Source organism: Microbacterium sp. ZW T2_14 (assembly GCF_044987405.1).
Taxonomy (GTDB): Bacteria; Actinomycetota; Actinomycetes; order Actinomycetales; family Microbacteriaceae; genus Microbacterium.
On sequence record NZ_JBJDRK010000008.1, the window covers coordinates 57,371 to 99,182 of the forward strand.

Annotated in this window: 41 protein-coding genes and 1 pseudogene (1 of these 42 only partly in view); 25 read left to right on the top strand and 17 right to left on the bottom strand. The window is 70.3% G+C overall.

What is annotated here, in order from left to right; all coding sequences use genetic code 11:
- Nucleotides 1-1,076, bottom strand: the 5' portion of a protein-coding gene (locus ACI3KY_RS04570) for a uracil-xanthine permease family protein (RefSeq protein WP_404929021.1). The gene continues 256 nt to the left of window position 1, outside the view; the window shows 1,076 of its 1,332 coding nt (coding positions 1-1,076); its start codon is at nucleotides 1,074-1,076; the stop codon falls past the left edge of the window.
- A gap of 160 nt (nucleotides 1,077-1,236) precedes the next feature.
- Between ACI3KY_RS04570 and ACI3KY_RS04575 the strand changes: the two genes are divergently transcribed.
- Together ACI3KY_RS04575 and ACI3KY_RS04580 are read left to right on the top strand one after the other, a co-directional pair.
- On the top strand, nucleotides 1,237-2,109 hold the full coding sequence (locus ACI3KY_RS04575; protein WP_404929022.1) for an ABC transporter ATP-binding protein: 873 nt from the start codon (nucleotides 1,237-1,239) through the stop codon (nucleotides 2,107-2,109).
- Nucleotides 2,091-3,668 (top strand): hypothetical protein, encoded by a 1,578-nt coding sequence (locus ACI3KY_RS04580; RefSeq protein ID WP_404929023.1) that lies wholly within the window; start codon nucleotides 2,091-2,093, stop codon nucleotides 3,666-3,668. The genes ACI3KY_RS04575 and ACI3KY_RS04580 overlap by 19 nt, the downstream gene beginning before the upstream one ends.
- A gap of 87 nt (nucleotides 3,669-3,755) precedes the next feature.
- Here ACI3KY_RS04580 and ACI3KY_RS04585 read toward each other — a convergent pair whose 3' ends face one another.
- Complete coding sequence (locus tag ACI3KY_RS04585) at nucleotides 3,756-4,736, bottom strand: phosphoribosylaminoimidazolesuccinocarboxamide synthase (RefSeq protein WP_404929024.1); 981 nt, start codon at nucleotides 4,734-4,736, stop codon at nucleotides 3,756-3,758.
- A gap of 131 nt (nucleotides 4,737-4,867) precedes the next feature.
- Nucleotides 4,868-5,737 carry a hypothetical protein gene (locus tag ACI3KY_RS04590; protein WP_404929025.1) on the bottom strand — a complete coding sequence of 290 codons (870 nt, stop codon included), beginning with the start codon at nucleotides 5,735-5,737 and terminating at the stop codon, nucleotides 4,868-4,870.
- Nucleotides 5,738-5,962: 225 nt separating this feature from the next.
- Between ACI3KY_RS04590 and ACI3KY_RS04595 the strand changes: the two genes are divergently transcribed.
- Nucleotides 5,963-7,207: a sensor histidine kinase gene (locus tag ACI3KY_RS04595; protein ID WP_404929026.1), complete on the top strand. Its 1,245-nt coding sequence runs from the start codon at nucleotides 5,963-5,965 to the stop codon at nucleotides 7,205-7,207.
- 58 nt (nucleotides 7,208-7,265) lie between these two features.
- The gene (locus ACI3KY_RS04600; protein ID WP_404929027.1) at nucleotides 7,266-7,946 is read left to right on the top strand and encodes a response regulator; all 681 of its coding nucleotides are present in this window, start codon (nucleotides 7,266-7,268) and stop codon (nucleotides 7,944-7,946) included.
- 8 nt (nucleotides 7,947-7,954) lie between these two features.
- Here ACI3KY_RS04600 and ACI3KY_RS04605 read toward each other — a convergent pair whose 3' ends face one another.
- Entirely contained in the window at nucleotides 7,955-8,308 is a 354-nt protein-coding gene (locus tag ACI3KY_RS04605) for a hypothetical protein (protein WP_404929028.1), read from the bottom strand.
- Nucleotides 8,309-8,409: 101 nt separating this feature from the next.
- Between ACI3KY_RS04605 and ACI3KY_RS04610 the strand changes: the two genes are divergently transcribed.
- Both ACI3KY_RS04610 and ACI3KY_RS04615 read left to right on the top strand, forming a co-directional pair.
- Nucleotides 8,410-9,027, top strand: coding sequence for a PadR family transcriptional regulator (locus tag ACI3KY_RS04610; protein WP_404929029.1), 618 nt, complete (start codon nucleotides 8,410-8,412; stop codon nucleotides 9,025-9,027).
- Between the two features lie 149 nt (nucleotides 9,028-9,176).
- Entirely contained in the window at nucleotides 9,177-10,619 is a 1,443-nt protein-coding gene (locus ACI3KY_RS04615; RefSeq protein WP_404929060.1) for a DHA2 family efflux MFS transporter permease subunit, read from the top strand.
- 65 nt (nucleotides 10,620-10,684) lie between these two features.
- Here the strand turns inward: ACI3KY_RS04615 and ACI3KY_RS04620 are convergent, their stop codons facing one another.
- Nucleotides 10,685-11,587 carry a siderophore-interacting protein gene (locus ACI3KY_RS04620; protein ID WP_404929030.1) on the bottom strand — a complete coding sequence of 301 codons (903 nt, stop codon included), beginning with the start codon at nucleotides 11,585-11,587 and terminating at the stop codon, nucleotides 10,685-10,687.
- Nucleotides 11,588-11,742: 155 nt separating this feature from the next.
- Between ACI3KY_RS04620 and ACI3KY_RS04625 the strand changes: the two genes are divergently transcribed.
- Nucleotides 11,743-11,901, top strand: a complete 159-nt coding sequence (locus tag ACI3KY_RS04625; protein WP_169583593.1) for a hypothetical protein — start codon at nucleotides 11,743-11,745, stop codon at nucleotides 11,899-11,901.
- Between the two features lie 131 nt (nucleotides 11,902-12,032).
- Nucleotides 12,033-13,130 carry a fatty acid desaturase family protein gene (locus ACI3KY_RS04630; protein WP_404929031.1) on the top strand — a complete coding sequence of 366 codons (1,098 nt, stop codon included), beginning with the start codon at nucleotides 12,033-12,035 and terminating at the stop codon, nucleotides 13,128-13,130.
- Between the two features lie 310 nt (nucleotides 13,131-13,440).
- Here the strand turns inward: ACI3KY_RS04630 and ACI3KY_RS04635 are convergent, their stop codons facing one another.
- The 3 genes from ACI3KY_RS04635 to ACI3KY_RS04645 are packed head-to-tail and all read right to left on the bottom strand — an operon-like array spanning nucleotide 13,441 to nucleotide 15,954.
- On the bottom strand, nucleotides 13,441-14,094 hold the full coding sequence (locus tag ACI3KY_RS04635) for a response regulator (RefSeq protein ID WP_404929061.1): 654 nt from the start codon (nucleotides 14,092-14,094) through the stop codon (nucleotides 13,441-13,443).
- Nucleotides 14,091-15,221 carry a sensor histidine kinase gene (locus ACI3KY_RS04640; RefSeq protein ID WP_404929032.1) on the bottom strand — a complete coding sequence of 377 codons (1,131 nt, stop codon included), beginning with the start codon at nucleotides 15,219-15,221 and terminating at the stop codon, nucleotides 14,091-14,093. Before ACI3KY_RS04640 ends, ACI3KY_RS04635 begins: the two co-directional genes overlap by 4 nt.
- 4 nt (nucleotides 15,222-15,225) lie before the next feature.
- Complete coding sequence (locus tag ACI3KY_RS04645; protein ID WP_404929033.1) at nucleotides 15,226-15,954, bottom strand: DUF2306 domain-containing protein; 729 nt, start codon at nucleotides 15,952-15,954, stop codon at nucleotides 15,226-15,228.
- A 163-nt stretch (nucleotides 15,955-16,117) separates the two neighbouring features.
- Between ACI3KY_RS04645 and ACI3KY_RS04650 the strand changes: the two genes are divergently transcribed.
- Nucleotides 16,118-16,975: a CPBP family intramembrane glutamic endopeptidase gene (locus tag ACI3KY_RS04650; protein WP_404929034.1), complete on the top strand. Its 858-nt coding sequence runs from the start codon at nucleotides 16,118-16,120 to the stop codon at nucleotides 16,973-16,975.
- 63 nt (nucleotides 16,976-17,038) lie between these two features.
- On the opposite strand, the gene purD is transcribed toward ACI3KY_RS04650, so the two are convergent.
- Nucleotides 17,039-18,313 (bottom strand): phosphoribosylamine--glycine ligase, encoded by a 1,275-nt coding sequence (gene purD, locus ACI3KY_RS04655; RefSeq protein ID WP_404929035.1) that lies wholly within the window; start codon nucleotides 18,311-18,313, stop codon nucleotides 17,039-17,041.
- Between the two features lie 60 nt (nucleotides 18,314-18,373).
- Between purD and ACI3KY_RS04660 the strand changes: the two genes are divergently transcribed.
- Together ACI3KY_RS04660 and ACI3KY_RS04665 are read left to right on the top strand one after the other, a co-directional pair.
- Nucleotides 18,374-18,742, top strand: coding sequence for a sterol carrier family protein (locus ACI3KY_RS04660; protein ID WP_404929036.1), 369 nt, complete (start codon nucleotides 18,374-18,376; stop codon nucleotides 18,740-18,742).
- 273 nt (nucleotides 18,743-19,015) lie between these two features.
- Nucleotides 19,016-19,369 carry a potassium transporter Trk gene (locus ACI3KY_RS04665; RefSeq protein WP_404929037.1) on the top strand — a complete coding sequence of 118 codons (354 nt, stop codon included), beginning with the start codon at nucleotides 19,016-19,018 and terminating at the stop codon, nucleotides 19,367-19,369.
- A gap of 9 nt (nucleotides 19,370-19,378) precedes the next feature.
- Here ACI3KY_RS04665 and ACI3KY_RS04670 read toward each other — a convergent pair whose 3' ends face one another.
- Nucleotides 19,379-19,990: a zinc-binding alcohol dehydrogenase gene (locus tag ACI3KY_RS04670; RefSeq protein WP_404929038.1), complete on the bottom strand. Its 612-nt coding sequence runs from the start codon at nucleotides 19,988-19,990 to the stop codon at nucleotides 19,379-19,381.
- 1,495 nt (nucleotides 19,991-21,485) lie between these two features.
- Here ACI3KY_RS04670 and ACI3KY_RS04675 point away from each other — a divergent pair.
- The 3 genes from ACI3KY_RS04675 (at nucleotide 21,486) to purF (ending at nucleotide 25,306) form a co-directional block, all read left to right on the top strand.
- On the top strand, nucleotides 21,486-22,349 hold the full coding sequence (locus tag ACI3KY_RS04675; RefSeq protein ID WP_404929039.1) for an endonuclease domain-containing protein: 864 nt from the start codon (nucleotides 21,486-21,488) through the stop codon (nucleotides 22,347-22,349).
- A gap of 260 nt (nucleotides 22,350-22,609) precedes the next feature.
- Complete coding sequence (gene purM, locus ACI3KY_RS04680) at nucleotides 22,610-23,776, top strand: phosphoribosylformylglycinamidine cyclo-ligase (RefSeq protein ID WP_404929040.1); 1,167 nt, start codon at nucleotides 22,610-22,612, stop codon at nucleotides 23,774-23,776.
- Nucleotides 23,777-23,845: 69 nt separating this feature from the next.
- A complete protein-coding gene (gene purF / locus ACI3KY_RS04685) occupies nucleotides 23,846-25,306 on the top strand; it encodes an amidophosphoribosyltransferase (RefSeq protein ID WP_404929041.1) in 1,461 nt (486 codons plus the stop codon).
- 233 nt (nucleotides 25,307-25,539) lie between these two features.
- On the opposite strand, the gene ACI3KY_RS04690 is transcribed toward purF, so the two are convergent.
- Nucleotides 25,540-26,142, bottom strand: a complete 603-nt coding sequence (locus ACI3KY_RS04690) for a TetR/AcrR family transcriptional regulator (RefSeq protein ID WP_404929042.1) — start codon at nucleotides 26,140-26,142, stop codon at nucleotides 25,540-25,542.
- Nucleotides 26,143-26,291: 149 nt separating this feature from the next.
- Here ACI3KY_RS04690 and ACI3KY_RS04695 point away from each other — a divergent pair, with 149 nt between their 5' ends.
- A complete protein-coding gene (locus tag ACI3KY_RS04695) occupies nucleotides 26,292-27,014 on the top strand; it encodes an SDR family oxidoreductase (protein WP_404929043.1) in 723 nt (240 codons plus the stop codon).
- A 144-nt stretch (nucleotides 27,015-27,158) separates the two neighbouring features.
- Here the strand turns inward: ACI3KY_RS04695 and ACI3KY_RS04700 are convergent, their stop codons facing one another.
- Nucleotides 27,159-27,953 carry a strictosidine synthase gene (locus tag ACI3KY_RS04700; RefSeq protein ID WP_404929044.1) on the bottom strand — a complete coding sequence of 265 codons (795 nt, stop codon included), beginning with the start codon at nucleotides 27,951-27,953 and terminating at the stop codon, nucleotides 27,159-27,161.
- A 33-nt stretch (nucleotides 27,954-27,986) separates the two neighbouring features.
- Complete coding sequence (locus ACI3KY_RS04705) at nucleotides 27,987-28,847, bottom strand: alpha/beta fold hydrolase (RefSeq protein WP_404929045.1); 861 nt, start codon at nucleotides 28,845-28,847, stop codon at nucleotides 27,987-27,989.
- A gap of 170 nt (nucleotides 28,848-29,017) precedes the next feature.
- Here ACI3KY_RS04705 and ACI3KY_RS04710 point away from each other — a divergent pair, with 170 nt between their 5' ends.
- A complete protein-coding gene (locus ACI3KY_RS04710; protein WP_404929046.1) occupies nucleotides 29,018-30,274 on the top strand; it encodes a CynX/NimT family MFS transporter in 1,257 nt (418 codons plus the stop codon).
- A gap of 52 nt (nucleotides 30,275-30,326) precedes the next feature.
- Complete coding sequence (locus tag ACI3KY_RS04715) at nucleotides 30,327-30,713, top strand: TIGR02611 family protein (RefSeq protein WP_404929047.1); 387 nt, start codon at nucleotides 30,327-30,329, stop codon at nucleotides 30,711-30,713.
- A gap of 102 nt (nucleotides 30,714-30,815) precedes the next feature.
- Here ACI3KY_RS04715 and ACI3KY_RS04720 read toward each other — a convergent pair whose 3' ends face one another.
- Complete coding sequence (locus ACI3KY_RS04720; protein WP_194412044.1) at nucleotides 30,816-31,013, bottom strand: DUF3073 domain-containing protein; 198 nt, start codon at nucleotides 31,011-31,013, stop codon at nucleotides 30,816-30,818.
- Between the two features lie 168 nt (nucleotides 31,014-31,181).
- On the opposite strand from ACI3KY_RS04720, the gene ACI3KY_RS04725 reads away from it, so the two are divergent.
- Nucleotides 31,182-31,721: a universal stress protein gene (locus ACI3KY_RS04725; protein ID WP_404929048.1), complete on the top strand. Its 540-nt coding sequence runs from the start codon at nucleotides 31,182-31,184 to the stop codon at nucleotides 31,719-31,721.
- A gap of 90 nt (nucleotides 31,722-31,811) precedes the next feature.
- On the opposite strand, the gene ACI3KY_RS04730 is transcribed toward ACI3KY_RS04725, so the two are convergent.
- Together ACI3KY_RS04730 and ACI3KY_RS04735 are read right to left on the bottom strand one after the other, a co-directional pair.
- A complete protein-coding gene (locus ACI3KY_RS04730) occupies nucleotides 31,812-32,420 on the bottom strand; it encodes a PadR family transcriptional regulator (RefSeq protein WP_404929049.1) in 609 nt (202 codons plus the stop codon).
- Nucleotides 32,420-33,379, bottom strand: a complete 960-nt coding sequence (locus ACI3KY_RS04735; RefSeq protein ID WP_404929050.1) for a DUF4097 family beta strand repeat-containing protein — start codon at nucleotides 33,377-33,379, stop codon at nucleotides 32,420-32,422. The genes ACI3KY_RS04730 and ACI3KY_RS04735 overlap by 1 nt, the downstream gene beginning before the upstream one ends.
- 272 nt (nucleotides 33,380-33,651) lie before the next feature.
- Here ACI3KY_RS04735 and ACI3KY_RS04740 point away from each other — a divergent pair, with 272 nt between their 5' ends.
- Entirely contained in the window at nucleotides 33,652-34,431 is a 780-nt protein-coding gene (locus ACI3KY_RS04740; RefSeq protein ID WP_404929051.1) for a MerR family transcriptional regulator, read from the top strand.
- 85 nt (nucleotides 34,432-34,516) lie between these two features.
- On the opposite strand, the gene ACI3KY_RS04745 is transcribed toward ACI3KY_RS04740, so the two are convergent.
- On the bottom strand, nucleotides 34,517-34,681 hold the full coding sequence (locus ACI3KY_RS04745) for a hypothetical protein (protein WP_194412039.1): 165 nt from the start codon (nucleotides 34,679-34,681) through the stop codon (nucleotides 34,517-34,519).
- A 210-nt stretch (nucleotides 34,682-34,891) separates the two neighbouring features.
- Here ACI3KY_RS04745 and ACI3KY_RS04750 point away from each other — a divergent pair, with 210 nt between their 5' ends.
- From ACI3KY_RS04750 to ACI3KY_RS04775, 6 genes and pseudogenes are all read left to right on the top strand, one after another.
- The gene (locus tag ACI3KY_RS04750) at nucleotides 34,892-35,773 is read left to right on the top strand and encodes an SDR family oxidoreductase (protein WP_404929052.1); all 882 of its coding nucleotides are present in this window, start codon (nucleotides 34,892-34,894) and stop codon (nucleotides 35,771-35,773) included.
- A 36-nt stretch (nucleotides 35,774-35,809) separates the two neighbouring features.
- Entirely contained in the window at nucleotides 35,810-36,076 is a 267-nt protein-coding gene (locus ACI3KY_RS04755) for a Rho termination factor N-terminal domain-containing protein (protein ID WP_404929053.1), read from the top strand.
- 90 nt (nucleotides 36,077-36,166) lie between these two features.
- Nucleotides 36,167-37,138, top strand: a complete 972-nt coding sequence (locus ACI3KY_RS04760; RefSeq protein WP_404929054.1) for a DNA topoisomerase IB — start codon at nucleotides 36,167-36,169, stop codon at nucleotides 37,136-37,138.
- A gap of 67 nt (nucleotides 37,139-37,205) precedes the next feature.
- The gene (locus tag ACI3KY_RS04765; RefSeq protein ID WP_404929055.1) at nucleotides 37,206-37,619 is read left to right on the top strand and encodes a fluoride efflux transporter FluC; all 414 of its coding nucleotides are present in this window, start codon (nucleotides 37,206-37,208) and stop codon (nucleotides 37,617-37,619) included.
- On the top strand, nucleotides 37,616-37,993 hold the full coding sequence (crcB, locus tag ACI3KY_RS04770; protein ID WP_404929056.1) for a fluoride efflux transporter CrcB: 378 nt from the start codon (nucleotides 37,616-37,618) through the stop codon (nucleotides 37,991-37,993). Before ACI3KY_RS04765 ends, crcB begins: the two co-directional genes overlap by 4 nt.
- A gap of 119 nt (nucleotides 37,994-38,112) precedes the next feature.
- Nucleotides 38,113-41,268, top strand: a pseudogene (locus tag ACI3KY_RS04775) (efflux RND transporter permease subunit); the annotation flags it as partial.
- Nucleotides 41,269-41,812 lie beyond the last annotated feature (544 nt).

Below are 41,812 nucleotides of genomic sequence, written 5' to 3' on the forward strand. Positions count from 1 at the left end.
ATGCCGATGATGCCGATGAGACCGTACAGCGCGGTCGTCACTCCGCCCAGCACACCGGCGGGGATCGAGTTGAAGACCTCGCCCACGACCGGCGACAGCGACAGCAGGATGGCGAACAGGCCCGCGACCCAGTACGCGGCGGTCGAGTACACGCGGGTCGCCGCCATGACGCCGATGTTCTCGCCGTAGGTCGTCGTGCCCGAGCCGCCGAAGGTGCCCGCGAGCACCGTGGCCGCGCCGTCGGCGATGAGTGCGCGGCCGGTGTACTGGTTGACCGACGACTCCGTCATCGTTGCGACGCCGCGCACGTGACCGACGTTCTCGGCGATGAGCACGAGCACGACGGGGAGGAACATCGCGATGACGCTCCAGGTGCCCGGGTCGCCGAACGTCGGGAACGCGAAGGTCGGGAGGCCCACCCACTGCCCGCTCGCGACGAGCTTGTCGACGGCGCTGAAGTCGACCTCGCCGCGTAGCAGTGCCACCACGTAGCCGACGATCACGCCGAGGAAGATCGAGATGCGCCCCAGGAAGCCGCGGAACAGCACGCTGAACAGGATGACCGCGACGAGCGTGATGGTCGCCGTGATCGGCGCCTGCTGGAAGTTCGTCCACGCGACCGGTGCGAGGTTGAAGCCGATGAGCGCCACGATGGCGCCGGCGACGACCGGCGGCATGAGCTTCTCGATCCAGCCGAGGCCGGCGAACTGGACGATGAAGCCGACCGCGGCGAGCAGCACGCCGACAGCGACGATGCCCGCGAGTGCGGAGCCCATGCCCTGCGAGGCGGTGGCGGCGGTCACCGGCGCGATGAACGCGAACGACGAGCCGAGGTAGCTGGGAAGCCGGTTCTTCGTGATGAGCAGGAACAGCAGTGTTCCGATACCCGAGAACAGCAGCGTCGTGGAGACGGGGAAGCCGGTGATCGCCGGCACGAGGAACGTGGCGCCGAACATCGCGATGACGTGCTGCGCGCCGATCGCGACGGTGGCGGGCCAGTTCAGACGCTCGTCGGGCTTCACGACCTTGCCGGGTTCGACGGTCCGGCCGTTGCCGTGAATGGTCCACGTTGGCATGTGCGCTCCTTGCGCTCGGGGGATGGTGCGAGCATCACCCTAGCGAGCGCCGGCGGGTCGCGAGTTGCCCCGGCGGCGCGGCATCCGAGAGGCTGGTGCCACGCCCCCGGCGCCGACGTGTGCGAAACCGATGTGACGGAGAGATGTGACCGATCCAGCGATGCCCCCGACCTCCCCGCCTGCGGCCGCGCCGGGCCCGGCGCCCGCTCCTGCACCCGCTCCCGCTGCCGCTGCTGCGCCGGTCGCCGCGAGCGCCGGCGTCTCCGCCGCGGATGGAGCGCCGGCGGCCCTGGAGCTCCGCGGCCTGCACAAGCGGTTCGGCCAGAAGGTGGCTGTCGAGGATCTGAGCCTGCGGGTGCCTGCCGGGTCGTTCTACGGGCTCGTCGGGCCCAACGGCGCCGGGAAGACCACGACGCTGTCGATGGCGACGGGTCTCCTCGCCCCCGACGCGGGCCAGGCGCTGGTGCACGGGGTCGACGTCTGGCGTGATCCCGTCACCGCCAAGGCGATGCTCGGCAACCTCGCTGACGGCGTCAAGCTGTTCGACCGCCTCACCGGCGAGCAGCTCGTCACCTACAACGGCCTGCTGTTCGGCATCCCGCACGATGAGATCGCGCGCCGTACGGCGGACCTGCTGGCACTCATGGATATGACGGATGCCGCGGGCACGATGGTCGTCGACTACTCGGCCGGCATGACCAAGAAGATCGCGCTCGCCTGCGCCCTGGTGCACGCGCCACGGCTGCTCGTGCTCGACGAGCCGTTCGAGTCGGTCGACCCGGTGTCGGCCGCGAACATCCAGGACATCCTTACGAGCTACGTCGCCGGCGGTGGCACCGTGATCGTCTCGAGCCACTCGATGGACCTCGTGCAGCGCATGTGCGACCACGTCGCGGTCGTCGCAGCGGGACGCCTGCTCGTCGCCGGGACCGTCGACGACGTGCGGGCCGGACAATCGCTGCAGGACCGCTTCGTCGAGCTCGTCGGGGGCCGCCGCCACACGGAAGGGCCGGAATGGTTGCGACGCTCCTGAGGCTGCGCTTCCGGGTGCTCGGCAATCAGCTCGCGCGCAGCCCGTGGCAGCTCGTCGGCTTCATCTTCGGCGCCCTGTACGGGCTCGGCCTGCTGGCGGGCATCGCCGTGGGGCTGGTGCTGCTCGGCTTCAGCACGCTGCCGCTCGCGAGCAGCGTGATCGTCGGCGTCGGTTCGGTCGTGACGCTGGGATGGGCCCTCGTGCCGCTGATCGCTTTCGGCGTCGACACCACGCTGGATCCCACCCGGCTCGTGGTGTTCCCGATGTCGCTGTCGCGCATGATGGTCGCGCTCACGCTCGCGGGGGTCTGCGGCATCCCCGGCATCATCACCTCCGCCGCGGCGATCGCGACGATCGCCACCTGGGTGCACTGGCCGGCGGCGATCGTCGGCTGGCTCGTGAGCACGCCGCTGGCCGTGGTGACCGCCGTCGTGGCGTCACGCACCGTGGCATCGCTCGCCTCCGGGCTCGGCGGAGGCCGGCGCTTCCGCGAGGCCGCGGGCATCGTCGTCTTCATCCCGCTCATCCTGGCCGGGCCGATCATCGCCGGGGTGGCGACCGGCTTCGCGGTGAACGTCGACACGCTGGCGTCGACGATCCCGGTGCTGGGCTGGACGCCGCTCGGTGCCGCGTGGGCGATCCCGGCAGCTGCCGCCGCAGGTGATCTGGCGGGCGCGGCCGTCAAGCTCCTGATCGCCCTCGTGACGCTCGCGGTGCTCTGGCTGGTGTGGAAGGCGTCGCTCGGGCGGTCGCTGGTACACCCGCACCAGACGTCGGCCGCGCCGGTGCGCGCCGGCTCCATCGGCTGGTTCGGCCGGGTGCCGACCGGTGCGGCGGGCGCCATTTTCGCCCGCGCGGTCACCTACTGGACGCGCGACCCGCGCTACCTGCGCCAGCTCATCGGCGCGCCGCTGGTGCCCGTGCTGCTCTGGTTCTACGCCCGCGACGGCGATCCCCTGGTCGCGCTGACGTTCTCCGGTCCGATCATCGCGATGGTGATCGGCATCGTCGTGTACGCCGACATCTCGTACGACGGCACGGCGTTCGGCACCGAGCTCATCACCGGCGCCTCGGGGCGCGCCGACCGGATCGGCCGCAGCCTCGCCGCCGCCGCGGTGGCACTGCCCCTCGTGCTGGTCGCCGTGATCGTGCCGATCGCCCTGTCCGGCGAGTGGGCGCAGTTCCCCGGCATCCTCGGCATGTCGGTCGGCATCCTGCTCACCTGTTACGGCGTGTGCGCGGTCACCTCCGCGCAGCTGGTGGTGCCCGTGGCCGCCTCCGGCGACAACCCGTTCAAGCGCGTGCCCGGCACGACGTTCCTGCAGGGCATGGCGTTCTTCGGCATCTGGCTGGTCGCGCTGGTGCTGTCGGCACCCGTCGTGATCGTCGGCCTGATCGGCTACTTCACGCAGAACGCGACGCTCAGCTGGATCGCGTGCGCGGTCGGGATCGTCGTCGGCACCGCCGTGCTCGTCGGCGGCATCCTGATCGGCGGCCGCGCACTGGACACCACGGCGCCGGTGCTGCTCTCACGGCTCAAGGCGATGAAGAACGCCTGACGCGTTTCGTCTCGCTCGTTCCTCGCTCGCTCAACGACCGGGATTCGAAACGGAACGCCCCTCGCCCAGCGTTGCCGCGGCCGGAATTCAGGCGCCGGTGAGGCGCTCGAGCAGCTCGCGGTAGCGCGCGGTCGTGCGAGCCACGATGTCGGCCGGAAGCGCCGGGGGCTCGCCCTCGCGCGGTGCCGGCCAGTTCGCCGCGAGCCAGTTGCGGACGATCTGCTTGTCGAAGCTCGCCATGCGCTCGTCGGGGGTGGTGCCCGACGCCCAGGCCGCGGCATCCCAGTACCGTGACGAGTCGCTGGTGAGCACCTCGTCGGCGAGCGTCATCACGCCGCTCTCGTCGAGCCCGAATTCGAACTTGGTGTCTGCCAGGATCACGCCGTGCGCCTCGGCGGTCGCCGCGGCGCGGGCGTAGATCTCGAGCGACAGGTCGCGCAGCTCGGCCGCACGCTCGGCGCCGACGAGCTCGACGGTGCGCTCGTACGAGATGTTCTCGTCGTGCTCGCCCATCGGCGCCTTGAAGGCGGGCGTGTAGATCGGCTCAGGCAGCCGGTCGCCGTTCGACAGCCCGTCGGGCAGCGAGATGCCGCACACCGTGCCGCTCTCGCGATACTCCGCCCAGCCCGAGCCGGTGAGGTACCCGCGGACGACGCACTCGATCGGCTGCATGTCGAGACTCTTCACGACCATCGCACGCCCGATGACGGCATCCGGAATCAGGCTCTTGAGGTCGTCGGCAGTGTTCGCCTCGCCGTCGGCGCCCAGGGTGAGGGTGTGCGAGGCAGCGAGATGATTCGGGATGCCGCGTCCGCCGTCGGCGCCCGCGAGCTGGTCGAACCACCAGAGGCTGAGGGTGGTGAGCAGCTCCCCCTTGCCCGGAATGCCCGGCGAGAGCACGTGGTCGAACGCGCTGACGCGGTCGCTGGCCACGACCAGCAGCCGCGCGGGATCGCCGCCCTCGGGCGTCTCGGCCGGGACGTAGAGGTCGCGCACCTTGCCGGAGTACGCGTGGCGCCAGCCGGGAAGCTCGGTCGTGGGGGTGGGGGTAGCCGTCACCCGCCCCATTATCCCGGCTGGCGGCCGCGCATGACGGGCTGCTGCGTGAACGCCCGGATCCGGCCGGCGTGAAAGCGCCACGGCCAAACCGGAACGGGCAGGGGTGCTGTGCGAGCACGCGCGGCACCCCTGCCCGACGATCACTTGACGGCGACGAACACGTCGTCGGCGAGAATACCCGGAGTCACGACGAGCACCCCGGCGTCGGCGGTCGCCGACGGTACGGCGAGCGCGAGGTTACCGGTGGCCGAGGCGCCGGTGTACAGCTCGCTCGTCGTGTCGAGAGCATCGGGGGCGACCGCGAAGGTGTCCAGCCCGTCGATCGTGACCCCTTCGGGTGTGACGTAGTTGATGGTGGTCAACGCGGGCATCGATTTATCAGCACCGGTGTAGGTCGCGGTCACATTGACCAGGATGTACTCGTATCCATCTTCCGGGCTCTGGTTGATCGGGTTGGCAGCCAGTACCTGATCCGTTGCGCCGAGCGCAACGCTGTTGATCGTGATGTCCCATTCGTCTCCGCTGATCACAGATCCCAGCGGTGCCGGGTTCTCGCGCGACGATCCCGCTTCTGCGACCGGCTCGTCATCGGCGTCCTCCGTGTCCGAGCTGTCCTCGGTCGGTGCCGTGACCGAAGTGCCCGTCGATTCGTCGATGGCGTCGCTGACCGCCGCAGCAGCGAGCGAGAAGAAGACGACGAAACCGATGATCGTGCCGACGATGCTCAGGATCAGCGCCACGATGCCAGGCCACTTCTTACCCTTCAGCACGAGAGCGATGATCGCCAGGACGAATGCGGCCGGCAGCAGAATCCAGCCGACGATCAGCGCGCCGGGGATGCAGGCGAAGATGAAGCCGAGGACGGCGGCTCCGAGCGCCGCCCAGCCGACCGGGTGAATCCGCGACGAGGCCGCCGCCGGTGCCTGCCCCGTCGGGGCGGCGGGCCCGCCGACGGACGGCGTGGAAGCCGGCGCCGGAGGGGGCGGCGGCTGCGTGTTGTCGAACGACATGTGATTTCCTCCCGGAACGTCAAAGGATGAGAACTTTCTCATCCAGGTCGGAGTCTATTGGTTGCTGGCGATGGCACATGCGGTGCCTGTGCCGGCCTCATCAGCCTCACAACTCGGCCCCCGTCGCGCCTCCTCCCATCGACAGGAACGGCCTGGTCGATCGTCTGAACATCCATGGGCGATGGGGGGAGGCCGTCGTCTGCGGACCTCTCTAGGCTCGGTGTCATGACCGCCCTCGCGCGCACTGCGCCCCGTCGCTTTTCGCGACTGCGCAGTGGGGGACGGTCGACGTTGATCTTCGTGCTGGGCGCGCTGCTCGACACTTACTGCGTCATCAATGTGCCCGGCGCCGCGACGCTCACCGGCGGAGATGAGCCCGCGGCCGCGATCACGACGTTCGGCGTTGTGCTCGTGCTGGCATCTATCGTCTGCTGGACGACGGTGTTCGTGCGAGCCCGCGCGCCACTCGTCGTCATCGCCGCAGGCGGGGTGCTGATGCTCGTGGGTGTCTCGTACGTGCTGGCCCTCGTCGGGGTGTACCACGCGCTGATACGGTGGCCGCGCAAGACCGTGCTCATCGGGACGCTCGCGAGCGGTGGCGTCGTGCTGTTCGTGCTTCGCGAGGCGTTGACGCCCTGGGGAGGCGCGCTCGCGTGGACGCTCGAGAGCGCAACGTACGACGAGGGCCAGTCCAGCGGGAACATCGGCGCCGCGGTGATCGCGGTGCTCTCGCTCGCACTCGTCGCGGGTCTCGTCGCCTACCGGCGGGCACGCGTCGAGGCGTCGGTCAGTCACCTTCGGGCGGAGCGTGCGTCCGAGCGGGCCGAAGAGCTCGACGCGCAGCTGGCGCGACAAGCCGAGCGAGAACGCATCGCCCGTGATCTTCACGATGGGCTGGGCCACCGGCTGTCATCGATGGCACTCGCCGCGGGCGCGTTCGAGTCGCAAGCTGCGGCGGCGCCCGTGGATCCCCAGCTCGCAGAGTGGGCGCGCGTGGTGCGCCGGCAGGCACACGCCGCTCTCGAAGACGTTCGGGATGTCGTCGGCGGACTGCGGTCCGACACCGACGAGGACACAGGTGCGACGCACGCCTCGCTGCGAATGGTCGGTCAGCTTCTTGCCGACCTTCGCGCGGCTGGCCACCCAATCGACGCGTATGTCGTCATCGAAGGGCTGGAGACTGCGAGCCCCGCCAGAGACGCCGCGGCGTTCCGCGTCTTGCAGGAGAGCCTGACCAACGCCTTGAAGCACGCGCCCGGCGCACCTGTCTCCGTCGTCCTGGACGCGGCCGCGGACCGCGGCATCCGAATTCGCGTCGTGAACGCATTGATGCCATCCGCGGGCGGAATCCCCGGGGGAGGGCGGGGGATCGAGGGCGTCCGAGAACGAGCTCGAGCGGCCGGCGGAACGGCGTGGATCGGTCCCCACCAAGGGCAGTTCATCCTGGACGTGCACCTGCCGTGGAGCTGACCAGACCTCTGCGAAGCGGCGAGGCTGACCAGCACTCCAGCACCGATATCGTTGCGGAGTGCCCTCCGTCGATGTCGATCGCCCCGTGCGAGTGCTCATCATCGACGATGATTTCCTCGTGCGCGCCGCGGTAGAGGGAATCCTCGGCCCGCGAGCAGATATCGAGGTGGTGGGCAGTGCGGGCAGCGGTGCCGAGGGAATCGAGGTGGCGCGCGTCAGGCGGCCGGATGTCGTACTCATGGACATCCAGATGCCGGGAATGGACGGAATAGAGGCGACCAGGGCGCTGCTCGGGCAGGTCGACACCGACGTTGTGGCCATGACGAGCATCGCGACCCCTGAGGCGGTTCAGAGGATGCTGGCGGCCGGCGCCTACGGCTACGTCCTCAAAGACACCGCACCGGAAGCGCTCGCCGAAGCCGTTCTCACCGTCGCCCGCGGCGATGCCTTTCTCTCACCGCGGCACACACGTGCGCTCGTCGAACGCATTGCTTCCGATTCGGGGCTTGAAGCCCGCCGCGCAGCGGCTCAGCTCTTGGCGAGCCTGACCGAACGAGAACGCGACGCCGCCCGACTGGTGGCCGCGGGCGCGACCGACAGTGAGATCGCCCGGTCGATGCACGTCGCCCTGTCCACAGTGAAGACCTACATCCAGCAGGCCCGTCTCAAGCTCGGCGTGCGCAACAGGACGCAGATCGGCGTGATCGTCGAACGCGCAGGCGAGACGCCCGACCAGTGATGCCCCCATCAGGGGGTGATCGCGTCGACGTGCGCGAAGGCTTCGGCGACGAGCGGCGCCCAGCGGTCCGCGGCATCCGTCCCCACCGTGGCCCACTCGCGCATCGGCCTGCCGCGCATGACCGCAGGCTGCGCCTCGTTCGCCTCTGCCAGCTCGCCGACGCGGCTCTCCGGCAGCTTCACCATCAGCTCGCCGGCGAAGGTCACGAAGGCGAAGACCTTGCCACGGACGTTCAACCCTTCCGAGCCGAACATCGCCCCGAGGGCGACGTCGGGCCGCGCGGTCCACTCCGCCACGATCGGGTCGAAGATCGCGTAGGACTCCGGGAACTTCTGGCGGCGCGCGACGGCCTTGTCTGGCATGGCCTCACGGTACGACGCCCCTGCGACATACACGAGGGGTGACGGCATCCGATCGGAGGGGTATAGTCCATCTGGACTAATCGACATGGAGGATCACCGTGATGGACGCTGTCGCACGCCTGACCCCGCTCGGGGTGGCCGTGCTCGCACTCCTCAGCGAGGGCGACATGCACCCGTACGAGATGATCCGGCTGATGCATCTGCGCCGCGACGACCGCCTCGTCACCATCACGAACGGCACGGTCTATCACACGGTCGCCCGCCTCGAGCGGGCGGGACTCATCGCCGAGGTGGGAGTGGACCGCGACGGCAATCGCCCCGAGCGCACCACTTACACGCAGACGGATGCCGGAGCCGCGGCGGTGCTGGAATGGGTGCGCCGCGAGCTGCCGCGTGTCGATCGCCCCGCCGAGTTCCGCGTCGCACTCGCAGAGGCGCACGGCCTCGATCGTGCGGAGGCGGTCGCTCTCCTCGACGCGCGCCGTGGAGCGCTCGCCGACGCGCTCGACGCCCTGGCCACCGGCCGGCGGCACGCCGTCGGCAAGGGCGTGCCGGAGCAGTACCTGCTCGAGATCAGCCGCGAAGAGGCGCTGCTCCAGGCCGAGCTGGCCTGGATGGACGCGACGCTTCCGCGTATCGCCGCTCCTGATTTCCCCTGGGGTCCTGACGAGACCCCCTCGGAACGCTATTTCGCCCAGAGAAAGGCAGCACGCCAGTGACCAGCCCCCACACCCCGGACGCCACCCGCACGGCGGGCGCGGCATCCGCAACCGCCGCGGCGGCACACCCGCCCACCGGTGCCTACGCCGCGGGACACAAGCCCCGCAGCCCGTGGCCGGCCCTCTGGGCCCTCGTCATCGGGTTCTTCATGATCCTCGTCGACACGACGATCGTCTCCGTCGCCAACCCCGCGATCAAGGCCGCCCTCGACCCCGACACCAACAACCTCGACAACGTCGTGTGGGTCACCTCCGCCTACCTGCTCGCCTACGCGGTGCCCCTGCTCATCACCGGGCGGCTCGGTGACCGGTTCGGCCCGAAGTACATGTACCTCGGCGGCCTCGCCGTCTTCACCCTCGCCTCGCTCGCGTGCGGCCTGTCGCCGACGCTCGGCGCGCTCATCGCGTTCCGCGCCGTGCAGGGCCTGGGCGCGGCCCTCATGACGCCGCAGACGATGGCGATCATCACGCGCACGTTCCCGCCGAACCAGCGCGGTGCCGCGATGGGACTCTGGGGCGCCACCTCGGGCGTCGCGATGCTCGTCGGGCCGCTCGCCGGCGGCCTGCTCGTCGACGGCTTGGGCTGGGAGTGGATCTTCTTCATCAACCTGCCGGTGGGCGTCGTGGGCTTCGTGCTGGCGTGGATCCTCGTCCCCAAGCTCGAGACGCACCCGCACAAGTTCGACCTCGTCGGCGTCTTCCTCAGCGCCATCGGCCTCTTCCTCATCGTCTTCGGCCTGCAGGAGGGCGAGACCTACGACTGGGGCGTCATCTGGGGTCCGATCACGGTGTGGGGGCTCATCATCGCCGGAGTGCTCGTCATGGGGCTGTTCATCTGGCAGCAGGCGAAGACCAAGAGCGAGGCGCTGGTGCCGCTGGAGCTGTTCCGCGACCGCAACTTCTCGGTCGCCAACATCGGAATCTCCACGGTCGGCTTCACCGTCACCAGCATGTCGCTGCCGCTGATGTTCTTCCTGCAGCTGGCGCGCGGACTGACGCCGACCGAGTCGGCGCTGCTGCTCATCCCGATGGCCGTCGCAGCCGGCGTGCTCTCGCCGCTCGCGGGCCGCTGGCTCGACCACACCGACCCGCGGGTGCTGCTCGTTCCCGGTCTGCTGCTGGTGGCGGGCGCACTCGTCCTCTACTCGGTGCTGATGAACCTCGACACGCCGATCTGGATGTTCCTCATCCCGTCGCTGATCATGGGCATCGGCAACGCCGGCATGTGGGGGCCGCTCGCGACCACCGCCACCCGCAACCTCGCGCCGCGGCAGGCGGGCGCCGGCGCCGGCATCTACAACACCACCCGCACCATCGGCTCGGTGCTGGGCTCGGCCGCCATCGCGGTGTTCATGCAGAGCCGCATCGAGGCGAACATTCCCGGTTCCGCCGACGCGGCGGGTGGCAGCTTCAGCTCGGGCGCGCTGCCCGAGGTCGTCGCCGCGCCGTTCGCGACGGCGATGGCGCAGTCCGTGCTGCTGTCGGCGGCCGTGATGCTGATCGGCGTCGTCGCGGTGCTGTTCCTTCGCCGGCCGAAGGCGACGTCGACCGAGGACTGGCAGGCCGCGAACGCGGCGGTCGCCGCCGACTGAGTCCGACCGCGGATCCACCCGCTCGCCGCCGGGCGAGCGGGTGGATCGCGACCTCGGGGGCTGACTCAGTCCGGGTCGGAAGGGTCGATCGGCGCGTGGTGATCGAAGCCGGCGGCGCCGCGCTTCCAGTACCCGCTCAGCGCGACCTGCTCGGCCGGCAGCGCGAGCGTGCGGCGCAGGTGACGGCGGACGGGGATGAGAGCGGATGCCTCGCCCGCCGCGAAGACGAAGGTCGAGGCGTCCACCCCTACGGTGTCGAGAGCGGTGACGAGCGCGTCCGGGTCGCCGGCGTCGGGCCGATGCACCCTCACGTCGGTGCGGCCGGACGTCTCGCCGATGTATGCGTCGACCCACGCTCCGTCGTCGGCGGTGGTCGCGATGACGTCGACCGTCGTGGTGGCAGGCACTTCGGCCGCCCACCTGGTCGCCGACGGCAGGGCGGTCTCATCGACGACGAGCACCAGCCGGGCCGCGCCCTGGGGCGCTGCCCGCGAGCCGCGCGGACCCACGAACACCAGCTCGTCGCCGACGCCCGCATCGCTCGCCCAGCGTGAGGCGGGACCGGGTGACGGGTGCAGGTAGAAGTCCAGCTCGACAGCGACCTCCCCGCCCGCCGCGGTCACCCGCAGCGGGGTGAAATCGCGGGCGTGCATGGGTGCATCCGGCCGCACGATGCCGTCCTCGCCGGGACCCGCCGCGGTCGGTGCGACGAGCTCACCGGTCTCCGGATCCGGGAAGAACACGCGCACATGGTCGGCGGGGCCGCCGCTCTGGAAGTCGCCGAACTCAGGACCGGTGACGCGCACGCGCAGCAGCGCCGGAGCGACCTGCTCGACCGAGACGACGTGTGCCCGGCGGGCCGTGAAGCGGTGGCGTCCCCCGGCCCCGACCCCGCGTCGCCGTTCTTCCGTGCCGGGGCGGGCAGCGCGGGGGCTCAGCGCAGAGGCCGCGGTCGGGGCATCCGTCATGGTCTTCTCCTCACCTCGGGCGGCAGGAGCCGCCCGTTCCAGCAAACCACGCGACGCTATGGACCGACCGCTCGCGGCTGAGAGGGGCCTAATCCCGTAGAGGCGCGGTTGTCAAGCGGTTGGCCCGAGCGCCGGCATCCGTCCACGATGGTTCCATGACCGGACTCGCAGTGATCCTGCTCATCGTCGGAATCGTCCTGCTTCTGCTGGGCGTGTTCATCGAAGCGGCGAAGTTCCTGCTGTGGATCGGCCTCGTCATCATCGTCATCGCGGTGATCGCCTGGCTGATGCGCTTCATCCGCCGCCAGACCTGACCGGCCACGCGATCGCGCCTGGGCACTGCCGCAGCGCGTGACATCGGCGTAGCCTGACCCAATAGGGACGTCCCGGACCCCGACATCCACGGACCGCACGCGCGTGCGGCCGGAGGATCGGGGACGAGCATATGACCGACCAGCTCACCGGCGGCGTCCGCGCCACGGTGGCCCGAACGCCCCGAGCGGGCAACGACTTCACCGACCTCGCCAAGATCATCGGCACCAGCGGTCTGATGCGCCGCCGCTACGGGTACTACTGGACCAAGCTCATCGGCGCCGTGGTGGTGCTCGGCGCAGCACTGGTCGCCTTCTTCCTGATCGGCGACACCTGGTGGCAGCTCTTCACGGCCGCAGGATTCGCGATCCTGTTCACGCAGATCGCGATGCTCGGCCACGATGCGGCGCATCGGCAGATCTTCGTCTCCGGTCGGTGGAACGACTGGACGTCGATGGTGCTGGGCAACCTGCTGGTCGGGATGAGTTACGGCTGGTGGCAGCACAAGCACACCCGCCACCATGCGAATCCGAACAAGATCGGCTCCGATCCGGACATCGAGCTGCCGGTCGTGTCGTTCACCCCCGACCAGGTGGAGCAGCGCGCCAACCGCTACGGACCCGCGCTGGCCTGGGTCATGGCCCACCAGGGGATGTTCTTCTTCCCGATCCTGCTGCTCGAGGGCCTGTCGCTGCATGCATCCAGCGTGCGCCGCGTCGTCGCGCGTGAGCCGCTGCGTCGCCGCAGTGCCGAGATCGTCTTCCTCGTGCTGCGGATCGGCGGCTATCTCGCCCTCGTGTTCCTGGTGCTGTCGCCTGGCATCGCCGCGGTCTTCCTGGCGGTGCAGCTGGGCCTGTTCGGCGTCTACATGGGAATGGCCTTCGCCCCCAATCACAAGGGGATGCCGCTGGTGCCGGCCGAGGTGAAGGTCGACTTCCTGCGCCGGCAGGTGCTGATGAGCCGCAACATCCGGGGCAGCAGGCTGCTCGACGTGGCGATGGGCGGGCTGAACTACCAGATCGAGCACCACCTGTTCCCGTCGATGCCGCGTCCTCATCTGAGGAAGGCCTCCGGAGCGATCAGGGACTACTGCGCGGCTCACGACGTGCGGTACACCGAGACGGGACTGTGGGAGTCCTACCGGATCGTCACGCGCTACATCAACCGGGTCGGGCTCGGCGAGCGCGACCCCTTCGAATGCCCCCTGCTGCAGCAACGGCAGGCGGTCTGACCGGCCTGGGGCCGGGTGCGTGAGCTCGGGTGTCGTCCGCGACCTGCTGTGGGGTCGAGTCGCAGACGATGGGTCGATCTCCCGCCCGGAGCGCCGGCTCAGGCGTCGTCCGCGACCCGCTCTGGGGGGCGGGTCGCGGACGACGTAAACGTCGTAGCGCGGCCGGCGCGGCTGGACCCGGCCGGCGGCTGGACCCGGCCGGTGGGTGGACCCGGCCGGCGGCTGGACCCGGCAGATGGGTGGACCCGGCTGGCGGCCGGACGCGGCCGGCCGACCGCACGGCGGAGGGAGGGGTCGGTGGGGGCCGGGCTCAGCGCCGCCGTCGGCCGCGCTCGTGCGCCCAGATCGCGAGTTCGACGCGATTGCGGGCGCCCAGCTTCCCTGTGATGCTTCCGAGGTGCGTCTTCACGGTGCTGAGCGAGATGTGCAGTTCATCGCCGATCTCGCTGTTGCCGAGGCCGCGGGCGACGCCGGCGAGCACGGCCTCCTCGCGCTCGGTGAGCGGGCTCGACGGGGGGCGAGGCGCTTCGGGTGCGTCACCCGCGAACGCCTCGATCAGCCGTACCGTCACGTTGGGATCGATGAGCGCATCGCCGCGGGCCGCCGCGCGCACGGCCTCGCCGAGCAGCACCGGGCCGGCGTCCTTGAGCAGGAAGCCGCGCGCACCGGCCCGCAGGGCGGCGTAGACGTACTCGTCGAGGTCGAACGTCGTGATCACCACGACGGGGATCGGATCGGCGATGGCCGGCCCCGCGATGGCGCGGGTCGCTTCGAGGCCGTCCATCATCGGCATCCGGATGTCGAACAGGCACACGTCGGGACGGAGACTGCGTGCCAGCGCGACCGCCTGCGCGCCGTCCGCGGCCTCGCCGACGACCTCGATGTCGGGCTGGGAGTCCAGGATCATGCGGAGCCCCGTGCGGACGAGGTCCTGGTCATCGGCGATGAGTACGCGCACCGTCACGTGGTCCACCCCTTCCTCGGCAGGGACGCGGTGACGGTCCATCCGCCGCCCGGGGCCGGGCCCGCCTCGACCGTGCCTCCCAGGAGCGCCGCGCGTTCCCGCATCCCTGCGATGCCGAATCCCGGTGTGACATCCGTCGCCGGCGCGCCGTCGTCGTGGGCCGCGAGGAGCACGCCGGCGTCGTCCACACGCACATCCACGTCGACGCGGGTGGCGTTGCGCGCATGGCGGCGCGCGTTCGTCACCGCTTCCTGCGCCAGCCGGAAGACCACCGCGGCGATCGGCGCCGGCACCGCATCGACATCACCCTCCAGCCGCACGGCGACCTCGGGGCCGGTGCCCGCCGGCTGCGCGAGCCGGCGCACGTCGCCGAGCCCCGGTGTCGGCGCGAGCTCCGCCTCGCCGGCGCGTCGCAGGACGCCCACCATGGCGCGCATCTCCTGCAGCGTGCGGGTCGCCTCGCCTTCGATGGCCCGCAGCGCCGCGGCCGCGGCATCCGGATCCGTCGCGGCGACCGCCGTGCCCGCCTGCGCCTGGATGGCGATCGCCGAGACATGGTGGGCGACGGTGTCGTGCAGGTCGCGGGCGAGCTGCTCGCGCTCGCGCAGGCGGACGTGGTCGAGTTCGCGGGCCCGCGCACCGGAGCGCCACCGGAACGCCAGGCCGAGCACGCTCGTCGTGAGGGCGACCGCGATGCCGCCGATGAGATCGCCGGGCGTCGGTGTGCCGGTCACGAACGACAGTGCGAGTCCGGCGGCCACGAGCACGCCGCCGAGTACCATCGCCCGGCCGGAGCCCCAGCGGAACACGGCGTAGAGGAGCAGGAGGAAGTACGCCGTCGTGTACAGCTCCGACTCGGCGCCGGTCGCGAGCCCCACCACGGTGCCCGTGACGAACGCGATCGCCAGCATGGTCAGCGGCCGCGTGCGTCGCCAGAGCAGCGTCGGCACCAATGCCACGAGCACGACGGCCCAGAGCCAGCGCCACGGGACGTCGGGACGAACGGATGCCTCGACCACCGCCAGCGGAGCCAGCACGCCGACGAGCGCCCAGTCCCGCCAGACGCGCCGCGGCGGTGCCGGCGAGGCCGGCGGCGCGTCCCAGAGCGCGCGGACCGGGCTCGTCATGCCCTCATGATAGGTGGGCAGCGGGCACCGCCGATCGGACGGCGGGGCGCCCGCCACCGGCCCCTCGCCGCGCGCGACGCCGGATGACCACCTCGGCGACGGCGAGGTTGATCGCCCATGCCGCGCCCATGAGCACCGAGTGCATCGTCTGGCTCGGTGTTCCGAGAGCGAGAGTCCAGGGCAGGAGCGTGAGCACCTGCGTGCCCGCGCCGAGACCGATCGCGTAGGCCCGGGTCATCCATGCACTGTGTCTGGGTACGTCACCGCGCCGGATCGCGAGGAACGCGACGACGATCGCGGCGGCCATCCCCGTACCGAGGACGACGCGCATGACGATGAGGGCCGGTCCGTTCATCTCGGTGGGAATCGCGTAGAAGACCGCCATCCACACTCCGGACAGCGCCGCTGTCAGGCCCGCCGGCACGAGGATGCGCCCCGCGATCCGATGCCAGCGGCGCCTGCGCAGGGAGGGCGCGAACTGCAGGGCTCCGAGCACGAGGTAGACGCTCGCGCCGACCGCGTGGAGGATCACCGGGATCGGCGACGCGAAGAACCGCGCGTTCTCCGGCGTCACCTCGACGCCGATCGTCAGCGCCGTCACGCGGAACGCTCCGGCGACGACCGGCACCAGGCTGAGAGCGATGAGCCCGGCCGGCACCAGCCATTCCGGAGGCCGTCGGCGGGGGCTCGGGTGCGTGCGGGGCTGTGGCGGGCGAGAGGAGGCGATCGACATACGGCAACCATCGCTCTGCGGGGCTGTGCGGCACATCGGCCGTGCAGCCCTTCTCTCCTCGTCCGATCGGCCGAGGCGGGCGGCACGCCGAGCCGGGTCGCGCGGTCTGCGAGGCCTAGGCTCGAAGCGGACCGCCCCGGAATGCGGCCCGAAGGAGACATCCGTGAGTGAGACCGATCAGCACGTCAGCTCCGAGGCCAGCGCCTGGAAGCGCTTCTGGGAGCGCGGCGGGTGGTGGCGAGCCCTGATCCTGGTCGTCGGGTACTTCGTGCTCTACCAGGGGGCATCGTTGCTGCTGGCGCCGATCGCGCCGTCGATCGAGGACACCGAGAGCGCCGGCTACGTGCTGTTCTTCTACGCGCTCCCCATCCTCATCGGCGGTGTCATCCTCGTGGCCTTCGGCCTGTCGGTGGGCTGGCTGCGGGAGCTGTTCGCCCGGCAGCCGATCCGTGGACGGGGCTGGATGTGGATCGCGGTCGCCGTCGTGCTGCTCTTCAACGTCCTGCGCTTCGCCACCATCGACTACGCCGAGGTCGACTTCGGCTACGTGGCGTCCTGGCTCTTGGCGGGACTGTTCATCGGTTTCGCGGAGGAGGTCCTCACCCGGGGCTACGTCGTGAACCTCATGCGCAAGGCCGGCCACCGCGAGATCGCGGTCGCCCTCGTGTCGGCCGCCCTCTTCGCAGTCCTGCACGCCGGGAACCTGCTCTCGGGTCAGTCCCTGTTCACCACGGTCATCCAGTTGCTCTACACCTTCGCGTTCGGCATCTGCATGTACCTCACGCTCCGCGTGACGGGCAACCTGATCTGGCCGATCCTGCTCCATGCGAGCACCGATCCCAGCATCTTCCTGCAGTCCGTGCATCCGGCCGACGGCCCGCTCGCGACGATCGCGGGGTTCGGCAACATCCCCGTGATCATCGTGGGCCTGCTCGCGATCGCGTTCATCCGCGGGCGCGTGACGACCGACACGGATGCCGCGACCGTCGTCGGCGGTCCCACGCCGGCCTACGACCGCTGACGTGAACGACGGGCGCCACTGATCCAGGGGCGCCCGTCGCTTCGGGCGCGTGCGGACGCGGGGTCAGAGTCCCTCGGCGACCCGCGCGGCGATGTCGGTGCGGTGCTGGCCCCCATCGAGCCGGATCTCGCCCAGCGCGCGATAGACGCGCTCGCGGGCTTGCGCGAACGTCGTGGCGACGGCGACGACGTTGAGGACGCGGCCGCCGGTGGCGACCAGACCGCCGTCGCTCTCGGCGGTCGCGGCGTGCGCGACATGCACGCCGTCCGCTGAGGCCGCTTCGTGAAGACCGGTGATCGTGCGCCCGGTGATCGGCGCCGCGGGGTAGCCCTCGCTGGCGAGCACCACGGTCACCGCGACATCGTCGGCGAACGCCGGACGGGGGAGATCCTCCAGATGACCGGATGCCGCGGCCAGCAGCAACTCCGACAGCGGGTCGACGAGCCGGGGGAGCACGACCTGGGTCTCGGGATCGCCGAAGCGCGCGTTGAACTCGATCACCTTGACGCCCGTGTCAGTGAGGATGAGCCCGGCGTAGAGCAGTCCGATGAACGGCGTGCCCTCGGCATCCATCTGCCGGATGACCGGCTCGGCCACCTCGCGTGTGACCAGGTCGACGAACTCGCGCTCGCTGCCGAACTTCCCATCCAGCCACGGCAGGGGTGAGTACGCGCCCATGCCACCGGTGTTGGGGCCCTCGTCGCCGTCGAGCAGGCGCTTGTAGTCCTGCGCGGGGCTGAGCGGCAGCACGTGGTCGCCGTCGCTGAGGAAGAAGAGCGACACCTCGGGGCCGGCGAGGAACTCCTCGACCAGCACGGGGCCCGACGGCAGGTACTCGTCGGCGTGGGCGAGGGCCGCGGCGCGGTCGGACGTCACGATGACGCCCTTCCCGGCGGCGAGACCGTCGGCCTTCACGACGTGCGGGGCGCCGAGCGCGTCGAACGCGGCCTCGACCTCGGCATGGCTGGCCGCGCGCACCGCCCGTCCCGTCGGTACGCCCGCGGCGTCCATGATGCGCTTGGCGAATGCCTTCGACCCCTCGAGCTGCGCCGCGGCCTTGCCGGGCCCGAACACCGGGATGCCGCGCTCGCGCACCGCGTCGGCGACGCCTGCGACCAGCGGTGCCTCGGGGCCGATCACGACGAGGTCGATGTTGTTCTCGTTCGCGAAGATCGTGACGGCGCCGGGATCGTTCACATCGAGGGCGACGAGCTGCGCGTCCTGTCCGATGCCGGCGTTGCCGGGAGCAGCGAAGACCTCGTGCTCGGTCGCCTCCGACCGCAGCGCCAGGATGATGGCGTGCTCCCGCGCGCCCGAGCCGAGAACCAGGATCTTCACGCGCTCCAGCCTACCGACGCGCCTCGCGGGGTTTCGGGCGCCCGGCGTACGGTGGAAGGCGTGGCACGCAAGATCTCGACCGACGACGGCCGCGCCGCGCTGAGCGCGGTCGGGGCGGCGGCTGCGGCATCCGTCCCTCCCGCCCGCACCGACAACGCGACAGCTGTGCGCTATCTCCTGCAGCTGCTCGCCGAGAAGGCGCCGGGCAACTCGGTCGAGGTGCGGGTGCCGCCGTTCGGCGCGGTGCAGATCATCGAAGGGCCGCGGCATACCCGCGGCACGCCGCCGAACGTCGTCGAGACCGACCCCGCGACCTGGATCGCGCTGGCGACCGGTGCCGAGCAGTGGACGGATGCCGCCGCCGGAGGCCGCATCAGCGCCTCAGGCACGCGCGCCGACATCTCCGACCTGCTCCCGCTGCGCCCCTGACCTTCCTCCGTCGGGGCGGCCGTGGCGAAACGACTCGGGCCGGTGCGCTGCGCCGGGTGCGGGCGTTTCGTCTCGCTCGTTCCTCGCTCGCTCAACGACCGGGAAGAGGTCTGGCGCGTTTCTCGCTCGCTCATCGACGGGGGACAAGGACTCGGTCGTTGAGCGAGGGAGCGCCAGCGACCGAGGCGAAACGCCTCGGGTGCACGAGATGCCCAGGCATCGCGCTTCGCCTGCCCCGGCGCGATCCGGGGCGCCGAGTGGGACAATGGACGTATGCCCGAGCACAGCCAGGACCACATCGAGACCGCGCGCGTGCGACGTGCGCCGAAGATCTCGGTGTTCCTCATCCTCGGCGCCTTGCTCGGCGTGGTTGTCGCGATGATCCTCACGTTCGCGTTCAACGGCACCGCCGAGGCCAGCCCCAACACCGGCGTCGAATACTCGCAGGCCCAGGTGTTCGGATTCCTCGCGCTGATCTGCGGCACCATCGGCCTTGCGCTCGGCGCCGTCGTCGCGCTGATCTTCGACCGACGTTCACGGCGTCACACGCACGACATCACCGTCGGCCACGCGTCTGTGCACGTCGATCCGGAGCCGGGAACGAACGGTCACGGCTCCGCGCACTGACGCCGCGCGCTACGCGAGCTCGGCGATGATCGGGTGGATGGCGGTGTCGAATGCCGCGACGTCCCCCCGCAGTCCGTCGGTGACGGCGACGGTGAGGGATCCGATCCACCACACGCCCCGCTGATTCAGCGGCAGCACCTGCACGTTGAGCTCGAACGAGTGCGCCCGCCGCCCGACCTGCCGCTCGTGCTCGGCGATCGCACCGGCATAGGCGCGATACGACGTGCCGGTGCTGTGCGAAGCCTCCTTGCGGTACCGCGCGTGCGCCTCCCGCGCGTACGCGAGGGCCTCGGGTGCGTGCGGAACGAAGGCGGATCGCAGCTCGTCGCAGCCCTCGACGGGCAGCGCGAGCACAGTGTCGAATCCGTCGACGAGGTCGAGGGGAACCTCTGACGGATGCGCCTGCGGCTCGACCGTCATCGCCCAGTACTGGCGCCACTGTCGTTCGAGCGTCGCCTGCGCCTCTTCCGACCGGTCGTTCGCACGCGGCGGGATGCCGCGGAGGTGCGGCAACTCCTCCGGTGAGCGGATGCCGAGGACCTGACGCAGATAGAGCGCAAGAAGCACCGGCTGACCGGCGTCTTCGCGGATCAGCCACTCCGGTGCACCGGCGCCGCCCATGCCGTCCATTCTAGATCCGGCCTCACCACTCCCGCCCCGTTGCGCGGCATCCCGCTGCCCCCGATCCGCGGCATCCCCTCCGGTCTCGGTGCGTGGGTTCGGCGCCGCGCCCGTAAGAAGCGGAGGAGATGTGAAGAGCGGAGGAGGTTCTAGCCCGAATCCCTCCTCCGCTCCTCCCATCTCCTCCGCCCCTGGCACCTGCGGGAGGGGCAGAGCGGGTTCGGTTTTCGGAGCGGGCTCGAGTTTTCCCGAGTGCGTGGCACGCGGATGCCGCGGCCCCCGGCATCCATTCCCCTCTTGATGCGTGGGTTCGGCGTCGCGCCCGTCACGGGCGGAGGAGATGTGACGAGCGGAGGAGGTTCTAGCCCGAATCCCTCCTCCGCTCCTCCCATCTCCTCCGCCCCTGGCACCTGCGGGAGGGGCAGAGCGGGTTCGGTTTTCGGAGCGGGCTCGAGTTCTCTCGAGTGCGTGGCACGCGGATGCCGCGGCCCCCGGCATCCGTTCCCTTCTTGATGCGTGGGTTCGGCTCCTCCGCCCGTCACGGGCGGAGGAGATGTGACGAGCGGAGGGTGGCCTGGCCCGATTCCCTGCTCCGCTCCTCCCATCTCCTCCGCCGATGACGCGGACGGGAGAGGCAGAGCGGGTTCGGTTTTCGGAGCGGACTCGAGTCCTCCCGAGTGCGTGGCACGCGGATGCCGCGGCCCCGGCATCCGTTCCCCTCTCGATGCGTGGGTTCGGCGCCGCGCCCGTCACGAGCGGAGGAGATGTGACGAGCGGAGGAGGTTCTAGCCCGAATCCCTCCTCCGCTCCTCCCATCTCCTCCGCCCCTGGCACCTGCGGGAGGGGCAGAGCGGGTTCGGTTTTCGGAGCGGGCTCGAGTCCTCCCGAGTGCGTGGCACGCGGATGCCGCGGCCCCGGCATCCGTTCCCTTCTTGATGCGTGGGTTCGGCGTCGCGCCCGTGACGGGCGGAGGAGATGTGACGAACGGAGGAGGGTCTGGCCCGACTCCCTCCTCCGCTCCTTCCATCTCCTCCGCCGACGACGCCGACGGGAGGACGGCAGGAGTTGCCGACGAGAGGAAGGCAGGAGGGTCGGGCGCCGAAGGAGGGCAGGAGGGTGGGTGCGGAGGCAGGCACGGGTCGACGCCGCGACAGGGCTTGTTGCAGGTGCTCGGCAGCGGTCCGCGGCATCCGTTCCGGTATCAATGCGTGCGTCCGCCCGGCACGGACGTCACGGGCGGAGGAGATGTGACGAGCGGAGGAGGGTCTGGGCCGAATCCCTCCTCCGCTTCTCCCATCTCCTCCGCCGATGACGCCGACAGGAGGAAGGCAGGACCGTTCCGCGCGGCAGGAGGGCAGCCGGGGCGATGCCGGACTGCGCGTCGGCTCCTCCCCAGGTGCGCGGCGCCGGCGGGATGTCCACAGACAGCGTTGCCGTGGCTTCGGGCGCAGGCGAACCGCCCGACGATGTGGAGATGGTTCAGGGCGGAGCTGAGATGCGAGCACGTGGTCTGGTCGCGGCGGTGAGGGATGCCGGCGGCATCGGGCGCCGTGCGACGTTCGCGAAGCGCGGGCACTCGCAGCGGACGATCGATGCGGCTGTGGCGGCGGGACTCCTCCACGTGGTCCGCAGAGTCTGGATCGCCGTGCCCTCGGCGGACCCGTACCTGGTGGCGGCGGCGCGAGCCGGGGTCGTCCTCTCGTGCGTGACGCGTGCGCGTCGCCTCGGGTTGTGGGTCGAGAGCGACGCCGCGGCGATGCACGTCGCCGCTCACCCGCACGCGGGACGCGTCGCCGTGGCGGAGGACGTCCGTGTTCATCGGGCAGTGCCGGTGATCGCGCGCGACCCCGCGGCGCTGGAGGACCCGATCGAGAACGCGCTGGCCATCATCTGCGCGTGCCAGCCTTTCGAGGCCGCTCTCGCGAGCGTCGAGTCGGCGCTCAACAAGTCGCTGGTGAGCAAGCCGTCGCTGCTCCGCCTGCCGTTCGCACCGGGGGTCCGACAGATCATCGAGGCGGCGAACCCCTACTCCGACTCGGGGCTGGAGACGTACATCGTGCCGCGTCTGGCCTGGATGAGGCTGCGGATCGTGCCGCAGGCGTGGATCGCCGGGCATCGGGTCGACTTCCTGATCGGCATGCGACTCGTGCTCCAGATCGACGGAGGGCACCACGTCGGCAGGCAGCGCGCGAGCGACAGCGCCCACGACGCCCTGCTCCGGCACATGGGCTACCACGTGATCCGCGTCGGCTACATCCAGGTCGCCGAGGACTGGCCGGGCGTGCAGGCGCTGATCATGCAGGCTGTCGCGCAGGGGCTCCACCTCGCCGAGACGTGGTCGGAGGCCGCCCGGGTGTGACGGGGGGAGGAGATGTGCGCAAGGGAGGAGGAATCGCCGCCAAATCATCCTCCGCTCCTCACATCTCCTCCGCCCATCGCGGCGGCGGGCAGGGCGCGGGGTCACCTGCGCGCGCAGAGGCCGCCGGCGCGGCGCAGGGCGGGGTCACCTCCGCGGGGCAGGCGGCGGATACACGGAAGAGGGACGGATGCCGCGGCCCGGCGTCGTGCGGCGTCGTCACCCGGCATCCGTCCAGGCACGCCGCCGGTAGGCTGGTGACCGTGGCCTCATCCGAACGCGATGCCCCCTCCCGCCCCGCACAGCCCGTGAACCCGTACACGGCTGCCGGCGTCGACACCGCCGCCGGCGACCTCGCCGTCGAGCTGATGAAGTCGGCGGTGCGCCGCACGCAGGGCCCCGAGGTCCTCGGGGGCGTCGGCGGATTCGCCGGTCTCTTCGACGCGAGCGCGTTCAAGGCCTACGACAAGCCGCTGCTGGCCACCAGCACCGACGGTGTCGGCACGAAGGTCGCCATCGCACAGGCTATAGACAAGCACGACACGATCGGCCAGGACCTCGTCGGCATGGTCGTCGACGACATCGTCGTGGTCGGCGCGAAGCCGCTGTTCATGACCGACTACATCGCCTGCGGCAAGGTGTTCCCCGAGCGCATCGCCGACATCGTCCGCGGCATCGCGGCGGGCTGCGCCGAGACCGGCACGGCGCTCGTCGGCGGCGAGACCGCCGAGCACCCCGGCCTACTGGGCATCAACGACTACGACGTCGCGGGCGCCGCGACCGGCGTGGTCGAGGCCGACCGAGTCCTCGGCCCCGACCGGGTGCGCAGCGGCGACGTCGTTCTCGCGCTGGCCAGCTCGGGCCTGCACTCCAACGGCTACTCGCTGGTGCGCCACATCGTCGCCGGCGCCGGCATCCAGTACGGCGACAAGTCCGCCGACCTCGGCGCGACGTGGGGCGAGGCCCTGCTCGAGCCGACGCGCCTCTACACGCGCCCGCTGCTGCGCCTCATCGCCGACCACGGTGACCGGGTGCACGCGCTCAGCCACGTGACCGGCGGCGGCATCGCGGCGAACCTCGCACGCGTGCTGCCGCAGGGCACCTGGGCCGAGCTCGACCGGTCGACATGGTCGCCGTCGCCGGTGTTCCGCGTGCTGGCGGACCTGGGCGACCTCGACCTCATCTCCACCGAAGGCACCTGGAACCTCGGCATCGGGTTCCTCGCCGTCGTGGCGGCCGACAAGGCGGATGCCGCGGCATCCGCTCTCTCCCGCGAGGGCATCGCAACCTGGCAGGTGGGCGTCGTGCGCGACGGCGAGCGCCCGGAGGGCCACTGGGAGCAGGGCGCCAAGGGCGTCGACGGCGGCGCCGTGCGCCTCGTCGGCTCGTACGCGGACGACGGATCACGCGCAGACCACTCGGCTCACTGAGCCGCCAGAACGACAAACCCCGGCTGAACGACACGCCGGCTGAACGACAAGACGGAGCAAGCGACACCCATGTGCGGAATCGTCGGAGTGGTGGGCCGTGGGTCTGCGAACCAGGAGATCTACGACGCGCTTCTGCTGCTGCAGCACCGCGGTCAGGACTCCACCGGCATCGCGACCGCCGAGCGCAACGGGGTCGTGCACCAGCACAAGACCCGTGGCCAGGTGCGCGAGTCCTTCCGCACCCGTGACATGCGGGCGCTGCTCGGCGAGATCGGGCTCGGCCACGTGCGCTATGCCACGAAGGGCACCGCGTCCAACGAGGAGGAGGCCCAGCCCTTCTACGTGAACGCGCCCTACGGCATCGTGCTCGTGCACAACGGCAACCTCACGAACACGCGGGAGCTCACCGAGGAGCTGTTCCACAAGGACCGCCGTCACCTCAACACGTCGTCCGACACCGAGCTGCTCGTCAACGTGCTGGCGAACGAGCTGCAGGCGTCGATCTCCGGACTCGAGCTCGATCCCACGCAGGTTTTCCAGGCCGTGAGCCGCGTGCACGACCGCGTCGAAGGCTCATACGCGGCGATCGCCCTGATCGCGGGCTACGGTCTGCTGGCGTTCCGCGACCCGTTCGGCATCCGTCCGCTCATCCTCGGCACGCGCAAGCACGAGGACGGCCACTACGAGTGGGTCGTCACGAGCGAGTCGCTGGTGCTCGAGAACGGCGAGTTCGAGATCGTGCGCGACGTCGATCCCGGCGAGGCCGTGTTCATCGACCTCGAGGGCAACCTGCACACCCAGCAGTGCGCGACCGATCCCCAGCTCGTGCCCTGCTCGTTCGAGTACGTGTATCTCGCGCGGCCCGACTCGGTCATGAACGGCATCTCGGTGTACGAGGCGCGCCTGCGCATGGGCGACCGGCTCGCCGACACCATCGCGAAGTTCACCCCGCGCGAGGCGATCGACGTGGTCATGCCGATCCCGGACTCGTCGCGACCCGCCGCGATGCAGGTGGCGCGCAAACTGGGCGTCGAATACCGCGAGGGCTTCTACAAGAACCGCTACGTCGGCCGCACGTTCATCATGCCGGGCCAGGCGGCGCGCAAGCGCAGCGTGCGCCAGAAGCTCAACGCGATGTCGAGCGAGTTCAAGGGCAAGAACGTCCTGCTCATCGACGACTCCATCGTCCGCGGCACGACGTCGAAGGAGATCATCCAGATGGCCCGGGATGCCGGGGCCAAGAGCGTCACGTTCGCCTCCGCGGCACCGCCCGTGCGCTACCCGCACGTGTACGGCATCAACATGCCCTCGCGCCAGGAGCTGGTCGCCCACGGGCGCACCATCCCCGAGATCGCGGAGGAGCTGGGAGCCGACTTCGTCGTGTACCAGGAGGTCGAAGACCTGAAGGCGGCGATCCTCGAGGGCTCGGACGTCGAGGACCTCGACATGAGCTGCTTCGACGGCCGCTACATCACGGGCACCGTCACCGACGAGTACCTCGCCTGGGTCGAAGGTTCGCAGGAGTCCTGACGGCCGCGTTCGACGGCCGGGGAGCCGGGCGGTTCGACGCGCTGCGTCTCGCTTCGCTCGCTCGACGGCCGGTGCGGCTGTCCGGTTCCCGCGCCGGTCGTTGAGCGAACGAGGGCACGAGCGCGACGAAACGCCCTTGGGCGCGATGTTCGGTCCCGGTCGTTGAGCGAGCGAGGAACGAGCGAGACGGAACGCCCGCGGCGCGGCGGACCCGGCGGCTCGGCGGTCCCGAGTCAGGCCGGGAGCAGCACGCGGACCTGACGGCTGATGTCGTCCACGATCTCGTCCACCGAGAGGCCGATGTTAACGGTGGCGGCCATGCTGACGAACATGATGGCCGAGACGACGTGCGCGAGCGTGGCCGCGTCTTCGGGACTCGTGCGCCCGTCGCGCTGCAGGACGCTCGCGACCGCCTCTTCGGTCTGCACGGTGAGGGCGAGCGCCTCGCGGTGGTGCGGCTCCTCGGGATCGCCGAAGACGATCTCGCGCAGGTACGTGCGCCCGTTGTCGATCTGCACGCGATTGCACTCGACGACTGCGCGAATGATGGCGGTCACCGCCTCGAGCGGGTTCGCGACGCCTTCGGCCGCGGCTCTGCCCTCGGCGAGCGCGTCGACGTAGCTGGAGTTCTGCACCAGCAGGAGCAGCTCGCCCTTGTTCTTGGCGTACAGGAACAGCGTTCCCGTGCCGATGTCGGCCTTGTCGGCGATCTGCTGCGTGGTGACGTCGTCGACGCCGTGCTGCGTGAAGAGCTCCCGGGCTGCGGCGGTGATGCGCTGGAGCTTGTCCTGCTTGTTGCGCTCGCGTCGACCGACCGGCTGAGTGTCGATGGCCATGACGTGATCCTCCGGGGAATAGACACTGACTGACTTCAGTTCTGATTATAGTCAGAAATGTGTGGACTCGGATGTTCTTCGGTTCATTGTCCCACGGACGTTCCGCACCGCCCCGGTGCCGATCTCGCTCAGCAGACAGGAATGCGCACATGCCCTCACTCAACGGAGCCGTCGTGCTCGTCACCGGAGCCAACGGCGGAATCGGGACGCAGTTCGTCCGCGATGCGCTGGCGCGCGGGGCGAGCAAGGTCTACGCGACCGCTCGCAACCCACGCGCCTGGAACGACGACCGGGTGGTGCCCCTCGCGCTCGACGTCACCGACGCGGCGTCCATCGAGGCGGTCGCGGAGGCTGCCGATGACGCGACAGTCCTCATCAACAACGCCGGTGCACTCCCGGCGACGGCGAGCCTGCTCACCGCGACGTCCGCCGACATCCGCGCCACCATGGAGACGAACTTCTTCGGGCCCGTCTTCGTCGCCCGTGCCTTCGCGCCGATCCTCGCCGCGCGACCCGGCTCCGCCCTGGTGGATGTGCACTCGGTCGCCAGCTGGTACGCCATGGGCGGGAGCTACAGCGCATCCAAGGCCGCGCTCTGGTCGGCCACGAACTCGCTGCGGGTCGAGTTCGCTGCGGCGGGCGTCCACGTGATGGGCGTTCACATGGGCTACGTCGACACCGGCATGGCGGCGCACGTCGACGGACCGAAGATGCTCCCGGACGAGCTGGTCGCCCAGGTCTACGACGGCCTGGAGGCGGGCGCATACGAGATCGTCGCCGACGGCATCTCGGCTCAGGCGAAGGCGGCGCTGAGCGGCCCGGTCGAGGCGCTCTACCCCGAGCTGCAGGCAGCGACGGCCGGGAGCCGGTGATGACATCGGTCACGCAGGTCGCGATCGGCGCAAGCCGGATGCCGAGCTGACGTCTCGCACCGAGCGCAGACGAGATCGAGGGCCGCAGCGGGTGCTGCGGCCCTCGGTCTCGGTGCCCGGTGTCCGGTGGCGAGACGTGGTGACCTACTCCCGATAGTGGGGCAGGATGACGCCACCGCTGACGTAGGTCAGCGCCGCGGCGACATCGTAGGCGTGGATCGCCGACCCGCGGGACCCGATGGTGCCCGACAGCCGCTCGACGTCGCGGCTCGCGAAGAACGCCGCGCGGGCCGCCACATCGTCGAAGCCGAGGCTGACCGAAGCGTGGAAGCGCCGATCGGCGGGGTTGTCATGGGCGACGTTCGGCGTGTCCCACAGCCGCTCGTTCCAGGGGAGGAAGGTCTGGGTCCGCAGTTCTCGCAATGCGCCGGTCGCGCCGAGTGCGGGCGCGAGCTCCGCCGTCACGAACCTGCGGAAGGCGCGTCCGCTGACATCGGGCCGCCTGCGGAGGTACACGAGGGCGCGCGCGCCCGGCCGCCGCCCGGGCTCCGCCACGTCGTACCACCGGGCGGAGTATGGCGGTCCCGCGTACAGGAGGGTCCGCCGAAAGACGTTGATCTCGTCCTGGAACGCCAGCCGCGTCTGCGCGCGACCCCGCAGCGGCGCGAGGATCGACCGGAATGCAACCTCGGCCACGCCGTCGATTCTCCGGTCGGCGGGGATCTCCGTCTCGACGCCTCGCGTGTCGGGCCAGAGGCCGGGATTGCGCTCCGCCAAGTGGATCTGCCGGTATTCCTCGAGCCCCGGGGTCGCCGAGATGATCCCCGAGTGGGGCCCCTTCCAGTAGTCCATGCTGGTCTGGCGGGGGTGATCGGAGCGGACCCACAGCAGGATCGACGAGGTCAGCGGCTTTCGCCTGTATGCGGCGCCGGTGGTCATGTGCTCGTTTCCTTTCGATGACTCGGGATGCCGTCAGCGCTCGAGGAAGCCGGCCGCGACGGGCGCGAACTGCTCGTGGAACTGGAAGATCCCGCCGTGTCCGGAGTCACGGTAGATGACGAGTTCGGATCCCTGGATGCGGCGGTGCAGGTCGTCCGAGAGCACCGAGGGCACCATGCGGTCGTTGTCGCCGTTGGCGATGAGGGTCGGCTGGGTGATCGTCGAGAGGTCGGCCGGCGCCGAGCGCCCCCACTTCTTGATCGCTTTCAGCTGGGTCCGCAACGCCTTCGTCGTGATGGGTGCGTCGCGGTCGACGGTGCGCTCCTGGAGGCGCTTCACGAATGCCTTGGCCGCGAGCTTGCCGGTCGCGTTGCGGTTGAAGAAGAGGAACTCCTTCGGGTCGGAACGCGTCAGCGTGGCACGCAGGATGTCGTAGTAGGTGGTGCCGGCGACCTTGTCGATGTCCTTGCCGCCCGCGGGGCCGGTCCCGGTGAGGACGAGCTTGCGCACGAGCTCGGGATGCTTGACCACGAGCGCCTGCGCGACCATGCCGCCGAGCGAGAAGGCGAAGACGTCGATCGTGTCGAACCCCAGTCCGCGGATGAAGGCGTAGGCGTCGTCGGCCATCGCCTCGACGCTGTCGGGCACCTCGCCGGTCGAGGCGCCGACGCCGCGGTTGTCGAATGTGACGACGTGGCGATCCTTAGCGATCGGATCCACGATGCGCGGGTCCCAGTTGTCCAGGGTCGCGGCCAGGTGGACGAAGAAGACGACGGGCACGCCGCCCTTCGGCCCCAGCTCCCGATAGGCGAACGTGACCCCGCCGGCGGAGATGGTGCGGGTCGGTGCTTGCGCATAGGACGTGATGACGGGGCCGCTGCTCGTCGTGCTCATGGTGGTCTCCTCTGGTTGCTGCGAAGTCGGGTGTGGACGCGGACACTGGTGCCGAGTTCACTCAAGTATGAGTGTACTCAGTAATGAAGTCAATGGCGAGATGCGCCGGCAGTCATGCCTGACCCCGGCCTGGCGAGCCTGAGTATCGCCCGGCCACCTAGGGTTGATAGGTGAGCTCCCCCTCGTCCCGACCTCTCTGGCAGGGCCGAGCGCTCGCCCTCGTAGGCATCGTGCTGTTCGCCTTCTCGCTGCGTTCGGCGGTCGCATCGCTGTCGCCGCTGTACGACCACATCGCGGTCGACTTCGACGTGCCGGCCGCGGTGATCGGTCTCATCGGAACCGCACCGCCGGTCTGCTATGCGGTGTTCGGCCTGCTCACACCCGCCCTCGAACGTCGGTTCGGCCTGGAACGGCTGGCGGTCGTGGCGATGGTGGTCGTGGCGATCGGGCTCATCGTCCGCAGCCTCGCACCGGGCGACGGGGTCCTGCTCGCCGGCACGGCCCTGATCTTCGCCGCGGTCGGGGTGGGCAACATCCTGCTGCCGCCGCTCGTGAAGCGGTACTTCCCGGACCGCGTCGGTCTGATGACGACCGTGTTCTCGACGACGATGGCGCTCGCGACCTTCCTGCCGCCGCTCGTGGCTGTGCCGGTGGCGGATGCCTCGGACTGGCACGTCTCGCTGGGGCTCTGGGCCGTCTTCGCCGTGGTGGCCACCGTGCCCTGGATCGGGCTGGCCGTGCGCCACGCGGCCGTCGAGAAGAGCCGTGCCGCAGCGGCCGCGGCGTCGGACGACGACATCGAGCAGCCGAGCCCGCGCGCGTTCGGACGCATGTGGCGGCTTCCGATCGCGTGGGCGCTGCTGGTGGGCTTCGCCGTGTCGAGCACCCTCGCCTACACCGCGTTCGCGTGGCTGCCGACGATCCTCGTCGACATCGCGGGCGTCACGCCCGCCGTGGCCGGGGTGCTGCTGGCGCTGTTCGGGTTCATGGGACTGCCGGCATCCTTGGCCGTGCCGCTGCTGGTCACGCGCGCCAACGCGACACGGGTGCTGTTCGGCGTCGCGGTGGGTACGGGATTGGCCGGTATTGCGGGGCTGCTCTTCGTGCCGACCGTCGCGCCGTGGCTGTGGGTCGCGCTCTTCGGACTCGCGCCACTGCTGTTCCCGATGATCCTGGTGCTGCTGGGCCTGCGCACCCGCACGCACGAGGGCGCGGTCGCGCTGAGCGGCTTCGTGCAGAGCGGCGGCTACGCGATCGCCGCGCTGTTCCCCGTCGGCATCGGGCTTCTCCACGACGCCACGGATTCGTGGACGGCCCCGCTCATCGTGCTCGCCGCCGTGGTGGCCGCGGCGATTCCCGCCGGCGTGGTGGCGGCGCAGCCGCACACCGTCGAGGATGACTGGGAGCGGCGACACGGCGCCTGGTGAGGCATCCGAAGTTCCCAGGCGGTTCGCGATATATCGTGTTAGGTTCCCGAACGTGACCACTGCCGATCCTGCCGAGACCCCTGTGACGCGTGAGTCTCTCGAGACCCGCGTTCGCACCGACATCGCCGCTGCGGAGGTGCCTCACCGCCCGATCCGCCGGATGCTGCGCCGTGCGCGCGTCTGGATCGACGCGCATCCACGCCTCAACCGCGCCTATCGGTTCGGGGTCGGCACGGCCGGCGGCGTCCTCGCGGTGGGCGGGCTGCTGCTCGTGCCGCTGCCGGGGCCGGGCTGGCTGGTGGTCTTCCTCGGGCTCGCCGTGCTCGGAACGGAGTTCCACTGGGCGCGGCGGATGGCCGCTGCGCTCAAGCGCATGCTCGACCGGTTCTGGGCCTGGTGGCGAGCAGGGCGCGCCGCGCGCGCAGGCGACGCGGCGTAGCGACGGGCGGACCCTGTCCGCCACGGCCATGCCGGATTGCGGGCGCGCTACTCACCCCGCACCCGCGCTCGAACGTGGGGGAGGGTGAGGCGACGAAGGACTCTACGCCTGCGACGACGACGAGACGGGCGAGGTCTCGTCCTCGTCTTCGTCGTTGTACTGGTCGGCCCACTTGTCGACGAACTCGTCGTCATGGTGACCGAGCTCGCGCTCGAGTGCCGAGTAGTTCACGTTGTACGTGTCGTACTTCAGCTCACGGGCGATCTTGGTGTGCTTCGCCTTCTGACGGCCACGCCCCATGCGAGACCCCCTCATTTAAGGTCGCGGGCTATTCTGCGGGCTCTGAGCCTCGCAAACCCGGGCATTCACGAATCCGGCTTCGAACCGGTAAGAGTAGCATTCAGGATAACACGGAGCCCCGGTAACCCGGCGGCTGCGGCCCCACCGGCGTAGGAGGAGTGCGGACATATGACCGATGAGGCATCCGAGCCGCAAGGCGATGCGACGACCGACGAGAGCCTGCACGGTGCTGTCATCGCGGGAGTGATCCCCGACCAGTCTCCGCGGGTCCTGAAGGAGGCCGCGCGCTACGCGAAGCTGCTTCAGGTGCCGCTGGTCGTGGTCCACGTCGACGTCACCCGGTTCGTGACCTACGAAGACCCCGACGGGTACGTTCACTCGGCACCGATCGACATCAACATCGCCGCGGGCGAGGGTGAGCTGGCGAAGGTGCAGGATGCCGCGGCATCCGTTCTCGGAGAAACCGGGCCCGACTGGACCGTCCGCCAGCTCGTCGGCGATCCGGCCATGGCGATCAAGAGCTTCGCCGATCACATCGATGCGCGGCTGATCGTCGTCGGCACCCGCAAGCGCGGGTTCGGCGAATCGGTCCGCGAGTTCTTCACCGGCTCGGTCGGCGTGCGCCTGGCGCACCGGCAGCACCGGCCCATCCTGATCGTGCCCCTCGGCGAGCCGGTGCCCGACGACGAGGAGATCTGGCCGGCCTGAGCAGGCGACGCCGACGCAGAAGGGTGGTCCCGCCGACGGCGGGACCACCCTTCGTGCTTCGAGAATCGTGTGCGAGCAGGATGCCGCGGCTCAGCCGCGCAGCGTGCGCGTGATGTCGCGGGCGACGCGGTCGAGCTCGCTCGCGACCTGGTCGACGAGCGAGGCGGCGAGCTCGCCGCCGCGCGCCACGTGCACGCGGACGTCGCCGCGCACGTTCGCACGGAACTCGTTGACGACGGCGTCGAGCCGCTGCATCTGCTCGCGGCTGCGCACCCGCGGGTCGTCCTCGCGGGACGGCTGCGGCGTCGTCTTGCGCTCGTCGCGCGAGGCCGCCGCCAGGTCGGCACGCAGGCTCTTCATCGCCTCGCGGACGCTGCCGCGCACCTCGTCGGCGATGAGGCGCACCGAATCGGCGAGCCCGGCCTCGATGCCCTCGAGGTCGCCCGAGCGCGACTGCACCTCGGCGTGACCGGCCTCCGTGATCTCGTACACGGTCTTGCGGCCGTCGACGGACTTGGTCACGAGACCTTCCTCCTCGAGCTTCGCCAGGCGCGGGTAGATGGTGCCGGCGCTCGGGGTGTACGTGCCCCCCGTGCGGTCCGACAGGGCCTGCATGATGTCGTAGCCGTGGCGCGGCCCTTCATCGAGCAGGTTCAGCAGGTACAGGCGCAGATCGCCGTGTGAGAAGACCGGGGTCATCACACTTCTCCTCGGTCGAAACCGGCCGCAGCTTCACGGGCAGCCGACTCGTCTGCAGCCGTCTCGCCGGCGGGCGCGGGTGGAGTGGACGTGGTGGGCTCGGGCGCGGCCGCCGCGACGGGCGCCGCGTCCGGGGCAGCGGACGAGGTGCGGCGCAGCACGGTGATGTCGCCCGAGACGCTGTGCGCGCGGACGTCCGCGAAGCTGCCGCTCAGCTCGCCGACCGAGCCGGCGTAGTTCGTGGTCGGGCCCGCGCCATTGCCGCGGCGAACGACGCCATCGACCTGGACGCGGCCGCTCACACTGCGGATGACGTAGTTGGCCGGGTAGCCCTCGTCGAGCCGCACGGTCGAGCTGCCGCTCACCGTGTTGAGGCCGACCGAGAGGATCTCACCGGTCGAGTCGACCAGCACGGCACCCGACACGGTGTCGATCGTGGCCTTGCGCAGGGTGCCCGTGGCCGCGACGTCGCCCGAGACGCTGTTGGCGTTCAGCGCGCCGACGAGCTCGCGCACCTGCACGTCGCCCGAGACCGCGTTGACCGACAGGTCGCCGGTGAGGCCGTCGACGATGATGTCGCCCGAGACGGTGTTGAGCGAGGCGTCGCCGCGGAGGCCCGAGACGAGCGCGCTGGCGCTGACCACGCCGAGGGTGAGAGCGACGTCGCGGGGGACGGCCACGCTGATCTCGGCCTTGGGCCCGCCGGCTCCGAAGTTGCGGAACACCTCGAGGAAGTTGTCCCAGCGCAGCTGCGGGTGGTCGATCTCGACGTGGTCCTCTGCCACCTCGATGCGGAGGTCCTTGACGGTGACGTCGTGCACTTCGATGCGGATGCCGGGCTCGTCGTGGGCGATCACGTCGATCTGTCCGCCGACGAGTCCGATCTTGAGCGTGCGCACGGTCTCGATGTCGATGACGCGCGTCTCGCCCGGGTGGATGATCCACTTCTCCAGGGTCATGACTGTTTCTCCTGCGTATCTCTGGGGGTGATCCATATCGCGATATATCGCGTATTAGGAGACTAACACGATATATCGCGTGTCTGTCAAGCGGGCGTTCCGGATCTTCAGGTTGTTCCGGGTTTGGGGCGCACCGCGAACACTTGGGGCGCGCGCGGTGCGCCCCAAGTGCACGCCGCGCGCCCCAAACCCCGTAGTGAGCGGATGCGGGCGCTTGACCTTGCCGCTACGTCAACCTTTAGCGTGGTGAGCGAACCACGAGAGGAGGCGAGATGGACGAGCAGGAATGGTCGATCCAGCAGATCGCGAAGCTGGCGGGCACCACGAGCCGTACGCTGCGCCACTACGACGACATCGGCCTGCTCGCGCCCTCGAGCATCGGCCACAACGGCTACCGGTACTACGACCGGACGGCGCTCGTACGGCTGCAGCGCATCCTGCTCCTGCGCGAGCTGGGGCTGGGGCTGCCGCAGATCGCGGACGTGCTCGAGCGCGAGACCGGCGAAGAGTCGGCTCTCGAAGCTCACCTGGCGTGGCTCCGTCAGGAGCAGGATCGCCTGGCGCGACAGATCGCGTCGGTGCAGCACACCATCGAGGCACTGAGAGGAGGTGAAGGACTGATGGCAGAGAACATGTTCGACGGCTTCGACCACACGCAGTACAAGGACGAGGTCGAACAGCGCTGGGGCAAGAAGGCGTACGCCGACAGCGACCGCTGGTGGCGCTCGATGAGCGCCGATGAGAAGGCCGCGTGGCAGCAGCGCGTGGCCGACCTCGGCCGGGACTGGATCGCGGCCGCGGAGGCGGGGATCGCTCCCGACAGTGACGAGGCGCAGGCGCTCGCGAAGCGCCACGTCGACTGGCTGACCGGCATCCCGGGAACGCCGGCGTCCGCCCCGGGCGGAGACGTCAAGGGCTACGTGGTCGGCCTCGGCGAGATGTATGTGGCCGATCCGCGCTTCGGCGCCAACTACGCGACGAGCGAGGGCGGCACCCGCGGCGCCGAGTTCGTCCGCGACGCGCTCCGCGTCTATGCGGACGCGCAGCTCTAGTACGGCATATGACCCCGCGAAGACAGACGGATGCCGCGGCCCACTTCGGCCGCGGCATCCGCTGTCTTCACAGCTGTGGTGCAGATCAGGTGTTGCGGTTCCCGCTGATCACTCTGAACAGGAATGCGATCAGCGCGATGACTCCGACGATGATGGCCACCCACAGCAGCCAGCTCAGTGCGGAGTTGAGGCCGCCGACGATCGCGAGGACGATCGCGACGACGATGATGATGATCAGGGCGAGGTTCATGGGACGTTCTCCTTCTGCTTCGTCGATGCACGGGATGCATCGCATGCCTCGTGGGCATGAACCGACACTGGCACCCCGGCGACGGCGTCCGTAGGGGCTTGACGGCGCCGGTTTTGCGGTGATAAGCCGCCCGGAACCCACGACTAAGGCCGGCCGGCGACGATGTCAAGCCCCGTGAGAGCGCGCGTGTGCGCCCGTATTTTCGCCGATATGAGCACACCCTCTGATCCGACGACCGCCCACCACGATGGCTCGTTCCCGCCGCAGGGCCAGGAGCAGCCCGGTCTGACGGACGAGACCACCCCCGAGCCCGACCACGGCGAGAAGTCGTATCGCGGCGCACTGCGCCTCAGCGAGCGACGCGCGCTCATCACCGGCGGCGACTCGGGCATCGGTCGCGCCGTGGCGATCGCCTTCGCGCGTGAGGGCGCCGATGTCGCGCTGACGTATCTCCCCGAGGAGCGCGAGGACGCCGACGAGACGGCCCGCTGGGTGACGGAGGCCGGGGCGCGTGCCCTGCCGATCGTCGGAGACCTCCGCGAAGAGGATTTCTGCGCCGAGATCGTCGACCGCGCCGTCGGCGAGTTCGGAGGTCTCGACGTGCTCGTGCTGAACGCCGCCTACCAGAAGGACCGCGACGGCATCGAGAACATGGAGACGGCAGAGTGGGACCGCGTGTTCCGCACCAACCTGTACGCGCAGATGTTCACGGTGCGCGCGGCGGTCCCCCACCTGCAGCCGGGGTCGTCGATCATCGTGACGACCTCCATCCAGGCGTTCAACCCCTCGCCCGGGCTCATCGACTATGCGATGACCAAGGCCGCGCAGGTCGCCTTCATCAAGGCGCTGGCGCAGGAGCTGGGGCCGAAGGGCATCCGAGTGAACGGCGTCGCTCCCGGTCCCATCTGGACCCCGCTCATTCCCGCGACGGGATGGGATGCCGAGCGCCTGGAGTCGTTCGGCCAGGACACGCCCCTGGGCCGGGCGGGTCAGCCCGCAGAGCTCGCCGGTGCCTATGTGTACTTGGCCAGCGACGACGCCACGTACACGTCCGGGGCGATCCTGCCGGTGACCGGGGGAAAGGGCTTGTGACACCCGCCCACGAGGCGGTGACCGAAGGAGGAAACCATGCCAGGACGACGCGGGTCGAACCTCAAAGACCGCGACATGTACGAGGAGCTGCGAGACCAGGGCGCCTCGAAGGAGAAGGCCGCGCGCATCTCGAACGCCGCCGCCAGCCAAGGCAAGAAGACTGTCGGCCGTCGGGGAGCGAAGGCGAAGGACTACGACGATCGCACCGTGCCCGAACTGCGCAAGCGCGCGAAGGAGCTCGGCCTCACGGGCTATTCGGGCAAGAAGAAGTCCGAGCTCATCTCAATGATCCGCAACCACTGACCGCCTGGTCGCCGGACCCGTCGCCGCATGCGCCGTGGCGTATTCCCACGCGCTCCGCGGCGTGTCCGGCGAGCCGGGGAGCGTGACCGGATGGCGAAACTCGTCCGATCGCGGCCCTACGAGGATCCTGGCTTCCGCCGCCTGCGCGCCGGGTCGGGATTCCGGTACGTCGATGCCAAGGGCCGCCCGCCGGCGCCCCGGCAGCTGGCCCGCATCCAGGGACTGGTGATCCCGCCGGCGTGGCAGGACGTGTGGATCAGCGCGCGACCCGATGGCCATATCCAGGCGGTCGGAGTCGATGATGCGGGTCGCCGTCAGTACGTCTACCACCCGGACTGGACGGCGGGCCGCGACCGCGGCAAGTTCGCCCGGGCGCTGGCGCTCGCCGAGGCGCTGCCGCGTGCCCGCGCGAGGGTGACGACATCGCTGCGGCGGGACGGACTCGACCGTGAGCGGGTGCTGGCGGTCGCCTTCCGGCTGCTCGACGACGCCGCGCCGCGCATCGGCTCGGAGCGCTACCTGGCCGCGCACGGGAGTCGTGGCCTCACGACTCTGCAGCGACGGGACGTCGCGTCGATGGCCGGGAGTGTCGTCACGCTCTCCTTCCCCGGCAAGAGCGGCAAGCACCAGCTCCTCGCCATCGACGACGCCGACCTGGCGGCGGTCATCGAGCTGCTCGCCGCCGGACGGCCTCGCGCCCCCCTGCTCGCGTGGCAGCGCGGCTCGCGCCGCGTGGGGCTGACGCCCGCGGAGGTGAACGCGTATGTGCGGTCGCTCACGGGTGGCCGGTTCACCGCGAAGGACTTCCGCACGCTGCGGGGCACGATCATCGCCGCGGAGTCCCTGGCGCGCATCGGCACGGTGGACACCAAGACCGACCTCAAGCGGGCAGAGGTGCTCGCGGTGCGCGCGACAGCCGAGGCCCTCGGCAACACGCCCGCCGTCGCACGCGGCTCGTACATCGACCCGCGTGTGTTCGCCCGGTACCGCGACGGCGACCTCCTGGATCTGTCGATCACGCCCGAGTCCGCGATCCGCGGCCTGCTCCGCCCGGGCCGCTGAGCCCTTCGGCAGGCTCAGCGACCGGAGCAAGGTCAGGGGCCGTGGGGTGCCGGAGTAGCGTGAGGGGATGCCGCAGCCCGTCGACCCGCGCGTGCTGGGGGCGACCGTGGCGGGCGGGGCGATCGGCGTGCTGGCGCGTGCGCTCATCATCCAGCCCGTCGGCGATCCCGCTGCTGTCGTGTGGGCGACGCTCGGGATCAACGTCGCCGGATCGCTGCTGCTGGGTGTCGTGGTGGGCTGGCTCGACGACCGCCGTCCCCTGCTGCGGGCGGCCCTCGGCACGGGAGCCCTGGGCGGCTTCACGACCTACAGCGCGTTCGCGGTGGCGACGGCGCTGTGGGTCACGACGCCGTGGCTCGCGGCAGGGCTGGCCGCGGCATCCGTCATCGCAGGTGTCGGGGGAGCGATCGCCGGGCTCTTCCTCGGACGCCGGATCGCGGACCGGCCGGGCCGGATCGAACTCCCCGAGGACGCCGAGTGAGCCCCTGGCTGCTGCTGGCCGCACTGGCCGGCGGTGCCGGCGCCGGTCTGCGCTACGTCGTCGATCGGCTGCTCACTCCGGCGGCCGGCATGCGGTTCCCGTGGGGGATCCTCGTGGTGAACGTCTCGGGATCCTTCGCTCTCGGCGTCATCACCGGGCTCGGTGCCGCGATCGCACCCGAGCTGTCGCTGGTGCTCGGGCTCGGTCTGCTCGGCGGCTACACGACCTTCAGCACCGTCTCTGTCGAGACCGTGCTCCTCGCCCAGCGGAGACGTCGGCGGGATGCCGTCCTCAACCTCCTCGGCACGCTCGCGCTCGCGGTGCTCGCCGCGGGCCTCGGACTGCTGTTGGGCGGGTGGCTCGCAGCGGTGTGAGGGCAGCCCGGCTCAGGAATTTCATATGAGAACAGCATGAAATACTGACAACCGATACATCTCCGTATCGTGCGGGCTCCCGCAATCCCCTGCACCACCACACCAGCGAAGGCCTCCGTGTGTCGAACCTCGCCGTCCTGAGTCTCAAGAACCGCGCCCTGATCGCGCTCATCACGATCGTCGCCGCCATCTTCGGCGGACTCGCGCTCACGAACCTCAAGCAAGAGCTCATCCCCTCGATCGAGTTCCCCGCGCTCATCGTCGTCTCCACCTACCCGGGCGCCTCCCCCGAGGTCGTGAGCAACGACGTGTCGGTGCCCATCGAGACCGCCATCCAGGGGGTCCCGGGGCTCGAGTCGTCGAGCGCGACGAGCACCACGAACGCCTCGATCGTGCAGGCGTCCTTCACCTACGGCACCGACCTCGCGACCGCCGAGCAGAAGATGACGCAGGCGATCAACCGCATCAAGAGCCAGCTTCCCGAGGGGGTCGATCCGAACGTCATCTCGGCGAGCATCGACGACTTCCCGGTGATCCAGCTGGCGGTGACCGGCTACGACGACGAAGCGACGATCCAGGCCCAGCTCGAGGCATCCGTCGTTCCCGATCTGGAGGATGTCGACGGCGTCAACGCGGCGCAGATCGTCGGCGGCGTCGGCGAGCGCATCACGATCACACCCGACCAGGCGGAACTCGCCGCGTCGGGCTTCACCCAGCAGGCCATCAGCGACGCGCTCGAGCAGAACGGCGTGCTGTTCCCCGGTGGTGAGGTCACCGAGAACGACGAGACGCTCACGGTGCAGACCGGCTCGAAGATCACGTCGGTCGACGAGATCGCGGCTCTGCCCCTGGTGCCGTCGACGGCCGAGCAGTTCCAAGGCGGCGCGGCGACGATCGGGGATGTCGCGACCGTCGTCGAAGAGACCGACCCCGTCACCACCGTCTCGCGCGTCAACGGCGAACCGGCCCTGACGATCGCGGTCACCAAGCTGCCGTCCGCCAACACGGTCGATGTGTCGCGCGGCGTGCTGGCGATCCTTCCGGACCTCGAGGACTCGCTCGACGGCGCCGAGTTCACGGTGGTCTTCGACCAGGCGCCCTACATCCAGGAGTCGATCGACACCCTCGCCAAGGAGGGGCTGCTCGGCCTCGTCTTCGCGGTGCTGGTGATCTTCATCTTCCTGCTTTCGGTGCGCTCGACGCTCGTCGCGGCGATCTCGATCCCGACGAGCCTGCTGATCACGTTCATCGGCCTGCAGGCGTTCGGGTATTCGCTGAACATCCTCACGCTCGGTGCGATCACCATCGCGATCGGGCGCGTGGTCGACGACTCCATCGTCGTCATCGAGAACATCAAGAGGCATTACGTCGGCGATGCCGACAAGAAGACCGCCATCCTGCGCGGCGTGCGCGAGGTGGCCTCGGCCATCACGGCGTCGACGATCGTGACGGTCGCGGTGTTCCTGCCCATCGCGTTCGTCGGCGACGTCACGGGCGAGCTGTTCCGTCCGTTCGCGATGACCGTCACGATCGCGATGACCGCGTCGCTGTTCGTCGCGCTGACGATCGTGCCGGTGCTCGCCTACTGGTTCCTCAAGCCGGGGAAGCAGATCCTCGACGCCGAGGGTGCCGCCATCGATCCCGAAGACCCGGCCGCGCCCCCGAGCCGCCTGCAGAAGGCCTACCTGCCGATCCTGCGCTGGACGCTCAAGCACTCCTGGGTGACGCTCGCGCTCGCCGTGCTGGTGCTCGTCGGCACGATCGCGCTGGCGCCGTTCATGAAGACGAACTTCCTGGGCGACTCGGGCCAGAACACCTTCACCATGACGCAGGACATCGGCCCGTCGCCCTCGCTCGAGGCCGAGAGCGCCGCGGCGGAGCAGGTCGAGGAGGTGCTCCTCGACATCGACGGCATCGACACGGTGCAGGTGTCGATCGGCTCGAGCGGCTCGGCGCTGCGCGACGCCTTCTCGGGTGGTGGCAGCGGCATCACGTACTCCATCACCACCGACTCGAACGCCGACCAGGTGGCGCTGCGCCAGGAGGTGCAGGACGCCGTCGCCGACCTCGACGACGCGGGCGAGATCACCGTCGCGGCGGGCGGCGGCGGATTCGGCTCGACGGACATCGCGATCGACGTGACGGCTCCCGACTCCGACACCCTGCAGACGGCCACGGATGCTGTCATCGCAGCGGTCGACGGCCAGGACGGCGTCGGTCAGGTCACGAGCAACCTCGCCGCCTCGCTGCCCTACATCGCGGTGACGGTCGACCGCGACAAGGCCGCCCAGCTCGGCCTGTCGGAGGTCGCGGTCGGCGCCCTGGTGTCGAACACGATGCAGCCGCAGTCCATCGGCACGGTCGAGATCGACGACACGTCGCTCACGGTCTACCTCGCGGCGTCCGAGACGCCGGCGTCGCTCGACGAGCTGCGCCAGCTGCAGGTCCCGAGCGCCACCGGCCCCATCGCGCTCGAAGAGGTCGCGACGGTCGAGCAGAGCGAAGGCCCGGCCTCGATCACGACCGAGGCCGGCGAGCGCACGTCGACCGTCACCGTGACCCCCTCGACCGACGACCTGGCCACCGCCTCCGCCTCGGTGACGACGGCCCTCGCCGACGCCGACCTGCCCGCGTCGGCCGACGCGACGCTCGGCGGTGTCGTGACACAGCAGCAGGACGCGTTCTCGCAGCTCGGCCTCGCCCTGCTCGCCGCGATCCTGATCGTCTACATCGTGATGGTGGCCACGTTCAAGTCGCTGCGCCAGCCGCTGCTGCTGCTCGTCTCGGTGCCTTTCGCGGCGACCGGTGCGATCCTGCTGCAGATCATCACGGGCGTGCCGCTCGGCGTCGCCTCGCTCATCGGCGTGCTGATGCTCATCGGCATCGTGGTGACGAACGCGATCGTGCTCGTGGACCTCGTGAACCAGTACCGCGTGAAGGGCCTCACCGCCCACGACGCGACGGTCGCGGGTGGCTCACGACGTCTGCGCCCGATCCTGATGACGGCGCTGGCCACGATCTTCGCCCTCACACCGATGGCGCTCGGCATCACCGGGCAGGGCGGCTTCATCTCGCAGCCGCTCGCGATCGTCGTGATCGGCGGTCTGGTGTCGTCGACCGTGCTGACGCTCCTCGTGCTTCCGACGCTGTACAACCTCGTCGAGGGCGCCAAGGAGCGGCGCGCTGAGCGCCGCCGCGGACGCGGCGACGACCGGGGCGACGACGGCGGCCCGGCTCCCGAGGACGACGGCCCGACGGACGGGACGGATGCCGCGGACGAACGTGAGCTCGTCGGCGCCGGAGTCGGCGCGGGAGTCGGCGCCGGGCTCGCTGCCGGTGCCGGTGCCGGTGCTGGTGCTGAGTCGGCGGGTGCCGGTGGTGTCGGTGCCGGAGGTGCAGGGCTTGCGGCCGGTGCCGCGGGCGCGGCCGTGGCCGAGACCCGGCGGGCGCGGCGGCAGCGCGAGCGCGGCGGGGCGGTCGAGGTCGCGGAGGTGGCCGTGCCGGTGATCGAGGAGGGTCCCGACGTCGAGGTGTCGGAATCGGCGCCCGCGCCGGAGATCGTCGACGCCGTGCCCGACGAGCGGGCTCCGGCGCCCGCCGACGCCGAGTCGTCGGCCGACTTCGAGGCGCCCGTCATCGATGCCGTGCCGACTGGCCCGGTCGCCGGGGACGAGGCCTCCGCGCCCCTGACGGGCGGGGATGCGAGCGCGCAGATTGCCGCAGCGGAAGCACTCGTGACCGAGCCGAAGGCCGACGTCTCCGAGCCCGCGGAGGGCGCCGCCGAGCCCGAGCCCGAGCCCGCGGAGGGCGCCGTCGAGC

What these genes read in the sequence shown, in the direction of transcription:
- ACI3KY_RS04620 (WP_404929030.1), bottom strand. Translation starts at nt 11,587, where the DNA reads ATGACGGATGCCCCGACCGCGGCCTCTGCGCTGAGCCCCCGCGCTGCC.
- ACI3KY_RS04755 (WP_404929053.1), top strand. Translation starts at nt 35,810, where the DNA reads ATGCCAGGACGACGCGGGTCGAACCTCAAAGACCGCGACATGTACGAG.
- ACI3KY_RS04665 (WP_404929037.1), top strand. Translation starts at nt 19,016, where the DNA reads ATGCCCGAGCACAGCCAGGACCACATCGAGACCGCGCGCGTGCGACGT.
- ACI3KY_RS04760 (WP_404929054.1), top strand. Translation starts at nt 36,167, where the DNA reads ATGGCGAAACTCGTCCGATCGCGGCCCTACGAGGATCCTGGCTTCCGC.
- ACI3KY_RS04720 (WP_194412044.1), bottom strand. Translation starts at nt 31,013, where the DNA reads ATGGGGCGTGGCCGTCAGAAGGCGAAGCACACCAAGATCGCCCGTGAG.
- ACI3KY_RS04585 (WP_404929024.1), bottom strand. Translation starts at nt 4,736, where the DNA reads ATGGGGCGGGTGACGGCTACCCCCACCCCCACGACCGAGCTTCCCGGC.
- ACI3KY_RS04765 (WP_404929055.1), top strand. Translation starts at nt 37,206, where the DNA reads ATGCCGCAGCCCGTCGACCCGCGCGTGCTGGGGGCGACCGTGGCGGGC.
- ACI3KY_RS04675 (WP_404929039.1), top strand. Translation starts at nt 21,486, where the DNA reads ATGCGAGCACGTGGTCTGGTCGCGGCGGTGAGGGATGCCGGCGGCATC.
- ACI3KY_RS04740 (WP_404929051.1), top strand. Translation starts at nt 33,652, where the DNA reads ATGGACGAGCAGGAATGGTCGATCCAGCAGATCGCGAAGCTGGCGGGC.
- ACI3KY_RS04705 (WP_404929045.1), bottom strand. Translation starts at nt 28,847, where the DNA reads ATGAGCACGACGAGCAGCGGCCCCGTCATCACGTCCTATGCGCAAGCA.
- ACI3KY_RS04640 (WP_404929032.1), bottom strand. Translation starts at nt 15,221, where the DNA reads ATGACGAGCCCGGTCCGCGCGCTCTGGGACGCGCCGCCGGCCTCGCCG.
- ACI3KY_RS04750 (WP_404929052.1), top strand. Translation starts at nt 34,892, where the DNA reads ATGAGCACACCCTCTGATCCGACGACCGCCCACCACGATGGCTCGTTC.
- ACI3KY_RS04745 (WP_194412039.1), bottom strand. Translation starts at nt 34,681, where the DNA reads ATGAACCTCGCCCTGATCATCATCATCGTCGTCGCGATCGTCCTCGCG.
- ACI3KY_RS04575 (WP_404929022.1), top strand. Translation starts at nt 1,237, where the DNA reads ATGCCCCCGACCTCCCCGCCTGCGGCCGCGCCGGGCCCGGCGCCCGCT.
- ACI3KY_RS04690 (WP_404929042.1), bottom strand. Translation starts at nt 26,142, where the DNA reads ATGGCCATCGACACTCAGCCGGTCGGTCGACGCGAGCGCAACAAGCAG.
- ACI3KY_RS04700 (WP_404929044.1), bottom strand. Translation starts at nt 27,953, where the DNA reads ATGACCACCGGCGCCGCATACAGGCGAAAGCCGCTGACCTCGTCGATC.
- ACI3KY_RS04595 (WP_404929026.1), top strand. Translation starts at nt 5,963, where the DNA reads ATGACCGCCCTCGCGCGCACTGCGCCCCGTCGCTTTTCGCGACTGCGC.
- ACI3KY_RS04670 (WP_404929038.1), bottom strand. Translation starts at nt 19,990, where the DNA reads ATGGGCGGCGCCGGTGCACCGGAGTGGCTGATCCGCGAAGACGCCGGT.
- ACI3KY_RS04730 (WP_404929049.1), bottom strand. Translation starts at nt 32,420, where the DNA reads ATGACCCCGGTCTTCTCACACGGCGATCTGCGCCTGTACCTGCTGAAC.
- ACI3KY_RS04725 (WP_404929048.1), top strand. Translation starts at nt 31,182, where the DNA reads ATGACCGATGAGGCATCCGAGCCGCAAGGCGATGCGACGACCGACGAG.
- ACI3KY_RS04645 (WP_404929033.1), bottom strand. Translation starts at nt 15,954, where the DNA reads ATGTCGATCGCCTCCTCTCGCCCGCCACAGCCCCGCACGCACCCGAGC.
- ACI3KY_RS04625 (WP_169583593.1), top strand. Translation starts at nt 11,743, where the DNA reads ATGACCGGACTCGCAGTGATCCTGCTCATCGTCGGAATCGTCCTGCTT.
- ACI3KY_RS04590 (WP_404929025.1), bottom strand. Translation starts at nt 5,737, where the DNA reads ATGTCGTTCGACAACACGCAGCCGCCGCCCCCTCCGGCGCCGGCTTCC.
- ACI3KY_RS04615 (WP_404929060.1), top strand. Translation starts at nt 9,177, where the DNA reads ATGATCCTCGTCGACACGACGATCGTCTCCGTCGCCAACCCCGCGATC.
- ACI3KY_RS04610 (WP_404929029.1), top strand. Translation starts at nt 8,410, where the DNA reads ATGGACGCTGTCGCACGCCTGACCCCGCTCGGGGTGGCCGTGCTCGCA.
- ACI3KY_RS04695 (WP_404929043.1), top strand. Translation starts at nt 26,292, where the DNA reads ATGCCCTCACTCAACGGAGCCGTCGTGCTCGTCACCGGAGCCAACGGC.
- ACI3KY_RS04580 (WP_404929023.1), top strand. Translation starts at nt 2,091, where the DNA reads ATGGTTGCGACGCTCCTGAGGCTGCGCTTCCGGGTGCTCGGCAATCAG.
- ACI3KY_RS04630 (WP_404929031.1), top strand. Translation starts at nt 12,033, where the DNA reads ATGACCGACCAGCTCACCGGCGGCGTCCGCGCCACGGTGGCCCGAACG.
- purF (WP_404929041.1), top strand. Translation starts at nt 23,846, where the DNA reads ATGTGCGGAATCGTCGGAGTGGTGGGCCGTGGGTCTGCGAACCAGGAG.
- ACI3KY_RS04605 (WP_404929028.1), bottom strand. Translation starts at nt 8,308, where the DNA reads ATGCCAGACAAGGCCGTCGCGCGCCGCCAGAAGTTCCCGGAGTCCTAC.
- ACI3KY_RS04735 (WP_404929050.1), bottom strand. Translation starts at nt 33,379, where the DNA reads ATGACCCTGGAGAAGTGGATCATCCACCCGGGCGAGACGCGCGTCATC.